Raw genomic sequence first — 57,671 nt, 5'->3', positions numbered from 1 at the left:
ATACTTTGTATCACAAACGACATTATCCAAAACAATAGCAAAATTTAAACCGATTTTATACGCAACAAAACCATTAATATTTGAAGAAAAATAAAGTGTTTTATCATCCATTAATTTAAAATAATCTAATGCTGAATTGCCATATTTTTCGACAATTTCTTCTGCTTCTTCATAATCCTGAATATCTTTTGTGTTATAATTTTTAGCTCTAAAGAATGCTAAAATCAATAATATCCAAGAACTAAATCCAAAAAAAATATTGATGTCTTTGAAATCTTTGGCAAAGGTTGTTCTCGGAACTAAATTGTTTTCGCTGAACAATAAGAAGTTTTGGAATGTATAATAAAAAGCCTGATTCCAAGAGAAATCTACACCAAAATGTCGTTTATCAATGAAATAAAAACTTAAAACATTGAAAATAAAAATAGCAAAAAATGCTAATAAAAAAATCGAGAATCCCTGTCTTAATCTTTTCAAATTTGTTTTCAATGGGTATTGATTTCTGCTGTAAATTAATAGTACAATGGTCAAAAATGCGAATCCAGCTTCTTCGTAGTCCAATGCTTTGAATATATTTCCGAAAAATGAAAGTATAGCAAATATTAAAGCAAAAATCCATGCAGATTTTAATCCTTTGATGAGATAAGATGATGTAATCAATAAAGCAATTCCGACAAATAGAATCATCAATTTTGAAAGATGCATGAATTCGGTTGGTAAATATAATTTTTCGAAATGCAAACGTTCAGCAAGAGGAGGAGTGATGACTGAAATTATATTAATCATTCCTAATGTAAAAATCATAACAGCAGGAAAAATTCGTGCAAATAGTTTTCTTCCACGCCACATAAAACTCAAACATCCAAAACCTAAAGGCAGCCAAAATTCGAAAACGCGATATAATAAAGTTGTAGCTAAACCTTGGTTATGAGAATAACCGAATTGTGTTAAAATATACACCATCGTAAATTCTACAGCGCCCAAACCTCTCAAAAATGGCGAAATAATCATCAATAAAACAGAAATCGTATATGCCAAAGCCGCCGCATCAAAAGTGGGTTGAATGCCTAACGCTAACATTGCGATGTAGACATGTAAAATCCCAGTAATTTCGATGATTGTCGAAATTAGAATCGTGAGATTAATATTTTTTCTGTTCAAAGAAGCTTCAAAAATTGGATTGATTTCTTCCGTAATCTTTGGAAATTTATTTTCTATAATTTGATAGAATTTATTTTTGGTTTTGAATGAGTTATAAATGAAATAAACCAAAATTAAAATTATGCCCAAAATAACTAATGATATCCATGAGTCATTAAAGTATTTGTTGACGTAAATACTATAAATAATGATGGGAACGCCAATGATGAAAACCGTTAATAATCCAATAAAACCATAAATAGAACTTGCCTGAATGATTTTATTTGTTTCAAATTGTTGTTTTTTGATTTGTTTGGGTAAATAAGCCAAAGAACTAATTCCGCCCGCTGGTAAAAAAACACTGATAAAATTTCGTTTGAGAAATAAATTGACAGCGTCCCAAAATTTAAGAGGTAAACCAACTGTTTTGAAACTTGTGATATACATTGCAGCTTGTAGCGAAATATAGAGAAGTGTAATTCCGAAACCGATCAACAGCCAAATAGGTTTTGCGCTTTGGATACTCGGAATAATTTGCATCATTTCTTTGCGTTCGCTTCTAAAAAATACAAATGCGAGTAATAAAATAAGTATTGCTAAAACTTGTTGCCAAGGTATTTTTACATATTTTATAGATTTTGGAAATCTCATGTTAGGATAGTTAGTTTTATTACTTCAATTTATTAAAAAATTAAATATCAAAACTTATGATTTGCTTAAAAATCACTTATATTGAAAATAAAATAAGATATGGAGACTGGATTAAATTTACGTCAAGCTATTTTGAATGATGCAGATAGAATTTGGGAGATTTTGCAGCAAGCGATTCAGAAAAGAAAGGAGGAAGGAAGTAATCAGTGGCAAAATGGGTATCCTAATATGACTGTTGTGAATAACGATATTTCAAATGGTTTTGGTTATATAATTGAAAATGTTGATAATCTAATCATTGGATATGTTGCAATTATTAATGAAATAGAACCTGCTTATACAGCAATTGAAGGAAAATGGCTGAATGATGATCCATATATCGTCATACATCGATTGGCTGTTGCACAAGATGTTAAGATGAAAGGTTTAGGAACTTGGACGATGGATGAGATTGAAAAAATAGCAATTACAAAGAAAATACAGAATATAAAAGTTGATACCAACTTTGATAATATTGGAATGTTGCGTGTTTTTGAAAAGTTAGGTTATCACTATTGTGGCGAAGTTTTTTTTGATGGAAGTCCAAGAAAAGCTTTTCAGAAAAATAATATAAAATAATTATTATCGTTTTACTATTGTTATATATTTGTTTGATTTTAAATTACCAAATAAATGAAAAAAAAATTCTTACTTATTATTTTAGCATTTAGTATAAACTCTTTTGCTCAAACTCAGAAAAACAATTGGGTTGTTGGAGCTTCTTCAGCATTAGGTTTTAATTCTAGCCAGTATGATTATAGTAATGATTATGGGCAAGAAACAAAAAATAAATTTAACCAGTTTGATGTTAATGTAACAGGAGGATATTTTGTTATCAATAATCTAGCGGTTGGCTTAGATATTTCATATAGAAATTCCGTAAATACAATTAATTCCTACCGTTTTGATCCTGCTGGAAATTCAATTGGTTATAAACAAAAATCGAAAGGAAACTCAATTTCTATGATGCCTTTTGTATCTTATTATTTTGCAAATGACTCTAAGTTTTATCCATATTTAAGTGGAGGAGCAGGATTTGATACTTCAAAGTATAAATATTATAGTGATGCTAATTTTGATAGTAGTAGTAAAAATAATGCCTTTACTTGGAAAGTTAAAGGAGGTGTTTCATATTTTATAACTCCTGCTATTGCTTTAGATTTTGGTTTATCATATGATCAAGTTAAATACAAGAAGGAACAATATATACAAAATTCAGTAAATACATTTGGAGCAAATGTTGGACTTAAGTTATTTTTATAATTAGATAAACTAAATAATCAAATTGATAAAAAGATTCCAAAAAAGGAATCTTTTTTTATGAATTTACATAGGGTAATTATGTTTAAAATGTAAAATTAATATTTTAACCCCTAATTTTTATAGGGTGTGATTGAAAATAAATGATTTTATTTAAAAATAATCTAATTTTGATAGGGTTAAAATTAAAAACTTATGAAAGTTGGATTAAAATGGAAAGTAGCTTTTGCAATTATAACATTAGTTGCATTAGCTGGATTATTTTGGAAACCAGTTGTAGATATTCCAAATACAGGAGAATTCCTTAGCGAAGAAAATATTGTAAATTCAGATGTCGCCTGGATTTTAGCAGCTGCAGGATTGGTGTTATTGATGACGCCAGGTTTATCTTTTTTTTATGGAGGAATGGTAGGTAAGCGAAATGTTATTTCTACCATGTTACAAAGTTTTATTGCCTTAGGTGTGATTTCGATTTTGTGGGTTGTAGTTGGGTTTTCACTGTCTTTTGGTAAATCAATCGGTTTTACAATAAATGGAGAACATTACGGAATTATTGGTAATCCTTTAAGTTATCCATTTTTTAATCATGTCGGAGCATTTCCACACAAAGACATGGCATCTACAATTCCATTTGTTTTATTTGCATTGTTTCAAATGAAATTTGCAGTCATTACACCAGCGCTTGTAACTGGTTCTTTTGCCGAAAGAGTGCGTTTTATTTCATATTTGTTATTTATGATTTTATTTAGTTTAATCATTTACACACCGCTTTGTCACATGGTTTGGCATCCAGAAGGTTTATTGAATAAATATTTTGGAGTAAAAGATTTTGCAGGAGGAACTGTTGTTCATATGAGTGCAGGATTTGCAGCGTTGGCAGGAGCTTTGGTGATAGGTAAACGTAAAAACAGAGAACACAAACCTGCAAATATTCCATTTGTTATGCTTGGAACAGGAATGTTATGGTTCGGATGGTTTGGTTTCAATGCTGGTTCAGCTTTGGGAGCAAATGCCACAGCAGCTTTAGCTTTCGGAACAACAACAATTGCTTCTGCTTCAGGAATGATGACATGGATACTTTTTGATAGAATTAATGGCCGTAGTGTTTCAGCTATGGGTGCGTGTATAGGAGCCGTAGTTGGATTAGTAGCAATCACACCAGCTTGTGGGTTTGTTACAATTCCTGAAAGTATATTTTTTGGTTTTATAACTGCTATAGTTTCAAATGTAATGGTTTATTGGAAAGTATTAAAACGAGTTGATGATACTCTAGATGTTTTTGCATGTCATGGAGTCGGAGGAATCATGGGAATGATTTTGACAGCTATTTTTGCACATGGAGAAAATGCGAGTTTGTTACATGGCGGGATACACGTGTTTGCACATCATATGATTGCTTTGTTGCTCGTTTCGTTATTTACTTTTTTCGGTGCAATTGCGTTATTTTATATTACTGATAAAATGATTCACTTGCGCGTGAGTGATAGAGCCGAGTTCGAAGGGTTAGATTTGTCGCAACACGGGGAAAGTTTGCATTAATTAAACAATAGTATTATAAAAAAATCCGACTACTAAAAGTAGTCGGATTTTCAATTTATATTAATCCAGCACGCTTTAATAAAGCATCTGCTGTTGGTTTATGACCTCTAAATTCTTCGTACAGTTTCATCGGTTCTACAGTTCCGCCAGATGATAAAAGTTTATAGAATTTTTGAGCTGTTTCTGGATTGAAAATTCCAGTTTCTTGGAAAAATGCAAAGGCATCTGCATCCAAAACTTCGGCCCATTTATATGAATAATAACCAGATGAATATCCACCTTGAAAAATATGTGAGAAGGATGTACTCATCATATTTTTATCAATTTCTGGATACAACTCTGTTTGTTTGAAAGTTTCTTTTTCAAATTGTTGTAAATCATTAATTTCAGCCAAATCATTTGCATGATAAGCCATATCCAATAATCCAAAACTCAATTGACGAACAGTTTGATAACCTTCCATAAAACTTGAAGAAGCTTTTACTTTTTCAATTAATTCTTGCGGAATAATTTCTCCTGTTTGATAATGTTTTGCAAATAATTTCAAAGCTTCTGGTTCGTAACAGAAGTTTTCGTAAAATTGAGAGGGTAATTCAACAAAATCCCAATAAACATTTGTTCCAGAAAGACTTTCGTACGTCGTATTTGGTAACATTCCGTGTAGCGCATGTCCAAATTCGTGGAACAATGTTGTTACTTCCTGAAATGTTAATAATGAAGGTGTGTCTTTCGTTGGTTTTGTAAAATTACAAACAATCGAAATGTGCGGACGTTTGGTATTTCCATTCACATTAGAAGCTTCTCTATAACTTGTCATCCAAGCACCAGGGCGTTTTCCTGCACGCGGGAAAAAGTCTGCATACAATAAACTTAAGAACGCTCCATTTTTATCTAGAACTTCATAAGTTGTTACTTCATCGTTGTATTTATCAATATTATGAATTTCTTTAAACGTAATTCCATATAATTTTGTTGCGACATCAAAAGCTCCTTGAATCACATTCTCTAACTGAAAATAAGGTTTCAATTCTTCGTCAGAAAGACTGAATTTTTTCTGTTTTAATTTTTCAGCATAGTACGCATGATCCCAACGTTGCAATGTTTCAATCCCATCAGTTTCTTTTGCAAATGCAGTTAATTCTTCAATTTCTTTTTCTGCAAATGGTTTTGCTTTCGTTAATAAATCATTCAAGAAATCTAAAACAGTCGTAGGTGTTTTTGCCATACGTTCTTCCAAAACATAATCAGCATGCGTTTTATAACCTAATATTTTAGCACGTTCGTGACGAAGTTTTACAATGTTTTTTACATTTTCTTCGTTGTTAAATTCATTATTTTGATAAGCTTTTACTCCATTTGCTCTAAACAATTTTTCTCTTAATTCACGATTTTCTGCGTATTGCATAAACGGAATATAGCTTGGTGCTTGCAAGGTAATTAACCAACCTTCGTGATTTTTTTGTTCTGCATCAGCTTTCGCTTGATCAATTGCATATTGAGGTAAACCTTTCAAATCATTTTCATCTGTAATAATCAATTCGTATGCATTAGTTTCTGCCAATACATTTTGACCAAATTGCAATGATAACATCGAAAGTTGTTTGTCTATTTCGCGTAATTTATTTTTGTCTTCTTCGTTTAGATTTGCACCATTTCTCGAAAAACCTTTGTATTTTTTTTCTAGTAAATAAGCTTGTTCATCGGTTAAATTCAACGAATCCTTTTGATTATAAACGACTTTAATTCGTTCAAATAAATCTTGATTTAAGCGAACATCATTTCCAAATTCAGATAATAAAGGCGAAACTTCTTGTGCAATTTCTTGAATTTCATCATTCGTTTCAGCTGAATTAAGGTTGAAGAAAATAGAAGAAATTCGTCCTAATTTTTCACCAGAAAGTTCCATTGCTTCAATTGTATTAGCAAAAGTTGGCGCTTCAGGATTCGCAGTAATTGCATCTATTTCTGCTTTCGCCTCTTCAATTGCTTGGATAAAAGCAGGTTTGTAATCTTCATTTTTGATTTTAGAAAAAGGAGCACTTTCAAAAGGTGTTTCAAATTTTTCTAATAACGGATTTGCCATTTATAGTGTATTTTTTAGTTAAAATATATTTGTTTGAACTCTTTCAAATTCTAATCCAAATGTAAGAAATCTGACAAATAGTCAAATTTAATGTGTGATTAATTTGGAGTTATTTACATTTGTTTTAAAAGTAATCAATTATGAGTGTAGCCTTAATATTCAATCAAAAACCAATAGAAGAATGGCAAAGAAATTTACAAGAATTGTTGCCAGATACGAAAGTTGAAGTTTATCCAAATATCTCAAATCCAGATGATGTAGAATTTATTGCAACTTGGAAACCGCACAAAAATTATGTAGCTGAATTTCCAAATCTAAAAGTTGTACAATCTGTTGGAGCAGGAATTGACCATTTGTTGCATACCAAAATTCCAGATTCAATAAAGGTGACACGTATTGTTGATCCTGCTTTGAAGCAAGAAATGTTTGAACATGTTTTGGCTTGTGTTATGACTTCAATGAAAAATTTGTTGACGTATTATAAAGATCAAGTTCGTAAACAATGGAAGCCTACTACTTATCAAAATATCAAGGAAACAACTATTACAATTTTAGGATTAGGTGAAATCGGAAAGTTAGTAGCAGAGCAATTTGTTGCTTTAGGTTTTCAAGTCAAAGGTTGGTCGAATTCGCCTAAAAATATAAATGGAGTAGAATCTTTTGCAGGAAAAGAAGGCTTGAATGCTGCAATTTCTAATACTAATTTTATTGTCAATATTTTGCCTTTGACAGATGATACAGAAGGTATTTTGAACAAAGACTTTTTTGCACAATGTTCAGCTCATACAGTTTTGGTGAATGTTGGTCGTGGAGCACATTTGGTCGAAAAGGATTTATTAATTGTAATCGAAGAAAAACAAATAAAAGAGGCTTATTTAGATGTTTTTGTAGAAGAACCTTTACCTGAAAATCACCCTTTTTGGACGAATGAAAATGTTTATGTAACACCTCATATTGCGAGTGTTACAAATGCAACAACAGCTCTAAAACAAGTTGCAGATAACTACAACAGAATGAAAAATAACGAGACTTTATTGAATGAAGTTTCATTAGAAAGAGGATATTAGATATACCAAAATGACGTAAGATTTTGTTAAAAAGACGTATTTATGTTTTTACTTGTCAAAAAAATCTTTTAACATTGTATTCGAAAAAATAAAAGCTAAAAATGAGTGATTATATTCAACTTTATTCAATTGATAATATTTTAAGAACTTACAAAGAAGAAGCAACCGATCGTAGGTTAGCAATCTTTGATGTAGGTCCTGAAAACAATTATTATTTTGTAAAACGAAAACCTTATAAGTTTACGTCGCTTGGGTTGATTTTAATTACTGCAGGAACATGTGAAATCACGGTGAATTTAGAACCAACGTTAATCAAACGTGATGATATTATTGTGGTTCTTCCAGGTCAGTTGTTCGAGATTATAGAGCACTCGGCTGATTTTGCTGTTCAAGCAATCTTCATTGATTCAGATCTGATTATTGAAGCTGGTTTTCACGTAAAATCCAATAATTTAGTAGAATTTTTATCGTCTAAATATCCTAAAATTATTTCTTTAGATAAAAAGATTGTACGTGATATGCGTTACAATCTGAATAAGATTAGTAAATACACCATCAAGAACGAAAATATCTTTGCAAAAGATTTGGTTTTACATCATTTTTCGGTCTTGATGTACGAGATGGGAAATTACTACAACCAAGCTGTAATGGCGAAAAGTACTACGAAAGAAGTCAGAAAGGAGGAATTAGCTAAACAGTTTTTGTATTTAGTTTCAACACATTTTCGTCGTCAGCGCAATGTACAGTTTTATGCAGATGAAATGTTTATTAGTCGTAAGCATTTAACTAAGATCATCGTTGAAGTTTTTAATAAATCACCCAAACAAATTATTGCCGAAGCCATTGTTTTAGAAGCTAAAGTCTTACTAAAGAACCCAAAATATAGTGTTTCTGATGTTGTGACAGAATTAAATTTTATAGACACTTCCGTTTTTAGTAAATTTTTCAAAAATTATGCAGGTGTTTCGCCTACAACTTTCATCGCTTCTAACTAATAATTGATGTAAATCAATGCAAATGTGAAAATTTTCTAAAAACGTCTTTTTGACATATTATTACGTTTATTTCGCTAACTAATTTGTTAAATTGGATAGACCTTTGTTGCTCAAATTTTAATTGATGCGTCTTTTAGTAGATAATCGATACATGAAATTTGAATGAAAAGAATTTTATGGTGGTAGATTTTACAAAAAAAATATTTGCACATATTTCAGCAATCGGTGGTTATGTGCCAGAAAACAAACGAACTAATTCCGATTTAGAAAAGATTACAGACACTTCTGATGAATGGATTGTAAAAAGAACGGGAATTAAAGAACGTCGTATTTTAGAAGAAGGTTTAGCGACTTCTGATATGGCGGTTAGTGCAATTCAGAATTTAATTGATACATACAAAAAAGACATCAAAGATGTTGATGCGTTGATTGTTGCGACTTCTACACCAGATATGTTGATGCCTGCTACAGCGAATATTGTGTGCGAAAAGTTAGGAATAGAGAATGTTTGGGCATTTGATATGAATGCTGCTTGTTCTGGATTTTTGTACGCGTTGGACATGGGCGCTTCGTTGATTGAAAGTAGACGTTACAAAAATGTTTTGGTAATTGGTGCTGATAAAATCAGTGCGTATGTAGACATCAAAGATCGTTCGACAAATATTTTGTTTGGAGACGGTGCCGGAGTGGTTTGGTTAGAGCCTACAAACGAAGAAGGAATTCTGGATGCTTTGTTATTGAGTAACGGAACTGGAAAAGAATTCTTGAATATAGAAGGAGGTGGTTCTTTGTATCCAGCGAGTTCACAGTTATTGGTTGATGAGAAACGTTACATTAGACAAGATGGAAAAATTGTATTCAAAAATGCAATTCAATCGATGAGTGATACGTGTGTCAATGTTTTGAAACGCAACGATTTTTCTGTAGAAGATGTAAATTGGTTGGTTCCGCATCAAGCAAATAAACGAATTATTGACGCTGTTGGAAATGAAATTAATATTGAAGAAGGTAAAACTTTAATCAATATTGAGAATTACGGAAACACAATTGCAGCGACAATTCCGTTGTGTATTTGGGAAAATACATCAAAATTAAAGAAAGGAGATTTATTGATGTTGACAGCCTTTGGCGCAGGTTTCTCTTGGGGAGCAAGCTTATTGCGTTGGACAATTTAATCAATAAAAATCATATATTTTTGTTCATAAAGAACGGCAAGAAATTGTCGTTCTTTTTTTATTGTAAACCATTAAATTCTTCACCACATTTCTTGCATTTGAACACGTTTTTGTAGTAAATAGGGTAGACCCAAAATATGATAGAAGATAATAAAGAAAGTAAGCCTTTTCCACCTTTCATCGACTTGTAATTGCTGTAATACTCATTGCTTCCACACTTTGGGCAAACAAGAATTTCGTCCAAATCATTGGTGTAATTTGAAGCATCAATTTCTTCTAAAACTTTCATGGCACGATCAGTATCTTCTTTCTTAATTTTTACTTTCACACCACCAATTGCATTCGATAAAAACTGATTCATCCCAACCGAATGTTCATCAAAAACAAAAGCATCAATTTGTTCACTTTCTAATTTCGAACGTAAAATATGTGCTTCAATAGGGCTTTCAAATGTTTTTAATGTAATAAGTTCCATGGTAATTGTGTTAAATATTCAATTCAATATCCGATATAAAATTAGTTCTTTTTATCTTAATGTCTTAAATTTTTTAGTAGATGAAAAATGTAATTCAATGTTTATTTTTAATTGTATTGATGATGAATACGACACATGCACAAAATCTAAAACAAGTTGCTTATAAAGATGGTTCGCAAAAATTGAACGGTTTAGTAACTGATAATACGATGAAGAAAAGTCCAGGAGTTTTGATTTTACCCGCTTGGAAAGGAGCTGATAACGAAGCAAAACAAGCCGCAATAGATTTAGCAAAAGAAGGCTATATTGCGTTTGTTGCAGATATTTATGGAGAAGGAGACAATCCGAAAGATAATGCGGAAGCGGCTAAAATAGCAGGAAAATACAAGTCTGATTATGCAGCTTATCAAAAACGAATTGATTTGGCGTTGAAAGAGTTAATCAAAGCTGGTGCAGATCCAAGTAAAATTGCTGTAATTGGTTATTGTTTTGGAGGAACAGGCGCATTAGAAGCTGCTCGTGCGCAATTAGCTGTTGTTGGCGTTGTTTCTATTCATGGTGGATTAGCAAAAGATTCGGCTCGAAAAAATATTCCTCTTAAAACAAAAGTTTTGATTGAACATCCTGCTGAAGATGAATCTGTAAAACCCGAAGATATTTCGAATTTAGTAATTGAAATGAACGAAGGAAAAACAGATTGGCAAATGATAACTTACGCAAATTCAAAACATACATTTACCAATCCAGAGTCACCTGATTACAATAAAGTAATGGCAGATAGAGCTTGGCAACATACATTATTGTTTTTGAAAGAAGTATTGAAATAAAACCGTTAATTCGAATGAGATTCTTTTTAGAATTTTGTATCGAGAATAAGGTTTTAGAAGATAAAATTTATCTTAATTCTAATAAAAACCGTAATATGTAAATCTACTGAATAAACAACTGTATCATTTCATACCAAAAAGCAGCTGTAAAAAAGCCTACAATAATACTGATTCCAATAATCAAATTGGTTAGTTTGGTGTTGAGTTTAAATTGTTCCGCAATAATACTCGATGTTACTAATGTAGGCATTGCAGCTTCAAAAATAGAGATTTTAGCTACATCACCTTTTATTCCAATTACGATGGCTAAAAGCATTACAACTGCAGGCGCAATCATTAATTTGTAAACCATAGACATCGAAATTTGTGACCATAATTTTCTCCAACCATTAAACTTTAATTGCAATCCAACCGAAAATAAAGCCAATGGACCTACAGTTGCAGCTAATTTGTCAAAGAAAGGTTCAGCAGGAGATAAGTCGATAAATTGAGATAAAATCAATGCACTAATACAACCCAAAAATGGAGGGAAAGTAAATAATCGTTTCAAAATAAATTTAGAATCTATTGCTCCAGATCCATTGCTTCCGCCTTTTAATGCAGAAACTATTCCGATGGTTGATAAGCACAAAAACATGGTTTGATCACAAATAATCGCGATACTTAAATACTTTTCACCGTAAAATGCTGAGATCAAGGGGAAACCAATAAAAGATGTATTGCTATAGCCGCTTGCCAATTCCAATGTTCTTCTCGAACGCTCCGAATACCCTTTTGCTTTGCTGTAGAATTTCATGTAAAACAAACTTCCAACGGCTATAATGACAGTCGAAAAGATAGGGAATAGCATTTCTTGCGACCATTCTACTTTTGGTAAATATTTAAACGAGACTGCTGGTAAAGCCAAATATAAAATCCATGTATTGATCCCTTTATGTGCATCAGGATGTATAGATTTTGTTGCTTTAAACACCATTCCGGCGATTATGCAGACTGCGATTAATATAAAGTTTACCATTTTTTAGATATTTGGAATGCAAAGTTACAATCCCATTTTTTTTTACCCTTAAGATATCACTTTTTATTCAATGCTTATTTTTTATAAAATGGCAAGATTAGATATATTTAATTTATTATTATCGAAAATTACTTTTGAATAATGATTTTCATTTTCCAAAATAGCTGTAAATGGAGTAGGAGTTATTATATCAGTTGTAGGAAACCAAGTTGTTTTAATAAAGTAATTCGGTAATAATATTTTTCCTTCATCTGAGCCATTAGTACCAAAAGTTTCAAAATCTCCTTTCCAGAATTTAGATGTAGTTTTCTTTTCTAATAGCTGATTAGTAGCCTCAATATCAGTTGTAGGTAAACCAATTTCAGAAATTCCTAAAATAGAATGTTGATCAAATTCTACATCATTCTCATAAGCTAAATTATAATGTGTAATCATCTCAGCAAGATTTCTACCTCCGTCATAGAAATAAAAAGATTGTGCATTCCAATTTTCGAAGTTTGCAATATGTTGATCAGCATCAGTGTTTAGGATTTTAGTTTTATTTTGTATCCAATCAAATGCATTTTCGAATTGATTTTTACAAACTAAAAAACTGAAATGATAAATATGTTCTTCATCCGATTTTATAAAAGTTAATCTTGTCCAACCAACTTGTAAGCTAAACTGATTTTCTGTTTCTTCAATTAACTCAAAAGCTAAAATAGTTGTATAAAATGATTTTGTTTTTTCTAACTCATTTGTAAACAATTGTAATTCTCTTATTTTCATTCTGCGATTTTTTATAAAATTAAATCAACAAAAAAGAAGAAAATAACAAGTTGAATTGATTTAATTAATCGCGTTATAAGAAAATTATTTCTTTCAATCGGTTATTATTCTTTTCTTTCAAAAAACCTTTTTCTCGATACAAAATTCTTACAGAATTTCACTCGAAATGACGGTTTTTTCTTAAAAAAAGATAGAATTACACTACTAATTTCTGTATCAAAATAATCACTTATTTCTATGTCTCTATGTGGTGATTTATTCAAAAGTTGAGACAAATTATATATTTATTTTATTCTCATCATAGTCACCAAAGAAGTAGCCGCATGCGTTTCTTTGTTCGTTGTTTCGTTAACCACAAAAATCTCTGTGCGTATGGTACTTATCTTTTTTCCTCCTTTTATCACATAGGCTTTTGAGAGTAAATAATCACCCAAAGCAGGTCGTAAATAATTCACTTTTAACTCAACTGTTACCACATAACAATCGTCGTCATAGTGAGAAACAGCAGCATAACCAGATGAAACATCAACCAAAGAAGCAATCATAGCACCATTGAACATTCCGTGCTTACGTGTCATCATTTCTTGTTTCGGAATCTTAATCGAAACATAGTCCGTTTCGCATTCGATAAGTGATGCGTTATAAAATTTTAAGGTTTCCGAACGTTTAAAACTAGCTTCTACTAATTCTCTTTTTTCTGGCGTCATATAAAATTGCTTTCAACAAATATAGAGATTTGTCGAAAGCAATTTCAGTTATGCAGTTACGTTATTCAAGTTTTCTTCTTTGATAATCGTATTTTGATGCGACAAAATTACTTTATCCAAACCGCGGTAATAATTCCCTTTGTCGACGGTAATCAATAAATTATTTTTCGGAATTTTATTGATAATCTTATCGTTCGGGAAATGTTGTTTCGAGTTTTTGAAGGTAATAAATACATCATCTTCAGTTAGATTTTTGACATCATCTTCCGAAATAATATCAATCAATTCATAAGGTAAATAAAGTTGATCGAAGATATAATGAAACGTTTTAAGACGCTTTCCGTTCAATTCTTTGCTATGTTGCAAAAAGTTTCTCAATCTATGTACAACAGCGTAGAAATTACCCACCAAAGGCGGTTTGGGAATATTACGCTCGAACAAGCAACCATCAATCAAACTAAGCGGAAGTTTAATATTCAATTCATCTGTTTTTAAATTGTATAGATGACGATAATCCAAACCTCTTCTCTTGAATTCTTCGATAATATGATCTTTTAGCGCAGGAACTGTAATAGGTAATTGTTGGTTGATAAAATCGACCAGTTTTTCATCTGATATAGGAGCTAAATTAAGCTCAGAAATGTTTTGTGACATACAATAAATAGTTAAAATAAAACAATTATTGTATTTCGATAATAGGGGATTTTTCGTTGTTTTTGGATGAACTCCCGTATTGTTTTACCACCGTGGAGACTCCTCTCGGTTGGTATCGTTTTCTACGATTCGAAATACGATGTAAAACTACATAAAAAATTGAATATCTAGTAATCTATTCTAATAATTTTATTTTAAAACGATTATTTAGAATTTTATTCTAAATAGGGTTTTGTTATAAGAATAAAGTTTTAAATAATTACTTGATTTGTTTTTTTATATTCTACCACATAGATATATAGTAATACTAGTTCACTTATTCATTTTTCAATTTATCTCTATTCCTCAACATTGTTAAATCTATGTCTCTATGTGGTTGTAATTTTATCTTCTGAATTAGATGTGACCCTAAAATGAGTTTAGGGAGACGACTTCGCTATTAAAAATAGAGATTTAGAAAATTTTACAAATAATTAAGATAATTTTAATTGTTTGCCGAAAATTATTTTATACATTTGAATAACAAAGTAATTAAAAAATGAAGTTTACGTGCTTATATATGTCGATTCGCAAACAGGTTTGGAATATCCAGACGTGGGAAAGTCATGTATACTAAAAAGAGATTTTATTTTTTAATATATTTTATGTTTCCCCGTCGAGTTTCGATGGGGATTTTTTTTGAACAAAAACAACAATTACCAATATAAAATTAAAAACAATGCAAAGTTTACAACAATTAACGATCCCAGTTTGGCCCTTAGAGGACAACACAATCTTAAACAATGTTTCGGTAACATTTCAACTTTTTGGACTTCCATTAGGAACTGCTCCAGTCATTTTGATTAACCATTCCTTACACGGAGATTCAGATTGTACCTATCATTGGGATGGGGTCATGGGAAAAAACAAAGCAATTGATCTTAATGAGTATACGGTAATCTGTATAGATATTCCTGGAAATGGCGTTTCCCAAACCATAAAGTACGACTATATTCCACGCGATCACATTACAGCACGCGATGTAGCGGTGTTGTTTTGGTTGACGTTATTTGAATTGGAAGTAGACGAGATTTTTGCCATTATTGGTGCAGATTTAGGTGGAGGATTAGCGTGGGAAATGGCTTGTTTGTTCCCAAATAAGGTGCTGAATATTATTCCGATAGCAGCAAGTCCTAAAACAACAGATTGGTTGGTGAAAGAGCCAACTGCTAAAAGCGAATACCTAAAATCTATTTTCTATTCGATAGATATATCACGCAATAGAGGCGATATATTGCAAGTTTCGCAATACATCAAATCGAAGATACATGTGATTTATGTGAAGGACGGAAACTTGTTCAACAAAGCAGAATTGAAACGTTATTACGCCAAACTGCAAGAGTTTAACAAACATGTGCAGTTCCATGAAATAGAACAAATAGAAAACAACGAATTACTAAAAGCAAACATCGATAAGGTTGAAAAAATAGTAGATGGTATCCTCGAAAAAGAATATATAAATAACGTTGCATAAAAACTAAAGCTCCTGTGAAGGAGCTTTTTTTAGTGGGGTATTTAACACAGTATTTATTTTAGTTTATTTTACAAAACTAGATAGATGTCGTTATGTAGAATATTTAAGCCTTTTAGATTAGATATTTTTCATGATGAATGATACAATTTTTTCCTTTCGGGATTGTATCAGTTCTTTTTTCCATTGAATATTTTCAGTAGTCATTCTTTGAATTTCTCTTTGTTGTTCTAAATGATTGTAACTATTTCTTTTGTCTATAAAAGGCTTGTTTCCAACTGAACAATTGTGTGATTTTGAAAGTAATAGATAGTTACCTAAACAGTTAATGTATTGGTTTACAAACTCTTCATCATATTTGTCATAACCTGATTCTGGATTGTCTGTTTGTGGTGCAATATGTTCTAATTCAGGTTTCTCAATTTTGTCAAATCGAGTTGGTGTATAACCGCTTTTACCTTGATTTTCCAAATGGTTTTCATATTTCCAAAGTAAATATTTTGCAGTTGGATGATTTATTCCTCCTTGTAAAGCTCTTTCTAATTCTGTATCATTCCAATAAGCCCACCACCAATCTTGTGTAACTTTAAGCCAATTTATTCGGTCAATAATCGGGTTTATATCAGGATTTTCTGTAGTAAATTCTTTGTAAACTCCATTCAGCCTTGAAGTAATGTCGGCTCTTGTTCCGATAAGTCTGTGTCTTAAAACGATTGATTCTAACTTATTACAAAGTTGGTTGATTTGTTGGGTTGATAAACCAAAACTATATGCCTTGATGATAAACGGAATAGCAATACCGATTCCTCCAAGCGTGATAAGAGAATGGATTTCTAAATTTTCTCTTTCGTCTTTTCCGAAGAAAGTAGTCAAATGCTCAAAACTTGTCGCTAATGATTGAGTAAATGATTTGATGAAAGGGATTGGGTTTGCTTCTGAAAGTATAGAGTTAATTTTGTCAATAGCGTTGTTTTCCCATAATGAGTTAAAATATATACGAAGTGTATAGGTTAAAACTTCATCTTCGTTTATTCTATATTCAATGGAAGAAATTGATTTGTAAATTTTTTCAAATCTGCTTTTAATTTCTTCAATCAAGGCTTCTTTTTCTTCTCCTCCAAACAAATGAACATTAAACATAAACTGAGCCTTGATAATTTCCAAATTCGATGGTTTTTTTCCTCTGTTATTTTGGAAAATAAACATTTGGATTGCTTCCGATTCGTCTTTTACAGGATGTGTAGTACAAGAAGCGTTTTGAACTGTTTCTAACATTTTCAGCAAATAGGATACGTCTTTGTCTGCAAAATGAGTGCTGAAAAAGTCAAAAGCATTTACGATTCTTTTTGCAGATTCTGTATCAAGTCCGTTTTTGTCTTTTTTACTTTGATTAACTACATAATCCTTAAAAAGTTGTTTGTCATAATCAACAGTTTCAAATCTATGTGCCGATTTTCTTAAAATCATATCTTCTTTGGCAACTTCTTCTTTTTCTGTTAGTGGTCGCATAGATTCTAACTTTTTGAATAATGCAGAGAGAAAAATAACAATTGTTGTTAATCGTTGTTGTCCGTCAACTACTCCAAAAGTTGTTTTGTCTTTTTCTTCAAACAAAAAATGTCCGAAATAATAAGATGAAGTTGTAGAACTCCGATTGTAATCTTCCAAATCTGAAAGAAATACATTTGTTTGTTTAGATGTTTTTGTAGTGTCAAATTCTGTATCCCAAGAATAGGCACGTTGATAAGAAGGAACGAATATTTTATTTCCTGCTAACATTTGTTGTATAGTTGTAGATGCTTCCATTTCTAAATATGTCTTTCGCTAATTTTTTTGAAATTTCTATCGTATGTTCCTAAATATTTATTTTTCAAAAAATTGACATTTGTACCTATTGCACTTTTAAACTCTCCAACTGATGAACTATGAATTTCCTTAATTTTTTTGAAATTTTCATCATAAGAAGAATAGTAATTATTTTTATAAAAAATAATAAAGTCAAGACCAATACCACAAAGTTCCCCTACAGAAGAACTATGAATTTCTTTAATTTTTTTACCATTATTATCAAAAGATTGATAATAATGGTTTTTTAATTGTACATCTGAAATCATAAAATATAAATAAGTTTTGTTAAAAATAATTACTATGAAATGTTATTTTTTACGGAAAACCGTATTCTTACGATTTTTTCACAAATTTCCTCCCACTTTAGCTCGTGTTTTCTTCGACCGTTCTTCGACGAGAATGCCGTTTTTCCGAAGTTTCGTCGAACGATGGTCGAACGATGGTCGAACAAGCTAAAAATCGACCAAAAAAACAAACCTTATCTACCTATGATGAATAGAGGTTTAGCGAGGTTTTTATTTTGTTACAATACTATTATTGAATAAAAAGCAACCGGACAAAAGTGGACAAATGTGGACAGAAGCGGACAAATGCGGACACAAAATGGCGTTTTTGTAAATGATGTTGTTTCTGTTGCTAACTTTATGAATATTAACAATAAAAACTTCCAGTTATGGCAGAAATTAAAAAAGGAATCCTTGGTGGATTCTCAGGAAAAGTAGGAACTGTAGTAGGCGTTAATTGGCGCGGTAAGGATATTATTCGCAGTTTACCAAAAAAATCAAAAAGGCGACCAACTGATTTGCAGTTGATGCAACAGATCAAATTCAAGAAAGTAATTGGTTTCTTGCAACCAATTCGCCCTATTCTTAATCTGTATTTTGGGAATAGAGTTGGGCTAAAATCGCGCTACAACATTGCGACGTCTTATACGCTGAGCAATGCATTGGAAATGGTGAATGATTTGCCTGTTATTGTGTTGGAGCGTGTGCTGGTATCAAAAGGTGATTTGGTTGGCTTTTTGCAACCTACGATAGATACGGCTGGTGGGGATACTTTCCAAATGAATTGGGAAGATAATTCTGGACAAGGTAATGCGCAACCTTCAGATCTTGTGAATGTTGTTTGCTATTGCGAAGAACTAAATTCGTTCGAAGTATTTCAAAGTATTGAGACTCGTAATTCTATGAGTATAGATATTGCTTTACCAACCTATTACAATGGCAAAAAGGTTAACTTTTGGGCATTTCTGAATAGTGAAACGAAGACGATGGCGAGTACAAGTATCTATCTTGGCGAGCATACAGTTGTATAAGCTTAGTCGTGAAATTTAGTTTGTTAATTGGAGTGATTTTTCGATACAAGACTTTAATTAACGGCGTAAAAGAGTGAAGAAAAATTGTATCGATAATAGAATTTTATAAATGTTGTTTAAATTTATTTTAACCACATTGAGACATAGTTTTAGCAATGATGGCTTGTAAAGATTAGTTGAAAATACGAATAGGTAAACAACTAATTTCAACGCAAAATCATTTGGTTCTATGTTTCTATGTGGTTATTTTTTTGGAAAGTGGATATATGTTATCTTTTTAGCTTTATGCTTGGTGTAAAACTCTGACAGAACCTCGTTTATATTAATGGTTTTAATCCTAAAACTGTCCAACTATACGCTAGTTTATTGTCTAACACAATCGATTTGAGTACTCTACAATAGGAAAAGAGATAGCTTGATTATGCGTAGAGGAATATTATTAGATTTGTAAATATTTGGTTATTATATGTTTATGTTGTAAATTAGTTAGTCCTAACCCTAACTAAATATATGAAAAATGATTTATTTTTACAAAATGATGGAGAGGCATTGAAGGATATGAAACTCCTACTACTAGAATTCCAAAAAACTTTTCTACTGTTAGAAGAAAGTCAGAAATTCTATGATAACGCAGACCTGAAAAGTTTGCTTAACGTGAGTGACAAAACGTTGTATCGGATGAGGAAAACGAATAAGATTCCTTATATTAAGTTTGGAAATAAATTCTATTATCCAAAACAGTTTTTTAACCAAATGGCTCTTTGATAAGAGCTTTTTTTATGAGGTGTTGGGAGTGGTTTACTTTGTGTATATTCGTTTGTTGTTGAATGAAATGCAGAAATGACAACTTTTTTGTAAAACTGATTTTGTTTATTTTTGTAAAGAAATATTGTTAAGTTTAATTTTGTAAAATGACCCTGACTGATAGTATTGGAAAAATTATAACCGAAATAAAATATTGCTATAACCCAGAAAATGAATATGGATTACAGGAGTTTGAGTCTTTTATAAAAATTGATAATGATAAAGTAATTCAAATTCCTTACTTTCCAGCAGAAGAATGGAATGAAAGTGAAACTTTAAAAAAGTTTGAATTAGCAAGGAAAGTTGAATCTAAACCAATAGAATTAATTTTAAATTTAAAAATCATTAATTATCATTTTAAATATTTCGAAAATGAACTTGATGAAATGGAGAAAGCAATAATTGAGCTTGAAAATGGACTATATATTACTGAGAAAAATGGACCATTTGGATTAACTGATGTTGATTTGCATATTATGAATACAACAGAATTTCTAAAATTAAAGGAAAATATTGAATCAGAATTTGAAATAAAACCTTTAATAATATCACTATAACTAATATTTACTAATAAAAGCTGTTATAGTTTTTAAATAGAAAAAAATATAATAATACTCAAAAAGCTTCTAAATGACTAAAGATTTAGAAGCTTTTATTGGTTTTATAGTATTGGTATTCAGGATTGAATTGAGGGTGATTTTAACCTCTAAAATGTCCTACCCATTCTTTGAATTTACCAAATTGTTCTAATAGAAAAGATTCTTTTTCTTCTTCCTCTTGAGGAGAATCTGATCCAATAGGTAGAATATGTTCAAAATAAGTTCCTTTTAAAACTTTATTTAATAAACCTTCACCCATAAATGGTTTATCATCGTTCAACGTTTTAGTTGCTTTTAATAAATGACGAATGTCGTATTGTAATGGATTAATGTCTGGAACTTGCTTATTTAAATTAAGTAATTCATAAACTGCAATACGTGCGGTACGAACAGAACTTTCCATTGTGAAAACTACATCGTTATTGGTTTCTACAAATTGACCAACTAAACCTAGATTCTTACACTCATCTGGAACTACTTGTGGGCGGTCTCCTTTTGCTCTAGGCATAAACATAGATGTGATGTAAGGCATATAAGCAGAACGAGTGATTGTATTCTCTATAACATCGTCTATTTGGTCTTCAATTCCTAAATGATAACATAATTCTGTTAGGATTTCGTTTCCTGTACAAGTAGGCATTGTTTTCTTGATGTAGTTTCCTTCTTTATCCATAAATAATGCATAAACCCAAAGAACTAAAATATCATCTGGTTGTGTAGGAAAATGTGGTTGACGATTACACGTAAAACTCATTAACCAATTAGAATCTGTAATGGTAATAATTCCGCCTGTAACAGTTTGACCTGAATATGGATCATTAACAGAATATTCTTTTAGTTTTTCTACTAACGCAGAAGGTTTACAAGTTAAAGTAACAGATTCCCATGAAGATTTTTCAATATTCCCACAAAATTTTTCTGGACGACCAAAAATAGGAGATTTGGCAGAAAGGTTTTTCCATAGTTTCCATCCTGCACTTTGACCACTTGTATTATTATCTATCGCTAAGACTGGAGCTGTTGTATTATCTCCATACGCAGTATCTTCTGTCATGGAACCAGTAGTTACAATAACATAATCATTTGGTGTGACAGGAATAATTACATCTTGTCCATCTTGTTCTGTTATAATTCCTTTGACTACTTTTCCTTCTGTATTAATTAATAAATCTAAATCTTTAACTAGTGTATTTAACTGAATTTTTACTCCTTTTTCTTTTAACCATTTACCTAATGGCGTAACAAAAGTGTCGTATTGATTGTATTTAGGAAATACCAATGAAGAAAGATCATTTAAACCATCAATCGCATGTAAAAAGCGATGCATATATAATTTGAATTCTAGTAAACTATGCCAATTTTCAAAGGCAAACATTGTGCGCCAAAATGTCCAGAAATTACTTTCTAAGAAAGATTGATTAAAATAATCTTCAATCGTTATATCATCCAACTCTTCTTTTTTCTTTAACAAAAGTTTGATAATAGCTAATTGATCTTTCTTATTCAAACCAAATTTACTAAAGTCTTTTACTTTCCCTTTTTCATGAATTAAACGTGCAATAGAATAATTAGAATCATTGTCATTTACTAATCTATATTCGTCTAAAACACTATAAGGTTCTGGTAACTCTAATGCAGGAATGTCTTGAAAGATATCCCATAAATTCTCGTAGGTACAATCCATTTCTCGACCTCCTCGAATTATGTAACCATCTTTTGCATTTCCAGCTCCATCTAACGAACCTCCTTCGACCTGAAGTTGTTCTATAAATGTGATGTTCTCTGGAGTGAAATGTCCGTCTCTAATAAAATAATAGGCAGTAGCTAAACCTGCAATACCACTTCCCACAATATATACCTTACTGTCCTTATAAGATTTTGTAGGAATTCCTTTATTGCGTTGGTAATTTCCTATTTGATCAGAGAAAGGATAAGACTTTTCTGGAGTGTTTCTTGGTGTCTCTTTACTCGCATCTGGTTGATGATCAATATTTCCGTAGATAGTAGAATGATTTAAAACGTTGTCAAATTTTGAAGTAACTTTATCCATAATTATTTATTTTAAGATTCTACAATAAAATTACGCTTTATTGTTTTTCTAAAGTATCCCGAAATTCGTCATTTGTATCCCAAATTTCTTTTTTTATATATGTTGTTGTTTTCTATATTGTTGAGGTGAAATAGAAGTGTATTTTTTAAAAAACCGACCAAAAGATGAAGAAGAGTTGAAACCTAGATCTAATGCTATTTGGACAATTGTTTTCTCTGAATAACCAAGCAAAACATACGCTTCTTTTAATAAATATTCGTCAATAATAACATGTGGAGTTTTCTTAGTTGCTTTTTTTACAAGGTGAATCAAATATTTATTTGTAATAAATAATTGATCTGCATAAAACTGTACGTCTTTGTGAGCGATAACATTTTTTTGTACAAGTTGTGTAAACTTACAAAATAGAGTGTTGATTTCGCGAGAATGATTTTTATTTTCTTTTGAATATTGTTCAGCAATTATAGAGGCAGATTCAAGTAGTAAAGTGAAAATAATCGATCGAACAATATCTTCTAAGAACAAAACATTTCTTTCTCGTTGCTCTTGAAGATAATTGATTAACATAAAAAGATGATTCGCTTCTTTTTTATTTGCCTTACAAACTGTAAAGTTTTGATGTGTAAACAAATTAAGTTTATCAATAAAGAAAGGATTAGAAATGTTTTTAAGGAGAAAATTTTTCTCAAAAAATAACAATTTCATTCTGAAATTAGAGCTGGTATCTAGAATTTTCAAAACAGTAGATGGAGCAGAAATTAAGAATTCATTTTGAGTAATACAATATTTCTGAGAATCTATCTCAACTTCTATTGAGCCAGATAAACAAATACAAAATGCATAAAAGTCGATTCGAAATGATCTTTCAGGAAACGCAAAAATTGGATTTCCTGATGAGATATAATATAGTTTATTACAATTTACGCCATAAAAAGACAAGGTCTCTTTTAGATTTTCATAGTTTTTCATGCTTGAAAATAATAGTTGGTTAGATCGTTTTTTAGGGTAGTAGAATTGATAAAGCTAAAATAAGAATTGTTTAGTAAGTAATTAAATACAATAAGGTATTTTAACTGTATTCTAATGTTGAAGTTATTTTCACATCAACTAAGTAACTCTTAAATAAGAAATTTCATTAATATAATCAGTGAAATATCGACTAACAATGTTGAATGATGTAAGCGTTTTTTTGTAACAAATAATACTTTTCTAATTGTGTAGTTTGTTTCGGTTGAGATAAATTACCTTTGCAAAAAATCCGTTATGTTTTCTGCCATCAAGAAAAAATTAAATTCAGATCCCGTTTATAATCTCCATTTTATTTTAATGTGTTTGAGTTCGTTGTTGTTTTCAGCGAGTTTCAATATGATGATTCCCGAGTTACCAGCTTATTTAAGTAGCATGGGAGGAGCAGAGTACAAAGGATTTATTATTGCATTATTTACACTGACTGCGGGAATTTCAAGACCTTTTAGTGGGAAATTAACAGATAAAGTGGGGCGTGTGCCTATCATGGCAGTTGGTTCTATTGTCTGTTTTGTATGCGGAATTTTGTATCCAGTTTTAACAACCGTTTCAGGCTTTTTATTTTTGAGATTGGTACACGGCTTTTCGACAGGTTTTAAACCTACTGCAACAGCAGCTTACATTGCAGATATTATTCCGCGCGAACGTTGGGGCGAAGCATTGGGCTTGCACGGAATTTGTTTCAGTATCGGAATGGCAATTGGACCTGCATTGGGAAGTACAATTACATTATATTCATCGATTAATGTGATGTTTTTTACGTCTTCGTTTTTTGCATTATTGTCAATATTGATTTTATTCAATATGAAAGAAACCTTGCAAAACAAACAGAAGTTTTCGTTCGGATTACTAAAGATTTCGAAACAAGATGTTTTTGCAAAAGAAGCTCTACCAGCCGCATTGATTACGTTTCTTTCTTATGTCGCTTATGGTTCTATATTAACGTTAATTCCAGATTGGACCGAACATTTAGGTTTTCAAAATAAAGGTGTTTTCTTTATCGTATTTACAATATCATCGATGATGGTTCGTTTCTTTGCAGGTAAGATATCTGACCAAAAAGGGCGTGTGTTGGTGATAAAATTAGGATTGGTTTTATTGATTGTTGCATTGATACTTTTAGCTTCTATTGATGCAAAAATAGGGTTGATTTTAGGTGGTTTGATGTATGGAATTTCAACCGGAATTCTTTCACCTGCACTAAATGCTTGGACGATAGATTTTAGTAAACCTGATGAACGTGGAAAGGCGATGGCAACAATGTATATTGCGATGGAAGCGGGGATAGGGCTTGGAGCATTGTGTGCGGGTTGGTATTTTCAGGATTATTTGGATCGCATTCCGATGGTGATTTATGTTTCGGCATTTATCTGTCTTTTGGGAACCATTTACATGCTGAAATTTAAGAATAAGCCTCAAACAATTTAATTGAAAGAAATGAAAGCAGAATTATATCAATTTATAGCACAACAAATCGAAGATAAAATAACGTATTTGAATGGTTTGATTGACGATTTACGCGCCTCTAACAACGATACCAAAAGTAGTATGGGTGATAAATATGAAACATCGCGTGAAATGATGCAACAAGAAATTATTCGAATTCAAAACCAATTGAATGAAGTATTGATTCAGCAAGACATCTTTTCTAAAATAAAAATTGTGGAAAACAAAACCATTGGTTTAGGAAGTTATGTTGAAACTACGATGGGAAATTTCTGTATGGCATGTAGTTTTGGAGAAATTATTTTCGAGAATAAAAAGATTTTTGTTCTATCAACTCAAACCCCTTTGGCTAAAATCTTGGTTGGAAAAACGGAAAAAGATACGTTCGAAATGAATGGAAAGTCGTTTCAGATTACGAAAATAAGATAAAGCTTGGCTTAATAAGGAAATTGATCAATCCAAATTAATTTATTATCCTTTTCAGAGAAATGCATTATATACTTTTTATTAGCAATTTCTACTAGTAGAATAGGTTCTGTGATCTCTGTTGAAATTGTAGCCCAAAAGTATTTTAACTCTATTTCATTAAGTTTTCGAATAGTAATTGTGTTATTTTTACTCTCAGATTTTAAAAGATTAAGCATTTTTTTACTATCTCTTTCTCTTTGCAATAATTTACCTAAGTAAGGCTTGTTATTGATGATTAAGTAAACGTTACCATCTTGAATGTTTTTGAAACCTTTTTTATCTTGAATTTTATACCATAAATGAGGACCTACAAAAACTTTTTTATCAATCATTGAATAGTTTAAAGAATCCTTTAGATTAGAAAGAATCATATCCTTAGTTTTTTCAATAATTTCTTGATCAGCATATTTGTATTTTATACCATCTGGAATGGTAATTTTTTCAGTACGCTGAGAATAGATTGAAATAGGTAATATTAATAATAAAAAATAATAGATATACTTCATTGTAGTGTTATAATGAACGAATATAATTATTATTTTTAATATACATAAAACGAAAAAAGGACGTAGTTGCGGTACGTCCTTTTTTTAATTGAAAAGTATGTATTAGAATTGTGCGGCTTCTGTACTTTCGGCCATAGCCGTAGTAGACGAAATGCCTTGTTGCACTGTGTTTTGTACGTAATCGAAATATTGTGTTCCTACAAAAGATTGGTGTTTTACAGCTGCAAAACCTTCTTCTTGTAACGCAAACTCTCTTTCTTGTAATGCCGAGTATCCCGCCATTCCTTTTGCTTTGTAAGCACGTGATAACTCGAACATAGAGGTGTTCATCGCATGGAAACCAGCCAAAGTGATGAATTGGAATTTGTATCCCATTTCAGCTAAATCTTCGCGAAATGTTTCCATTTGAGCTTCTGTTAAATGTTTTGCCCAATTAAATGAAGGTGAACAATTATAAGCTAACATCTGATTTGGATATTTTTCTCGAATCGCTTGTGCAAATTCTCTTGCCATTCCAAGATCTGGATTAGATGTTTCCATCCAAATTAAATCAGCATAAGGCGCATAGCTTAAACCTCGATTAATTCCTTGTTCCAAGCCATTTCTCACGTTGTAAAAACCTTCAGAAGTTCTACTTCCTTGTATAATAAAAGGTTGATCTCTTTCATCAATATCCGAAGTAATCAAATTCGCAGCTTCTGCATCAGTTCTTGCAACCAATAGAGTAGGAACGCCGCAAACATCTGCTGCTAAACGAGCTGCAACCAATTTGTTAATTGCTTCTTGTGTTGGAACTAAAACTTTTCCTCCAAGATGACCACATTTTTTGGCTGATGATAATTGATCTTCGAAATGAACGCCAGCAGCACCAGCTTCTATCATTTGTTTCATCAATTCATAAGCATTCAAGTTTCCTCCAAATCCAGCTTCTGCATCGGCAACAATTGGTACCATATAATCAATGTTTCCTTGACCTGTTACAGATTGTATTTCATCGCGACGACGCAACGCATTGTTAATACGTTTTATCACCATCGGAACCGAATTGGCTGGATACAATGATTGATCTGGGTACATTTCTGCCGAAAGATTTGCATCTGCAGCAACTTGCCATCCCGAAAGATAAATTGCATCCAAACCAGCTTGCACTTCTTGTATGGCTTGATTACCATTCAAAGCGCCTAAACCCGCCATAAATGGCTTCGAATTTAAGCCTTCCCAAAGTTTCTTAGCACCTAATCTTGCTAAAGTGTAATCGATGTCCAAAGAACCTCTTAATCGAATAACATCTTCTGCTGAATAAGGACGAACAATGTCTGTCCAGCGTGGATTAGTTTCCCAATCCTGCCGAATCTTCTGAATTCTTTCTTGATTGCTCATAATTGTGTTTTTTGTGTTTTGTTTATGAATGTGTGTTGTGTGTGTATTTCTTTTTTTGTGTGTCTGGTTATAAGGGCTTAATCAATATACTTATAGGCTTCTAATGTTAAAAATTCGGTAAACTTGTGCGATAAAACTAATTCGTCAAAGATTGAAATAGCTTCTTCAAATCTTCCGTTCAAATAGTTTTCCTCACCAACTAATTGTTTTATTTTCTGAACCTCTTCGGCTCTTAATTTTTTGTATTTGTCACTGTTAAATTCGCATCCGTTTTCTAATGTAATCGACTGGCTTAACCATTGCCAAACCTGCGTACGAGAGATTTCTGCTGTTGCTGCGTCTTCCATTAAGTTATATAAGGCAGCGGCTCCTTTTCCAGATAACCAACTTTCGATGTATAAAATTCCAACATTAATATTGTCTCGAATTCCTTGTTTTGTAACTGTTCCTTTTGGCAATTCTAACAAAGCCTCGGCAGTTGTTATAACATCTTCTCGCTTATTATCTATTTGATTCGCTTGTGGCATATATTCGTCAAAAATGTCTTTTGCGACTTTTACCAAGGCAGGATGCGCAACCCACGTTCCATCGTGTCCATTTTTTACTTCGCGAAGTTTATCATTCTTCACTTTTTCAAAGGCAATTTCATTGGCTTTTTCATCATTCTTAATCGGAATTTGAGCAGCCATTCCACCAATTGCATGTATGTTTCGTTTATGACAACGTTGAATAACTGCTTGCGAATATGCAGCCATAAAAGGCGAAGTCATCGTAACTTGTGAACGATCTGGAACAATAAAATTTGGGTGTTTCTTAAATTTTTTGATATAAGAAAATATATAATCCCAACGACCGCAGTTAAGGCCTGCGATGTGGTCTTTTAATTCGTAAATAATTTCATCTAACTGAAAAGAAGCTGTTATAGTTTCGATCAAAACTGTAGCTTTAATCGTAGCTTGTGGAATGTTTAAATAATTTTGTGCAAAAACAAAAACATCGTTCCACCAGCGTGCTTCTAGGTGATGTTCTAATTTAGGAAGATAGAAATAAGGCCCACTTTGCTTGGAAAGTAACGTGTGTGCATTATGGAAAAAATATAAACCAAAGTCAAATAGTGAGCCTGATATTTCTTGTTTATCTATTATGATATTCTTTTCATTCAAATGTAAACCTCTCGGTCTTATAAGCAAGACAGCAGTTTTTTCGTTTAATTGATACTTTTTTCCATTATTTTCGAATGAAATAGTACCATTTACTGCATCTCTTAAATTTTGTTGTCCTTGAAGATTGTTATCCCACGTTGGAGAATTACTATCTTCAAAATCGGCCATAAATGTTTTAGCGCCAGAATTTAACGCGTTAATTACCATTTTGCGGTCAACTGGACCAGTTATTTCAACGCGTCTGTCTTGTAAATCAGCTGGAATAGGAGCTGCTGTCCAATCGCCATTTCTGATTTCCTTTGTTTCTGACAAAAAAGTTGGAAAATTCCCCAAATCAAAAAAGATTTGTCTTTCTTGTCGATTCGCCAAAAGTTCTAAACGTCTTTCGTTGAAATTTTTGTGTAAAGCTGTTAAAAAATTAACCGCTTCGGTGGTCAAAACATCTGGATAACTATCCAGCTTATTCTGCGATAATTTTAATTCACTTGTAATAGTATCCATTTTTTGTGTTTTTGTTGTAATTTTGGTTTTGGTTATTCGAGCGGAATTTTACTTCTAGCGAACGTTCGCTAAATTATAAAAATTCGTTTACATTTACCAAATATTTTTGAAAAAATTATGCAAGAAGAATACATTAAATTAATTTTTGGGTTAAAACTAAAACAAGTAAGAACGGCTAAGGATTTGTCATTGTTTAAGTTATCTAAGTTAACTGGTCTTTCGAAATCGTATTTGAATGAGATCGAAAAAGGTAAAAAATATCCAAAAACTGATAAAATTGTTGCTCTTGCCGAAGCGTTGGAAATTCCTTACGATGAGATAGTTTCATTAAAATTAGATAAAAATTTAGCACCAGTCGCTGAGATTCTACAATCAAATTTATTGCAAGAAATTCCTTTGGAACTCTTCGGAATTGAAGAAAGAGATTTAATTGAGATCATTTCTAACGCCCCAATGAAGGTAAATGCATTTATTTCTACGTTGATTGAAATAGGTAATAATTACAATCTTACACGCGAAAGTTTTTTCTTGGCTTCGTTGAGGTCTTTTCAGGAAGCAAATGATAATTATTTTCCTGAAATTGAGAAATCGGCAAAGAGTTTTTTACAAGAATATTTGATTGAATCAGAAGATTTTGTGAAAAATGAAACGATGGAGGAAATTCTGAAAGAGGAATATAATTATACCATTCTTTATGAAGATTTCACTTCTTTAGGAGGAAAGGATTTAGCGAAATTGCGTTCTATTTTTATCAAAGAGAAAAAACTTTTGTATATCAATATCAATTCTGACAATGATCAAAAACGATTTATTTTAGCGAAAGAATTAGGCTATAATTACCTTGATTTGAAGGAACGTTTGTATACATTTTCGTGGGCAAGTTTTGATAATTTTGATCAATTGTTAAACAATTTTTATGCATCTTATTTTGCTGGAGCGTTGTTGTTACCAGAAGAAAAATTGTTGAAGGATATGCAGAATTTGTTTGCTATAGAGCATCATGATTTGTCTAAATTTCAAGAAATTCTTGGAAAATATACCGAATCTCCTGAGACGGTTTATCAACGAATGACAAATTTGTTACCCAAACATTTTAATATTCGTGATTTGTTTTTCTTGCGTTTGTCAGCAAAAGTTGGCTCAAATTCATATAAATTAACGAAAGAACTTCACCTTAATCAACAACAATCACCGCAAGCAAATGAAACGGATGAGCATTATTGTCGTCGTTGGGTTTCGTTAAATGTTTTGAAAGAATTGGAAAAACATCAAGATGATCATCATGAGATTTCTGCACAAATTTCGTTGTATCCGTTCAATAATAATCAAAAATATTATGTAATATCTTCAGCAACGAAAGATCCATTCAATCCAAATTATTTACGAAGCGTAACGATTGGTGTATTGTATAAATCAGCACAACGTAAAGTGAAATTTATGAATGATCCATCAATTCCTGTAAAAGAAGTTGCGGTTACGTGCGAAAATTGTGGCATGAAAGATTGTGCAGAACGTGTTGCTGAACCAATTCGTTTTGAAAAAGATATCCGAAATAAACGATTAAATGTTACGATCAATGATTTTATAAAAAAGCAGAGTAAGTAACATTGTCTACCATAAATTATAAAGGAAAACTTGTTTCAAGTTTTCCTTTTTTTATGTTTAATCTAAATATTCTAATCTATTTTCAATTAATATTACATAACGTTGAAGCGAAAATGTGTTTCCTCTTTCTATGGTTGTGCAATCAAAATTACGGTATTGTAATTCGTCAAATAATGTTTTGACATAACATCTTCTTGCAGAATTCCAGGAACTGTTTCCTACATTTTGATTAAAGCGATCGACTAATTCGTTGTCAGTTAATTCACGGAATAATACGACAAATTCATTTTTTAGATTTTCCATTGTTTTAATTTTTTAATGATAAAAACAACAGGATAGAGTGGAGAATAACCTTTTATTTTGGCGTTTGCCCTCATTCTATACCACCGTAGCGCGGTTTTGGCTCGGTTGGTGTTCTGATTTTTCAGAAACTCCTGATGATTGATAGAGTAAATATAGAAATAAATTTTTAAAACAAAAAAAAGGAACTCAAAAAAAGTTCCTTTTCAATATTTTTATTCGCTTAATTCTAACCAACGAAATTCTTTTTCTTCTAATTCGTCTACAATTTTTTGTAGTTCATCTCCAATAGTTGCGATTTTGTCATAACCTAAATTTGGGTCGGAAAGTAAATTCGTTAATTCTTCTTTTTTAGCTTCAAGAATTGGTAAAGATTTATTAATTTCTTCTAATTCTCGTTGTTCTTTAAACGATAATTTTTTTGGTTTTGTCTCTACAATCTTCTCTTTCGATTCAACTTTTTCCTGAATAACGATTTCTTTTTCAACCTTTTTATCGTCAGTTACAGGCTTGTTTTTATTCTCGATGTGATATTCTGTATATGTTCCCATATAACGAGAAATTTTTCCTTCGCCTTCAAAAATCATCAATTCATCGACCACTTTATCCATAAAATATCTATCGTGGGAAACAACTAATAAACAACCTTGATATTCTTCTAAGAAACTTTCAAGAACCGTTAAAGTAGGTAAATCTAAATCGTTTGTTGGCTCATCAAGAATCAAAAAGTTAGGATTTTTGTACAAAATTGCTAATAATTGCAGACGTTTTTTCTCTCCACCACTCAACTTTGAGATAAAAGTATGTTGTTGTTCTGGTGTAAATAAAAACATTTCTAAGAACTGTTCTGCACGCATTTCTTTTCCATTAGAAAGAGGGAAAAAATCTGCAATATCTTTCACAAACTCAATGACACGTTCGTCGCCTTTAAATTCTATTCCATCTTGTTTAAAGTGTCCAATATTTAAGGTTTCTCCACGTTCAATTGTTCCAGAATCCATCGTTTCAATTCCTTCTAACATTTTCAAGAAAGTGGTTTTTCCAACACCATTTTTTCCGACTAAACCAATTTTTCCACCACGAGCGAAGATATAAGAGAAATCATCTAAAATTTTCTTTTGACCAAATGCTTTCGAAACATGTTCCATCTCAATGATTTTTTGACCCAAACGCGTCATCACCATTTCTAATTTTACTTGTTGATCGACAATTTTATGTTTAGCCACTTTTTCAGTATCATAAAACGCATCAATACGAGATTTAGACTTTGTTGTACGCGCTTGCGGTTGACGACGCATCCATTCAATCTCTTTACGATAAAGGTTTTTCGCTTTGTCAATTGTCGCATTTTGATTTTCGATACGCAATGCTTTATTCGTAATATAAGTTTCGTAATTTCCCGAATGTACATACAATGTTTTGTCCTCCATTTCGAGAATTTTGGTACAAATTGCATCTAAGAAATAACGATCGTGCGTAACCAAAATCAATGTTTTGTTTTCTTTGTTCAAGAAATATTCAAGCCATTCTACCATTTCGATATCCAAATGGTTGGTAGGCTCATCTAAAATTAAAAGAACATATCCAGTTTCGAAACTTAAATCAATCAAAAATTTTGCTAAAGAAATACGTTTGCGCTGACCACCAGAAAGTTTTCCAATTTTTTGATCCAAGAAATCAATTTTCAATTTTGATAAAATTTCCTTGATTGTTGGTTCAACTTTCCATGCATCTAAAACATCCATTTTTCCCATTAAATCAATTAAATCAGGATTTGTTGGATCATTTTCGATCATGTTTTCATATTGTCGAACAACATCTAAAACTTCATTCGAATGATTGAAAATATATTCTTCACTTTTCAAATTTTCGTCAAAATCATCACTTTGATCCAACATTAAGATTTTAACACCTTTATTTGGACGAACTTCGCCAGAATCGGCCGTTTCTAATCCAGCTAAAATTTTAAGTAAAGTAGATTTTCCACTTCCATTTTTTGCTACGAATGCGATTTGGTCTCCTTCATTTACATGAAAATTTACATCTTCAAATAAAGTTCGGATTCCATATGATTTGGTTAGATTTTCAACTGTAAGAAAATTCATAGTTTATTATCTGTTTTGTAAGTTAAAAAAGATGCTAAATCTTTTCTGTTTCGATTTGTTTCATCGATTGTTTAGCTTTTCTTATTTTAACGATTAGAATGGCCAAAGATAAGACAAAGCAAATACTTCCTATTACAATTAGATTATTTAAATGTGGTTGAATTAACGCAGGATCGCCTTTTTCGATGAAAAGTATTCGGAATATTTTCAAATAATGTGTTAACGGAATGCAATCTGCAATTGCTTGAATCCATTTTGGCATTTGACTTAAAGGCCATGTAAATCCACTTAAAATGAAACTTGGTGTTGCAACAACCATCAAAACTTCGGTTGCTTTTAGTTGGCTTGGAAGGAGAATGCTGACTAAAAATCCTAAAAAGCAAACGGCTAAAATAAATGCAAGAGAAGAAGTGAAGAATGGCCAAAATTCGGTTTCTAATTTCATGTCATAAAACATTCCGAACCAATAATACAGCATATATATAAATACTGACATAAATAAATAAGGGAAAGTTTTTACGAATAAAATGGTAAACGGATTGGATGATTTTGAGATCAATTCATTAAATGTTCTATTCTCAAATTCTGAAGCAAATGAAAGTGCTAAACCTAATAATAAAACTTGTTGTAATACGGTTAATAAAACACCTGGAAGCATAAAATATAAGTAGTTTCCACTTCTGATATTTTGGCGAATCATCGTTGATTTGAATGGTTCGTAGCTTTGTGTTGCAATATATTCAGGAACGCCTTGTTTTCGAGCTGTTTCTATCGAAATTCCAGCTTTCATTGTTGTTAAAACTGTCGTAATTGCGATTGCTGCTGTATTAGAAGTTAACGTGTTTGAAGCATCTACAAAATAAGCGATTTCGGGTAATTTTTTTTGTTGTACATCAGATTGAAAGTTTCGAGGAATAACAACCACAACTTCAGCTCCGATTGCTAAAGCTTTATTCTTAGAATCAAATGTTGAAGGTAAAACTTCAGCAACTTTAACCGATTCATTTTCATCTAACATCTGAATAATTTTCTGACTTGTCGTTGTATGATCTTCATCTACAACAATAATTGGTAAATCGGTTACATTCCCTTTTTTATAAACATTTCCGATCAGAACACCATACATAATAGGTGCTCCCAAGAATAAAATAGGTAAAACAGGATTCTTGAAGAAAAGTTTGAATTCTCGTATAATTAAATGAAAAATCGTTTTCATCAGAATTTATTTAGCATTAAGATCTAAAACTACATTTGCTTTTGTCAATAGTTGAGCAGCTTGTTTATAGTCAACAGGAACAACTTTCACTTCATATTGCGATTGTTGTTGATCGATATCAGGATAAGCAGTCGAAATATTTGCATACGAATTAAGAACTTTTATCGAAACAATTTTACCTTTCAAAACCATATTATTTTTATAAGGAACTTTTAAATTGACGATTTGATTTTTTTGCAATTGCCCGATTTTATTCTCAGGAATTGTAAATCTAAAAAATGTAGTTTCTTCTAAAATTCCGGTTGCAATAGAATATCCAGCCAAAGCTAATTCTCCAACTTTTAGATTAATTGTTTCAACCGTCATATCTTGTGGTGCTTTGATGTATCTTTCCGCCTCAGCAACATCTACTTCTTGCAAAGCTCCCAAAGCACGCTCTTTTTGTCCCAAAGCCATTTGTTGTTGCTCTACACGCGCACCATTTTCGGCATCAGCTAATTCCGCTTTTGCAGCTAAATATTGGTTTTTAGCGCCTTGATATTTCGCATAAACTTCATCATAACTTTGTTGTGGAACAAGACTATCTCGAAGCATATTTTTTAGTCGATGATTTGATTTTTCTGCATAATCTAATTGCTCTTTCAAGCCAGCAACTTTTGCACGCAATTGTTTCAATTGATTATCTGTAGCACCTTTTTTAGCCATTTCGTATTGAGCTTCGGCAGAATTTACAGCACCTTCTGCTTGACTTTTCTTCGCATCAACTTCTGGTAATTGTAAGATAAAAAGCGTTTGTCCTTTTTTTACTTCATCACCTTCGTGAACTAATATTTGATCTATTTTTCCTGGAATTTTTGTTACAACGCTAATTTGATCGCGCTCAATTTTACCTTGAAAAATAGTTTGCTCTTCTTTTTTATTTTCCTTGTCAGATGATTTACAATTTGTAAAAAGTATTAATCCGCTTAAAGCAAAAATATAGTATAGTGTATTTTTCATGATTTTAATTTGATAATTGATTAAATAATTCTCCAGAAGTTTGAAGTAATTCGTAGGTTTTAGAGCGTTGATCCAAGATTTGAGCATAATAACCTAAATTGGCTTTGTAATAATCATTTTCGGCAGCCAAACGCTCGGTTACATCTATTAATCCTTCTTGAAATCGTCTTGAAGCAATTTCTAAATTATTTGTTGCAATGGTATTTTGTTGATTATTTACTTTCAATTTTTCAGTAGAAGTTTCGTAATCAATTTTGTTTTTACTTAATAATAAATTCAGTTTTTCTTGGGAATCTTTCAACTTGTTTTCATTTATTAAAATGTCAGTTTTCGCTTGTACTAATTTATTTTTGTGTTGTCCGCCATCCAACAATTCCCACTTTGCGCCAATACCAATCAAAATATTAGGAAACATCGAAAATTGGTTTATTTTCAAATTAACATCACCTAATATATCAACATCTTTTAATTTGAAACGACTTCCAAAAATTGACGTATAATTGGTGTTCGCGAATGCAAAAACTTGTGGTAAGTGCGAACCTTTTTCCTTTTGATACAGAAATTCGTAAGCTTTTACAGAGTGTTCAAGTGCTTTCAACTCTTTTTTATTTTCTAAAGTATAGCTTGAAGCAAGAATGTCAATTGGCGCTAGTTCGTATTGAATTTGTTGAAGATCTTGTTCAGACAGATGCGTTAAAGTTTCTAATTTTTTGTATAACAATTGTCGATTACCATTCAATTCTACTTGTCGAGCTTCTAACTCTAACATTGCTAATTTTATTTTTTCACGATCGTAAGGAATAGCTAAACCATTTTGAATTGCTTTCTGCACTTTGAGATGCTCTTTATCCAAACGTTTTGCAGAATTTGAAATTAACTCTTCTACTTTGACCAATAACATCAATTGATCATAGGTTTGTAAGATATCTTTGGTTATTGTTTCTTTTTCAGCTTCTTTCAAATAATCTAAAGCAGTGCTTTTTTCCTGAATAGCATTCAAAGCATTTGGAATTTGTAATCCCGAAAATATAATTTGAGTAGCGTTAATTCCGACAGTAAATAATCCTGCTGAGGTATTGAATTTTTGATTACCCGAAAACAATTCTGTGGACAAAATATCGATTGATTTGGTTGGAATATCGATGATTCCGTATGAATTTAGATAACCACCCAGTGCAATTGCAGATAAATTTGGTTGTCGTTTACCTTTTACTTCGTCATATTGGTAATTGTTTTTTTCGACTTCCAGTTGTTTATTTTTTAATTCGTAACTCGACTCAATCGCTTTTTCAACAGGTAATCGAAGTTGCGGGTCAATCAATTGTTGCGCAAAGCCCGAAATAGAAGTCAATAATAGAATAAAAGATAAATATCGAATAATAAGCATCCTATAATTTTAGCATAAAATTAACAAAAAATATACCATGAATAAAAGTCAATATTAGAATATTATTAAAAATAAAAATCCTGAAACTTTTTAAGGGTTCAGGACTTCCAAAAGTTGCCAAAAAATGGCGCATAGTTCAATGTATTTAATATTTATTATCAATAATATCCAACGTTTCGTTTAATGACTCTTTCATCATTTTCTCTAAATAATCCGTCGTACTTTTATTGATTGTTTCGTCTATATACTTTGTTCCACCAATTGTTTCGCTATATTTTAAAGCATTATTTTTAAGGTCTAGAATATTAATGTAGACATATGTTTTGGCGATGTATTTCTGTTTGTTGGCAGGATCATAATCAAGACCCGATTTTACATTAATCAAAACTAAATCATCTTGATTAATCGCTTTTTTTAAATCATTAAATTTAACTTGATTTACATTTTCCTTTGTGATTAATTCATTCGGAATTAGTTTTTTATCAAATTTATCAATCATTTGATATGTATACTTATTATCGTTCAGAATTTTGACTGATTTATCGCGAATAGTTTTAAAAACATCAAATTTAGAATTTAATTGTTTCAGTTGATTTTCAATTGATTTTGAATCAATGCTTTGATCTAAATTTTGAGAATTATGATCAAAAAAACCAAGGGAATCTATATTAATCAGAACACCAACTTTATTCACAGGAACGTCTAAAGCGCTTTCGTATGTTTCTGTATTAAGCGCTAATTCTTTTGGAGCTTCTTTTTTTTGCTCGCAAGATTGGGTCAGAAACGTTAACCCAATTAATAAATAAACCAAATTTTTCATACGCTATCCTATTATCTCTTTAAAGGTAGTGATTTATAATGTTTTATAATAGATTTATTCCTAATAATTTTCTTCTTCTTCATCGTCAAAAGTTTTGGCAATTTTTTCAATGTTTAAGCTTTTTGCCATTGCATCAAAAATCTCTTTATAAGTACCGTTCATTTTGTACACATCTTCATGAATCCCGTTTTCTACAACTTCGCCTTGTTTCATCACGTATGTATAATCGGCATCGATAATTTGAGAAATACTATGCGAAATAATGATAACTGTTCGATCTTTTTTGATGGCATCCAAACTATTTTTAATCTGTTCCGTCGCAATTGCATCCAAACTTGCAGTAGGTTCGTCCAAGAAAATAATCGGCGGATTTTTGAGAAACATACGCGCAATGGCGATACGTTGCTGTTGACCACCAGATAACAATAAGGCTTTGGATTGATAAGCTTCTGGCAAATCCATAATTTGTTCGTGAATATAAGCACGTTTTGCAGCATCTTCTATTTCTTCGAAAGTTGCGTTGACATTTCCGTAACGAATATTTTCTTCAATCGTTCCATTAAAAATGTGATTTTTTTGTAAAACCAATCCAATATTATCGCGTAAAAATTGTGTGTCATATTCTTCTAAATCAATTCCGTCAAGTAGAATTTTTCCAGAATCAGGTTGATAAAATTTATCCAATAAATTAATCACTGTACTTTTTCCAGCGCCAGACAAACCAACCAAAGCTGTAATTTTATTGGGTTGAATTGTCATGTTGATATTTTTCAAGGCTTTGTAACCATTTGGATAAGAAAAGTCAACATTTTGGATTTCGAATTTTCCTTTTAGATTTGTTGGAATGTAATTTCCAGAAGATTCTTTTTCGTCATCCGCTTTCAAAATTGCAAAGAAACTTTCGGAATATATCATCGCATCATTCATTTCATCATAAATACGATGTAGTTGACGAATAGGAGCCGAAACGTTGTTGAACAACAAAATATGGAACATAATTGCGCCAATTGTCATTTGTCCATCAAGAACCAAATATGAAGTTAAAATAATGATAATCACTACGCCAAATTGCTCGATAAAGGATTTTAAACCATCAAAAAAGAAACTCGTTTTACGTGTTTGCATTTGATTATTCGTCAATTCTTTTTGCAAATCAAGTTGTTTTTTACCTTCGATATCTTCTCGGTTAAACGATTTAATTACTGTAATTGAATCAATTATGCTGATGATTCCTTGCGATTTTTGTTCACGATAACCTCTTAAGTTACGTCGCCAACCACTCAGCTTTTTAGCTTGTTGTTGCGTGATAATGAAATAAATCGGAACGATACAAAGTCCAACCAATCCAACATAAAAATTAGCGTTGAACATAAGAATTAAAGCAACAATTGAATTGGCAAAAAGAGGAAGAATATCGATAAAAAAGTTTTGAACTAAACGTGTCAAGCTTTCAATTCCTCTATCAATACGAGTTTGAAGCTTTCCTGCTTGATTATCTTGATTCGTATAAAATGCCATTCTGTAGGTCAAAATCTTTTCGATAATGGCTTGTGCTAAATCTTGCGAAACAAAAATTCGAAGCTTTTCTCCATAATATTTTTGACCAAATGTGATGAACGCATTCAAGATTTCTTTTGTCATCAAAACAATCGAAATAAACGAAATGATTTTTAGACCTTCTTTTAATCCTTTTCCAGCTTCAACCAAACCATTTATAGAATCTACGGTATATTGCAAAATAAGGGCGTTTACTTGTGAAGTAAAAGATCCAACTAAGGTTAGGAGCAAAGTTGCAACAACCAAAGAACGATAAGGTTTTACAAATGGACGAAGATTTTTAAACAGTTGGATGATTGTCATTTATTATTCTTTTAACGGTTGTTCTTTCACAAAAACGTGACCAACTTTTGTAAAATCGTAAGCAATCTCGTACAAATACTCTAACAAATCTTCAATCAGTTCAGAATCATTTTGCAAAGCCTCTGTTTCAATTTCTGTATAAACAACAGTTTTTTCTCTAAACTCTATTGTTTTTGGTAAATTTTCTGTTTCATATTCACCGTAAAGCCGAATATTTTGTAACAATAATTGCAAAATTTTCTTCATCAATCGAGTGTGTTCTGAAGTTAAAATGACCGAATTATTTTTCTTTAAAATTTTAACTAAACCAACTGAATATGAGACAAATGATTGATTGAAAATAGTGAATTTATTCAGTTCATTAGCATTTTCTTGTTTTCCTTTCGGTTCAGAAATGACACGCTGAAAAACTGAATTAATATTTGCCATTGCAATAAAAACATCTTTTCTAGCTAATTTATAATCAGTTGTAGAAACTTCGTTGTCGGCTAATTTTTTAAAAACCAAATAAATAAACTCATAATTTGCAATCAATGCTTTTTGAATATATTCGTTCATATTATTTTTTTCCCAAGTTGGTAAAATCAAGTAACTCGAAATAAACGCCATAAATCCTCCAACAAGTGTGTCAATAAAACGTTCTTGAATTATATACAATGAATCTTTTTGCGAATAAAAACTAAACGAAATAAGAATATACGCGGTTAAGTAAAATGTACCAATTGCATATTTGTGACGAATAAAAGTGTACGCCATCAGCATGAAAATAAGCATTAAAGCAAATCGGATACTGTGTTGAGGAATTATCAATAATATTAAAACCCCAACTAATCCACCGCCAATTGTTCCTTTCAAACGCTGAAAGTTTCGTTTTTTTGTTACACTAAAACCAGGTTTTAAAATTACTAAAACTGTCATCAAAATCCAGTAACTATGATAAGTCATCGGAATAATAAACGTGACACCATAAGCTAATAACATTACAATTGATGCACGAATTGCATGTCTAAAAATTGAAGATTTTAGATTCAGATGATCTTTTAATTTTCGTAAAGAATAATCAACTGTAGGTTCAAAATGTTCGGCATGATCCAGTGGATTTTTCTTTTTTTCTGTGAATGAATCATCATAGAAAAATTTATGGATAAACTCTATTTTATAAACAATTTGCTTTAAATTGATGTAAATTTTAGATAAAACGATTGGTTTTTGTCCTTCTGCATATAATTCTTTGATAGCATCATCAATCTTTTTCAACTCAACTTCAAAGTCAAAAGTAGGTTGTTTAGGACGTTTGTTCGAGTTAATATGATAAGCAATCATTTTAAGCTCATGCGCTAATTTATTCATTAAATTATAGATTTTGCGCATTGCTTTTGTATCACCGTAAACTTCTCGAATTTTCACATAATCGTATTGATTTGCTGTTACATTTTCAAATATATCCACCAAATCAGAAAAAATAAACACAATCGAACGCCCAATTGGTGTCAGGTCTTTTACCAATTTTTTGTTCGAAAAAACTAATTCACGAACTAAACTTTGTTTTTCGTTAATTACAACATGTTCATCGATTAATTTTTTGATAATATCATCGTAATTAGAGTCTTTATCAAACATAGAAGCCTTGATTCGAATGTATTCAGAAATATGAATCATTGTATCAGCTAAGTTTTGCTGCGCCATACGATAAGGACGAAAGGTACTAATAGCTAGGCTAAAAATAGTGTACCAAGCTGCTCCAGCAGTCACAAAAAGTGCAATATGAAGAGGACTTAACTCATGTCGTAAATCATTCATATTCATTACCATTGACATCATAATGACCATTCCAAGCGCACTTGTACGTTGTCCCCAAACGGTTAACATGTTAGAAAAGAATACGATAAGTGTTAAACAAATACCTAGAAATATTGGGTAACTGTTAATCGTTTTGGTGAAATATGAAACAAGGAAAATCAAGAGCACGGAAAGCCACATCAGGTTTCGGCGTTCTTTAAATGGACCAGGTGTATCCGTCATGTGTGCTAAAACTGCACCAAGACTTATCGTTACACCGGCATATAAATCGCCAAACAAGCTGGCTACGATAGGCGGAATGATAATCGCTAAAGAAGTTTTTAAGCCATCTGAAAGCGCTTCTCCGTAGATAAAGTTTTCAATTTTATTGATGATTTTCAAGTGTAATTTTTTAAGGTTGAAAATTGTTGTATAAAATTAACACAACTTTTTTCGAAACCCAACTAAACTCGTGAAGTTTTTAGAATATGAAAACCATCAATGCTTTGAGTAAAAATTAAAGTTGTTGTACCACCATCAATAATTTTGAATTTTTTCTTGATAACGTCTATTGGCTGATTGTAATTTTTGACTAATAAATTCGCTTTTGTTTTTAGAATTTCTTTTTTTTGATTTTTAATTTCTTCTTCAATCAAGTAAATTTTTCCAGGAAAATTCTCTAAAAGTTCATTCGAAGTATACAAATGAGTATTCTGATGAAGTTTATGAAGATTGAATTTTTCGCTCAATAATTTGAAAGCACCAGTTTTTAGAATCGCAACATTTGGTTCGTAAATATAACGTTGAATTCCTCCAAAACTTGCATTCGCACTATATTCTTCTTCAAAATGAAAAGAAAATTCGGATTGATTATATTCTAAATTAACAGCTTTTATCAAAGGGTTTTTTGTTGAAGAATTTTTATCTAAAATGATTAGAAAATCTTTCACTTCATTTTTTAATGCAACAATGTGTATTTCAAAAATTGAATCAATTTGTTGTAGGGTAGAAGTGATGTCTAATAAAGGCGAAAGCTTGATGATAATTTTCTCTGTTTTTTCGGAAAAAGTTGGAATCCATTCTAAAATATTTGGCTCTAAATCTTCCAAAATAAATTTTCTTCCGCTCGAATTTCTTCTTGCTGGATCGAGATAAATAACATCAAATTTTAATGTAGGATTTTCTTCAAAAAAAGACTGAAAAGTTCCTGTATAGGTTTCTAAATTTGGCGCTAAAATTTTAGCATTATGTTGTACAATCTCACTCAATTCAGGATTTTGTTCGATGTGATATACTTTGTCAAAATTCTTTGCAAAAGCCATGGTATCAATTCCAAAACCTGCGGTTAAATCAATCAAATTTTTTCCTTTAACTAAAGTTGATTTATAATTTGCTGTGGCTTCTGAACTTGCTTGTTCCAAATTAATTGAAGGCGGAAAATAAATATTTTCTGTCGAATAAAGTGTTGGAAATTTATGTTTTGAAACTTGAATTCCTTTCAATTGTTGTGCAATTTCAGCAGAAGAAATTTCTTCAAACAACGATTTTTTCAAACCTATAGATTTGATGTCTTCATGTTCGATTATTTTCAGATAATCTTGAAATTCTTTTGTTAAAATAGTTGGATTCAAATTGTTATTTTTTAATCATTTTAGTATTTGCTACAATATCACCTAAACGTTGACTTTCTTTAGAGTTATTTATAATTAAAATTCCAATTAATCCACTGAAAATAAAATAATCAATAGGATCGAAAAGATGACGAATAAAAGATTGTGAAAAACTAATTGGTTTTTCTGTTTTAGCATTTACAGGTTGCAAATTTAGGATTAAATGACCTAAAGTTCCATGAAAAATAACTTCAATCATAACAAAATAAATAAACCAAAAGATAAAAATAGGCAAAGTATTTATTCCGTTTACATTATAACTTCCGTCATTTGCTAAAGTTCCAAATTTATAAATATAAAGCGCTGTAATGATTATAAATAGTGCGTAATCAATAAATCCCGCTATAAGTCGTTGAAAAATGTATTTATTAGATTTCATAATTTTTAAGAAGTTTTATCAAAGCAAAATGAAGTTAATCTTGTTCAGCAGAAGTAACTTCGATATACGATAAATTATTTTCTAAGGAAATATTAAAACCTTCTTCAATATCGTTGTAATAAATCATATAATTCTTGATTTTACCTACTATCCAAAAATAATCTTCATTGCTATAAGAAGGAACTTGTCTTTTTTCTGGAACTATTTTTATAGAATTCCAAAAACACAAAACTTCAGTATCCATCACAGCTACTGAAGTTTCGATTATATTGTTGAGTTCTTTTAATGAAATTGGCATCCAATTCATGCAAAAACTATTTTTTTTCCTCTTTTTCTGCCAAACGAGTTGGAACAATTGGAACAAAAAGTGCTTGTTTTACCACTTTTTCTTTTGGCGATTTCTCAATCACATCCGCAGGATTTCTAAATTTGTTAACACCAATTAATTTAATAGTTTGCTCATCAAAATCTTTTTGCTCTTTTTTCGCGCTTGTGTAAACAAAATCTTGAATAGTTTCATTTTGTAAAGCTTTTACAAAACCGCCTACATTTTGTATCGTTTTGAACAATTCTAACGCATTTTCAGCCATTTGATTTGTCAAACTTTCGATGTAGAAAGAACCAGCAGCAGGATCAGCAAATTGATTCAAATAAGATTCTTTTTGCAACAATAATTGTTGTTTTGCGGCTAATTCTAACCCAAAATCAGACTCTTTATTTACTTCATCATATGATCCAACAAAAACAGCATCGCTTGAACCGAAAATAGCCGAAGAAGCTTCTATTGTAGAGCGAATAACGTTGTTGTAAATATCTAATTTAGATTTATTGCGATCTGATGTTGAAGTGAAAATAAATGCTTCACTTTCTTTGTTATATTGCTCCAAAATCATTTTCCATAAAAAGCGGAATGCTCTTAATTTTGCAACTTCGAAGAAATAATTACTTCCAACAGCGAATTTAAAATAGATTTTGTCCGCAATATCAGCTCCAAAATTTTCTAAATATTCTACAGCATGCGCAAGTGTTATCGCGATTTGTTGAACATGATTTGCACCAGCATTTTGATAAACATCTCCTTGAATTGAAATTACTTTTTCGAAATTTTTCAACGCTAAAGATTCTTTCACAACTTCTTTTGATGCTTTTTCTGAATCATTTTGCCAAAGTCCATTCTGAGCCAAATATCCATAAATATCTAAATCTAAATATTTCAGATTTGGAAGATTTTCAAGCGATTTTAAATCAGAAGTTCCATCATATTTAATGAATAAATCCAAATAATTAGGAAGTTCTAATGAAGGATTAACTTGATTTTGATCAATCAAATATCCATACAAAAAGCTGTAATCTTGGTTTTTATTTCCTGTATATTTCGAAATAATTTTCCAATCTTTTGACGATTTTGGTAAAGGTTGCACAGCCGAATAATCGACGTCATCCTTTGTATATAATGGTTTTACATTTATTTGATCGTTCGTTCCCCAAACCAAGGTTTCATTATATTCTAAACCTTTTAGCTCGACTTGAACTTTATTTTTCCATTCTTTTTCAGAAATAGAATCAAAATTTTCAAATAACTTACTCATTTTCTTTATTTTGTGGCTTCGTAACTTTTTCTTGCTGAATGATAAAAATATCTTCATCATCTTTTTTCAAGAAATGCTTTTCTCTTGCAATTCTTTCAATTTCAGCAGGATTACTATTTAGTTGATTTAATTTTTCAGATTCAGTATCCAAGTGTTCTTGGTAATATTGTTCATCAACTTCTAATAATTTGATTTGTTTATCCAACTCGCGATGTACGAAAAAAGAATTTTGATCGAAAAAAATCATCCAAACAGCAAACGCAACCGTTAGAACAAAGTAACGATTCCAAACAAATTTGAATACACGTGTATCCTTAATTTTTCTTTTCGGTACTTCTGGTGTAAATTCTTCGTCAAAGATTTCTTCCGATTTTTCTTTCATTATACAGTAGTTTTCGAGTTGAGTTTTTCTTTAATTACAGTTGATAAAACTTTGATTGCGACAGAATTTTTCTTTTTCATATTCGGAATAATAATGTCTGCATAATTTTTAGATGGTTCAATAAATTGCTGATGCATAGGCTTTAACGTTTTTTGGTAACGCGTTAAAACTTCATCCAAATCGCGCCCACGTTCTTGGATATCACGACGTACACGACGAATTAAACGCTCATCAGAATCTGCATGAACAAAGATTTTTACATCAAATAAATCGCGTAAATCTGCATCAGTCAATACCAAAATTCCCTCTACAATAATAACCGATTGTGGATGCGTTAAAATTGTTTCTTCCTTGCGACTATGCGTAATAAACGAGTAGACAGGTTGTTCGATTGATACGCCATTTTTCAATAAAGCGACATGTTCTTTTAGCAATTCGAAATCAATTGATCTTGGATGATCAAAATTGATTTTAGAACGTTCATCAAAAGATAATTCAGGATGATCTTTATAATAATTATCTTGAGAAATAACGATAACGCTTTCTGCATTAAGATCTCTTAAAATATTATTTACAACAGTTGTTTTTCCCGAACCTGTTCCTCCTGCAATTCCTATTACCAGCATTTTTGTTTTATTATTTTTTTTAATTTCGTTTGATGTTTCCATTGCAAGAGTTCTCGTAAAATTTCCTTAAAGATAAAATTTTCTTATCAGAAATTAAAATAAAAAGAAATTGATTCTTGCAAAATTTTAAATGTTGTCGTGAAGAAGTTTTGGTTGATTGATTTTGAGAAAAGAAATAATTATCAATGCATTTAAAAAATGATTGATTTATTATTCGATTATTTAGATGTAGCTCAAACATTTAGGTTTATTTACACAAAAAAAGTACTTTGCAGTACTTGGTTTCTCTTAATCGGATGCAAAGGAAAGAAAAAATTATAAAAACTTTATCTTTTTTATCATTATATTTATAAAATCAGAACTATTATAAAATACTAAACTATGAACGATTTAATCTCAATGTCTACTATTTTTTCGTTATTTCTCGGAATAGGATTAGCCGCTGCTGCTGGTTTTCGGATTTTTCTTCCCTTATTTGTATTAAGTTTAGCTGTCAAATTTGGAGGAAGTTTTATTAATCTCGACGAAAGTTGGATGTGGGTTGGGAGTACTCCGGCTCTTATAACACTTGGAGTAGCGATGTTAGTAGAAATTGGAGCTTATTATATTCCAATTATTGATAATTTGTTGGATACGATTGCCGTTCCTTTAGCTGGAATTGCAGGAACAATAGCGGTTGGAATTACGATGCCAGAAATGAACGAAGTTGCAACTTGGGCTTTGGCGATTATAGCCGGAGGAGGAACTGCGGCTACGATTAGCGGTACAACTGCGGCTGCAAGAGCTGTTTCGACCACCATAACTGCGGGAGCTGGAAATTTTTTGGTTAATACAGGAGAAACGTTTAGTTCTATTGTATTAAGTATTACGGCAATTGTATTGGCTCCTTTGGCATTTATTTTTGTACTGATTATTTTATATGTGTGTTATAGAGCGTATAAAAGTGTCAGAAAAAAAGGTGATCAGTTATTGGCGGAAGAATTGTGAAAGAGTGAACAATTATATTTAACAAAAAAGCTAACCAATTGGTTAGCTTTTTAATTTTTTTTCTAAAAAATATTTAATCCCTTTTATATTTTTCTTTGTATGTTTCAAATGATTGCATCAAATTTTCTTCGATAGCTTTTGGCATTCTGCGCGTAGCCTCAAATTCATTTGATGAAAGTGATTTGAATTCTGAAAGTGTTGGAATCAATTCAATCGAATTAACTAACATTTCAATTTCTGTTTCATATTGACGATTAGCCAATGAATGAAATGTATCATTTCCATAAACAGGAACATATTGTTGTTCAATCAAAAAACCAGCGTCAGCTTCTGTGTCTACAAAATGAGTTGTAACACCAATTTCGACTCCTTTTGTGATTGCCCATTTTAATGAATCTAAACCTCTCGTCAAAGGTAAAAAACCTGGATGCGTATTGATAATTTTATGATTTTCAACCAATTCATCTGGTAATAATCCTGCTCCTGCAATAATCACATATTCAGCTTTATAATCGTTTAATTGATCATTCAACGTTTCAGCAGTTGTCAAATCAAAATCATAACCAAAATTATTACAATAATCATCTAAATTTACTTGAATAGCTTTACTTGGACGATGTTGATAAATTGGTTTGAACGGATTTTCCCTTTGTATAAAAGGTAATGCAAATATTTTTACATTTTGATAACCTTTAGCTTTTAATCCGTGTAAAACATTTTGCGTTTTGCGATGAGGAGTATTGTAAGAAATTACCGCTATTTTTGGCTGATTCATCAATTTACTTAATCAAATACTTTTTGTGATAATCAACAACATTATCAATTGGCTTTCTAATAATATGACCAACTGTTAAGTGATATTCTGCCGCCACTGAACGAATAACATCTTCGTAAATATGAGCAATTGAACCAATGAAATTTAATTCAGAATGACGAGCTTCTTCGTAAGGCATAATTTGATATTCGATAAAAGAAGACATTGCATCATAAATAATTTTCTGAATAAATGGATCATTTTTATGTTCAACAACAAATTTATTGAAAGATGCTAAATATGTGTTTGCAAATTTATTTTGATACACATTTTTATTCAATTCTTCTACAGATAATTTATAATAATCATCAAAAGCTTTGGCTAAATGTGGAGGCATTTTTTTTGTATAGAAAGCTCGTAATACACGTTTTCCTAAGTCATTTCCAGAACCTTCGTCACCTAAGATATAAGCCAAAGATTTTGTTTCTTCGCGCATTGTTGTTCCATCGAAATAACAAGAATTAGACCCTGTTCCTAAGATACAAACCATTGCAGGTTTTCCCATATAAGTTGCGTAACAAGCAGCTAATAAATCATGGTCTACGACAAATTCTGCATTTGTAAAGAAATTCTCTAAACCTTCTTTAACAACAGCATGCATTGCTTCGCTGGAAGTTCCTGCACCATAAAAAAAGACTTTTGTAAAATCATTTGCAACAGGTGCAAAATCTTCATTTTTTTGTAATTCAGTCGTAATATCTTCTGATGTTACAAAATACGGATTAAATCCGATTGTACTTGTTCTAAAAACTTCATTAAGGTCGCTATCTAAAATTACCCAATCCGTTTTAGTAGAACCGCTATCTGCTATTGCAATCATTTTTTTGTTTTGATATAATTGAGGAGTGCTAAAATAACATTCTTTTAACAATGCGCATAAAAAAAAGCCTGAAATTTCAGGCTTTTTATATAAAAAAATAATTAATGATCGTGGCTATGGTCAACTATATCGATTTCGATGTATGTTTCGGATTGATTTCCTGCTTTATCAATTAGAATTAATCCTAAATGATATGCACCATCTACAATACCTTCTTGAGGAATTGCAACTTTATAATTGTATGCATATTCCTTTTTACCTGAAGGAATTGCTTCTTCTTTGGTAAATTCCCATTGAGTATTTGTAGAACTCGACGCTTCTTGCAAACTAGCAGAACGATGGTTATGAGTATGTCCATCTCCTGCATAATGAATATCAATTTTTACAGCTCCCAACTCAATATTATCTTTCAAGATAGCTTCAATATTAATCTCGTCACCTAAATGTAAATGAGCTTCATCTTTTGGTGAAATTAAATTAATTTCTGGTTTTGTTGTATCTAATGAAGAATCGTCTGATGAACAAGATGTAATAAATAATGCTGATAATGTTATAAATGAATATTTTAAAATTGAATTTTTCATTGTTTTAATTTTTTTGAATTGAATGTTATTTTTTAAGATTTTGGTTGATTTATTAATAAACAAAATCTTGAGGCGGACCTCGAGTAAAATGATATTCAATTGTAGAAAGTTTAATTTTTTCTACTTGTTCAAAACTTTCTTTTCTGTAAAATTCTTCGTTTTGTTCTCCTTCAATTTTTGGATCATCATGCGTGTCAATAAAGACAGAATAGAATGTAAAGTGATTACATTGATGATGAATAATTTCTTTCTTTTGATTCGAAAAATCTTGTGAATGATCAATTAAAGAAAAATGTAATTGATTAAAAATTGGAATCGAAAAAAGAATAATACTAAAGAAAAGTCCAAAAATAGGATGTCTCTTTTTCATGTACCAACTATTTTCCGAACGGAATTCCTAACATAACTTGTATGTTTCGAGCTTGTTCTGGTAATTGTAATGCACGATAAAAACTGGTGTGATTGTAATAGTTTTTATTGAATAAATTAGAAACCTGAACACTTAAATTTGCACTAAAATTATTGAATTTAAGTTTCGTTTTTCCTCCAATTCCAACCAAGAAATAACTTGGAGTAATATCTTCGTTTTGGGCGATTTTATCTTGCTCAAATGTATATTTTCCATTTGCAAAAAAGCTCAAACCTTCTAAAAATGCAATATTTTGATTGATTTTATAATTAATTTGTCCAAATAAATTATTTGCAGGCGTGAAAGGAAGATAATTTCCGAATTTTTTATTTTCCGTGATTTGTCGATTGTATAAATATTCGTACACAAGATTTGCATCAAAATTTTCGTTGATTTTCTTACGAACTTCAAATTCAAAACCAGTCAACAATGCTTTGCTTTGCGTATATTGATAAATTTGTCCACCATGAGGAAGAATCGAAAATTGTCCCGAAGGTTTCAAGAAAATATAATTGCTGAAATAATATAAATAAGGACTTAGCGAAATATCCCAATCATTTTTGTGAAAAACAGATTTGAAATCTACTGCAATTCCTTTTTCTACATCAAGATTTTCGTCACCTCTTTCATGTCTAAAACTGCCGTGATGAATTCCGTTAGAACCCAATTCTATAGCGGTTGGTAAACGAAAATTTGTTCCAACATTTAAATTGAAATCCCATAAATCATTTGGTTGAAAAGTTGCACCAATCATTCCGTTTAAATTACTGAAATTACGATCGATTGATTTGCTACGATTTGCATAATAATCTGCAATTCCTTCAGAATTTCCTTTTTCAATCAAATAATTATACAAAAAATCATCAAAATAACCTTCTGATTTGAATGTTGAATAATCATAACGTAAACCAGCTGTAACTTTCCACGTATTTCCTTTTTTGAATTCTTCAATCAAAAATCCGCTAAAAATATTTCGATCATATTTTGGTAATAAATAATTGTAACCCGCAATATTATTGGCTTGCAATTGTGCTTGAGCACCGATTATTGTTTTGAAATTTTTGCTATGATTATGTTCAAATTTTAATTGAGAATCGTAAGTAGAAAGATTGAAATCTAATTCTAAATCAGGATTTTTTGTTGGAGCGGGTTGATTCGCATAATGAGTGTGAAACGAACTAACTTCTTGGCGACGATTGTTTTGATAACTTGCCAAAAATTTTAAAACATCTTTTGAATTTAAACGAAATTCATTTTCGGAAATCACTTTAAAATGATTAACTTTTTGATAAGGAAATTCTATATTTCTATAATTTCCATCATCTTGAAGCCTATCTACAGAAGGAATTCCGTGCGAACCAGGAAAAAAACCAATTTTTTGATTAACATTAGAAACAGTCAAAATTGAACGAAATTTTTCACCAATATAACCTGTTTGTATTTCAGCATTCAAATCTTGTCCAGCCGTATTTTTTACACGTTTATTGTAAATTGGTAAATAGCGATTCAAGTAATAAATGCGATCGGTAGTTGTTCTATAATCTGCATAATCAGAATACGAACCTTTTATTTTATAGAAAAAATGATCGTTTCGAGATTTCAAATTAAATCCAATTCCGTAATTATCATTAATCGATTGATACAATGCTTTTGCTTCTCCAGAAAGTGAATGTTTTGCTGGTAAATTGTTATTGTTAATCTTGATAACTCCAGCAATAGCCTCATTTCCGTACTCCAAAGCAGCAGGGCCTTTTATCACTTCGACATCTTCAACATTTAGTGCATCAATCTCCAAACCATGATCGGCTCCCCATTGTTGTCCTTCTTGTTTTACACCATTTTCAGCAACAATTAATCGATTGAAACCAAGTCCACGAATAATTGGTTTTGAAGCTGATGATCCAATTCCTGAAGCATTGACACCTGCAATATTTTCGAGCGATTTTGCTAACGATCCTGCATAATTTTCTTGAATATAAGATTGATCGACACGTTCTACATTAGCTGTTGAAAAATCGTGATGATGGCCTAAAACAGTAACTTCATCTAAATTGTACGATTTGTGAAAAGTAAGTGTAAAAACAAATTTTTGTTGTGAATCAAACGTAATATTTTGAGAAAAAGGTTCGTAACCTTGCTCATCAATTTGAATTTGATAATTTCCTTTGTTTAAGTTTTCGATTCTAAATTTTCCTTCGGCATTTGTGTGATATTCTTCGTTGTTGAAATATACAGTTGCGAAAGGAATTGGTTTTTGATTTTTATCTATAATTTGACCTTCGAAAATGTTTTGTGCAAACACAGTTCCGCACAATAATGTAGCAGCAATGCTCCATTTTATGTTGATTGACATAAATACAATAATTTAATAACGTTAAAAAAATAAGGTGGTTTTTTCTTGAAATTAAATTGCGTAGGGTGGTGCTCGAAGACTTTTTTGAGTAAGTAATACTGCTTGTTTTACACGAGTTGTGTAAAGCGTTTTATCTTTTTGGATAAATGATTGAGACCATTCGAATAACTCGATTTCTGAATCATTTTCGATAAAATGTTGATTGAAATGACAAATTGTACAGCTGTGATCATGTACGTTAGAGAATTTATCTTTCAACTCTTTATGCTCTTTACTTAGAGCATGATCCAATATATGCGCAGACTGATACACTGTCATAAACAGTGAAATTGTAAGCATAATATATTGGATAAATTTTTTCATTTCGGTTACAAAAATAAGATTTTATTTCATTTCTTTCAACTCTTTCATGTTTTGTTGAAGTTTTCTTAAAAATAAAAAATAAATAATTCCATAATAAACCGTTCCTATAATCACAATAAAAGCAACAGCAGTTATTATTGCAATCCAACCATAAACAGCAGCATTATTCGCAATTGGTTGTATATCATTGGCATGTTTTGCTAAATAAATAGATTGACCTAATTCGTAATAGAATGGGGCAGAGGAAACAATTAAACTCAAAACGGTGAAAAGAATAAACAAGTTCACCAATCGACGAAATGAAATAATGTTTTTCATCAAATCGACAACAGATTGATTAAGATCTATTTTCTTGAAATAACGATAAGCCATTACCAAAAATCCAAACGTAATCACAATACTAAAAACGGAAGCGATTTCGTAATTATTAATCGTTTTTTCTTCGACTAATGTTTTGACTTCATTATTAAAGAAGTTTTTTCCTGAAATTAAAACATATAAATTGTAGACAAGAAAAAGGATAAATTCGCAAAAAGTGAATATAAATAACCATTTTATTGTTGTTGATGATTTTTTCTTCAACATTTGAAAAATTTGATTTTGATCAAACTTTTCTTCTTCCTTTATGGAACCCCAAATTGATTTTAAGTCATCTAACTCCATTATTGTTCCATTTTAGACATTATTTCTTTTAATTTTATCTTCACTCTGTTCATCTTTACTCGTGCATTTACTTCCGAAATTCCTAAAGTTTCGGCAATGTCTTTGTAAGGTAAGTCTTCCAAAAATAGCAGTACCAATGCACGTTCTACGTCGTTTAATAATCTAATTGCCGCGTATAAAAGTGTGATACGCTCTTCTAAAAATTCGTCTTTGTCGTCTGATTTTAAGTTTAAAAATTGAGCTTCATTAAAATCAGTTTCACTGGATTTTGTTTTTTTTCTGATTAATGTAATTGCTGTGTTTAAGCTAACACGATACATCCACGTACTAAATTTTGAATCTCCCTTGAAGGAATCGTAAGAACGCCATAATTGCAATACAATTTCCTGAAATAAATCGTCATGAGAATCCTTGTCGTCTGTGTAAATACGACAAACCTTATGGATAATTCCCTGATTTTTCTCGACTAATTCGGTAAATATTTTTGCTTTATTATTCAAACTATTATTCTGTTGCTCTTTATTTGTAGTAAAAAAAAGAATAATGTTACAACTAAAAAAATAAAAAATCCTCTTATAGAAATATAAGAGGATTAACCTAACTAACTTAAACCTATGAAAAGTTGTTCTACTTTTCTACTGCAAGTATAGAAATTAATTATTTATTAAGCAATAAAAATTTAGAAAAATTGTTAAAAATGTCTTAATTAACTAAGAATGATTCTAAACTATTGAAATCTGTTAACGAAATGATATAATTCATTGTGATTAGAGCAATGGGATGATTAAATTTGTGGAAATATCTAAAAAATTAAACGAATTGCTTTATGGCAAATGAATCATTACTAAAATCGTCGATTGGTAAGAAGTTCGCGATGGCGCTTTCAGCGTTATTTTTGATCGTGTTCTTGTTACAACATTTCGTGATTAATGCATTATCTGTTATTAATCCGAATGGGTTCAATGAAGTTTCGGCTTTCATGAGTGATAACCCTTTTATCCAATATTTAATGCAGCCTATTTTATTAATTGGTGTTGTATACCACTTTGTAATGGGGTTTGTATTAGAAGCGCAAAACAAGAAAGCGCGTGGACCAGTTGCTTACCAAAAGTATAATGGTGCTGCAAATGCTTCTTGGATGTCAAGAAACATGTTAGTTTCTGGATCTGTAATTTTAGTTTTCTTATTATTACACTTGTATGACTTTTGGGTTCCTACAATTACTGATCACTACATTGCTCCAAATCCTGAGTTTGCTCAAGGAAATTACTTTATGGATCACTTAAACCACGTTTTCACATTAGAAGGTGCTTTAGGTTTTGTAAGATTAGTAATTTACATTGTTGCATTTGTATTTTTATCATTACACTTACAACATGGATTTGCATCTGCATTCCAATCTATTGGTGCAAGACACAACAAATACACTCCAGTAATTGTTGCTTTCGGGAAATGGTATTCAATTTTAATTCCAGCAGGTTTCATTATCATCGCTGTTTACCATTTTTTTGTTAAATAATTAAATAATATCAAGAAATGAGTATATTAGATTCAAAATCTCCACAAGGAGATATCGCACAACAATGGAGCGAACACAAAGCACACTTAAACTTAGTGGCTCCAAATAACCGTGATAAAATTGATGTTATTGTTGTAGGTACTGGTTTAGCTGGTGGTTCTGCAGCTGCTACTTTAGCAGAGTTAGGATACAAAGTAAAAGCTTTCTGTTACCAAGATTCACCACGTCGTGCGCACTCTATTGCTGCACAAGGGGGGATTAATGCTGCTAAAAATTATAAAGGAGATAACGACTCTATCTACCGTTTATTTTATGATACAATCAAAGGTGGTGATTACCGTGCTCGTGAGTCTAACGTTTATCGTTTAGCAGAGGTTTCTGGTAATATTATCGACCAATGTGTAATGCAAGGGGTTCCTTTTGCACGTGATTACGGTGGGTTATTAGATAACCGTTCTTTTGGTGGGGTACAAGTATCTCGTACTTTCTATGCGAAAGGTCAAACAGGACAACAATTATTATTAGGAGCTTATTCAGCAATGAATCAGCAAATCCACTTAGGGCACATCCAAATGTACAACCGTCACGAAATGTTAGACATTGTACTTGTAGATGGTAAAGCTCGTGGTATTATCGCTCGTAATTTAATTACTGGTGAAATCGAAAGACATTCTGCTCACGCAGTAGTTATTGCTACTGGTGGTTACGGAAACGTATATTTCTTATCTTCTAATGCAATGGGTTCTAATGTAACTTCTGCATGGAAAATTCACAAAAAAGGTGCTTATTTTGCTAACCCTTGTTATGTACAAATTCACCCAACTTGTATTCCAATCCACGGAACAAATCAATCTAAATTGACTTTAATGTCTGAATCTTTACGTAACTCTGGTCGTATCTGGGTTCCTAAAAAGAAAGAAGACGCTGAAGCAATCCGTGCTGGTAAGAAAAAAGCAGTTGATATCAAAGAAGAAGACAGAGATTACTACTTAGAAAGACGTTATCCTGCATTCGGTAACTTAGTTCCTCGTGACGTTGCATCTCGTGCTGCAAAAGAGCGTTGTGATGCTGGTTATGGTATCGAAGCTAATGAAACTGGAGAAGGAGTTTACTTAGATTTTACAGATGAGATTAAGAAAAAAGGTCGTGAGGTTGCTTTCGCAAACGGAGATCAAAATCCATCAGATGCTGAAATCGAGAAATTAGGTAAAAAATGGATTGAGGAGAAATATGGAAACTTGTTCCAAATGTATTGGAAAATTACAGATGAGAATCCGTACGAAAATCCAATGCGTATCTATCCTGCAATTCACTATACAATGGGTGGTGTTTGGGTTGATTACAACTTACAATCAACAATTCCAGGATGTTTCGTAGCTGGAGAGGCTAACTTCTCTGATCACGGAGCTAACCGTTTAGGAGCTTCTGCATTAATGCAAGGTTTAGCAGATGGTTATTTTGTATTGCCTTATACAATTGCAGATTATTTATCAGCAGATATTCGTACAGGTAAAATTCCTACAAATACGCCAGAATTTGACGAAGCTGAAAAAGCTGTTAAAGATCAAATTCAACATTTCTTAAGCAATAAAGGAACTAAAACTGTAGATAGTTTCCACAAACGTTTAGGAATCATTATGTGGAATAAAGTAGGTATGGCTCGTAACGCTGAAGGTTTAAAAGAAGCGATTGCTGAAATTGCTGCTTTACGTGAAGAATTCTACCGCGATGTAAAAGTTCCTGGTGATGCTAACGAAATGAATACTGAGTTAGAAAAAGCTGGACGTGTAGCTGACTTCTTAGAATTAGGACAGTTAATGGCAATTGATGCACTTAACCGTAATGAGTCTTGTGGTGGTCACTTCCGTGAGGAGTACCAAACAGAAGAAGGTGAAGCAATGCGTGATGATGCAAACTATACTTATGTTGCCGCTTGGGAATATAAAGGTGATGACATCAACACAGAGGTTTTACACAAAGAGGAATTAAATTACAAATATATCGAGCTTAAAACTCGTAGTTATAAATAATAAAATCATTTTGCTTGATAACAAACCTTCAAGCAAAATGTCAAAATATCATATAGAATTATGGCATCATCAAAAACAATCAGCATCACGCTGAAAATTTGGCGTCAAAAAAACGCTAATGCTCAAGGAAAAATGGAAACATATTCCTTAAAAGATGTTTCTACTGATTCTTCTTTCTTAGAAATGCTTGATTTATTAAACGAGCAATTAATAGAGGAAGGAAAAGAGCCAGTTGCATTCGACCACGACTGTCGTGAAGGTATTTGTGGTATGTGTTCTTTATTCATCAATGGTGAAGCACACGGACCAGATAGAGGTGTTACAACTTGTCAATTACATATGCGTATGTTCAAAGATGGTGAAACGATTTACATCGAACCATGGAGATCTGCTGCATTCCCAGTAATCAAAGATTTAATTGTAGACCGTTCATCTTTCGACCGTATCCAACAAGCTGGTGGTTACATTTCTGTAAACACATCAGGACGTACAGTAGATGCAAACAACATTCCAGTAAACAAAATGCATGCAGATGAAGCGTTTGATGCTGCAACATGTATTGGTTGTGGAGCTTGTGTTGCAACTTGTAAAAATGGATCTGCAATGTTATTCGTAGGAGCTAAAGTTTCTCAATTCGCATTGTTACCACAAGGACAAGTAGAAGCAGCTCGTCGTGCACAAAAAATGGTTGCTCAAATGGATTTAGAAGGTTTTGGTAACTGTACAAATACAGGAGCTTGTGAAATCGAATGTCCAAAAGGAATTTCGTTAGATAACATCGCACGTATGAACCGTGAGTATTTATCTGCAAAAATTGTATCACAAGAATAATAAAATTCTGATATATATTAAAAGAGCGACATATTTGTCGCTCTTTTTTTGTATAATAATTGCATAAAAAAAGGATTTCAATTTCTTGAAATCCTTCCCAATGTCAAATTCTTTCTTCTGAATAAGTCCATTGTAACTTGTTCTTTTTAAATGATTATAAAAAAAGAATTTTTATAAATAGAACAAATATCTATTGTAAATAATAAATGAAATGTACTCATGTTTGATTATTAACCAAGTGCAAAAATGCAGAAACTATGAGTAAAATCGATTTAAAAAGAACGTCTGGAGAAAAAAGGATTTCAATTTCTTGAAATCCTTCCCGAAATTTTTGATAATGATTTGAATTAATTTTCACCTTATTATGAAAATTCTCTGTCGGCTTAAAAATTTCGTTATTTTGTGGAAAAACAACTATTAATTTTAATGTTCTGTTTCATAACAACTAAAGTATTTTGAAGTCCTGAACGAATAATTATTAATTCCTTGATGTAAAATTAATGACAAAAATCATGTTTTGCAAATTATTTCAGACTAACTTTAAAAGTTTAACACATCAATAAATCT

General features: G+C 31.4%; 54 protein-coding genes and 2 riboswitches (1 of these 56 running past the window's edge). Of the genes, 18 read left to right on the top strand and 36 right to left on the bottom strand.

The genetic code is table 11. From position 1 onward, the window contains the following. A protein-coding gene (locus tag N5D90_RS12740) for a flippase-like domain-containing protein (protein ID WP_280062705.1) crosses the window boundary here: on the bottom strand, nt 1-1,791 show its 5' portion. The gene continues 792 nt to the left of window position 1, outside the view; the window shows 1,791 of its 2,583 coding nt (coding positions 1-1,791); the start codon lies at nt 1,789-1,791; the stop codon falls past the left edge of the window. 99 nt (nt 1,792-1,890) lie between these two features. On the opposite strand from N5D90_RS12740, the gene N5D90_RS12735 reads away from it, so the two are divergent. The 3 genes from N5D90_RS12735 (at nt 1,891) to N5D90_RS12725 (ending at nt 4,629) form a co-directional block, all read left to right on the top strand. Then, complete coding sequence (locus N5D90_RS12735; RefSeq protein ID WP_280062704.1) at nt 1,891-2,409, top strand: GNAT family N-acetyltransferase; 519 nt, start codon at nt 1,891-1,893, stop codon at nt 2,407-2,409. 54 nt (nt 2,410-2,463) lie between these two features. Continuing rightward, nucleotides 2,464-3,093, top strand: coding sequence for an outer membrane protein (locus N5D90_RS12730; protein WP_280062702.1), 630 nt, complete (start codon nt 2,464-2,466; stop codon nt 3,091-3,093). Nucleotides 3,094-3,285: 192 nt separating this feature from the next. Next, nucleotides 3,286-4,629: an ammonium transporter gene (locus N5D90_RS12725; protein WP_280062701.1), complete on the top strand. Its 1,344-nt coding sequence runs from the start codon at nt 3,286-3,288 to the stop codon at nt 4,627-4,629. 55 nt (nt 4,630-4,684) lie between these two features. Here the strand turns inward: N5D90_RS12725 and N5D90_RS12720 are convergent, their stop codons facing one another. Further along, entirely contained in the window at nt 4,685-6,712 is a 2,028-nt protein-coding gene (locus N5D90_RS12720; RefSeq protein WP_280062699.1) for a M3 family metallopeptidase, read from the bottom strand. Nucleotides 6,713-6,852: 140 nt separating this feature from the next. On the opposite strand from N5D90_RS12720, the gene N5D90_RS12715 reads away from it, so the two are divergent. From N5D90_RS12715 to N5D90_RS12705, 3 genes are all read left to right on the top strand, one after another. Then, nucleotides 6,853-7,779 (top strand): glyoxylate/hydroxypyruvate reductase A, encoded by a 927-nt coding sequence (locus N5D90_RS12715; protein WP_280062698.1) that lies wholly within the window; start codon nt 6,853-6,855, stop codon nt 7,777-7,779. 101 nt (nt 7,780-7,880) lie between these two features. After that, nucleotides 7,881-8,774, top strand: a complete 894-nt coding sequence (locus tag N5D90_RS12710; protein ID WP_038337196.1) for an AraC family transcriptional regulator — start codon at nt 7,881-7,883, stop codon at nt 8,772-8,774. A 176-nt stretch (nt 8,775-8,950) separates the two neighbouring features. Then, complete coding sequence (locus N5D90_RS12705) at nt 8,951-9,949, top strand: beta-ketoacyl-ACP synthase III (protein WP_038337194.1); 999 nt, start codon at nt 8,951-8,953, stop codon at nt 9,947-9,949. A gap of 58 nt (nt 9,950-10,007) precedes the next feature. Here the strand turns inward: N5D90_RS12705 and N5D90_RS12700 are convergent, their stop codons facing one another. Then, nucleotides 10,008-10,424, bottom strand: a complete 417-nt coding sequence (locus N5D90_RS12700) for a DUF2007 domain-containing protein (RefSeq protein ID WP_115001183.1) — start codon at nt 10,422-10,424, stop codon at nt 10,008-10,010. 80 nt (nt 10,425-10,504) lie between these two features. Here N5D90_RS12700 and N5D90_RS12695 point away from each other — a divergent pair, with 80 nt between their 5' ends. Beyond that, on the top strand, nt 10,505-11,251 hold the full coding sequence (locus N5D90_RS12695; RefSeq protein WP_280062696.1) for a dienelactone hydrolase family protein: 747 nt from the start codon (nt 10,505-10,507) through the stop codon (nt 11,249-11,251). Nucleotides 11,252-11,354: 103 nt separating this feature from the next. Here the strand turns inward: N5D90_RS12695 and N5D90_RS12690 are convergent, their stop codons facing one another. From N5D90_RS12690 to N5D90_RS12675, 4 genes are all read right to left on the bottom strand, one after another. After that, a complete protein-coding gene (locus N5D90_RS12690; RefSeq protein ID WP_038337191.1) occupies nt 11,355-12,269 on the bottom strand; it encodes an AEC family transporter in 915 nt (304 codons plus the stop codon). 81 nt (nt 12,270-12,350) lie between these two features. Continuing rightward, on the bottom strand, nt 12,351-13,037 hold the full coding sequence (locus N5D90_RS12685; RefSeq protein ID WP_280062695.1) for a VOC family protein: 687 nt from the start codon (nt 13,035-13,037) through the stop codon (nt 12,351-12,353). A 284-nt stretch (nt 13,038-13,321) separates the two neighbouring features. Further along, nucleotides 13,322-13,744, bottom strand: a complete 423-nt coding sequence (locus tag N5D90_RS12680; protein WP_280062694.1) for a PaaI family thioesterase — start codon at nt 13,742-13,744, stop codon at nt 13,322-13,324. A gap of 48 nt (nt 13,745-13,792) precedes the next feature. Next, complete coding sequence (locus N5D90_RS12675) at nt 13,793-14,398, bottom strand: hypothetical protein (protein WP_280062693.1); 606 nt, start codon at nt 14,396-14,398, stop codon at nt 13,793-13,795. Nucleotides 14,399-14,446: 48 nt separating this feature from the next. Next, nucleotides 14,447-14,541, bottom strand: a riboswitch (SAM-I-IV-variant riboswitch). Between the two features lie 575 nt (nt 14,542-15,116). On the opposite strand from N5D90_RS12675, the gene N5D90_RS12670 reads away from it, so the two are divergent. Then, nucleotides 15,117-15,911, top strand: coding sequence for an alpha/beta fold hydrolase (locus N5D90_RS12670; protein WP_280062692.1), 795 nt, complete (start codon nt 15,117-15,119; stop codon nt 15,909-15,911). A 117-nt stretch (nt 15,912-16,028) separates the two neighbouring features. Here the strand turns inward: N5D90_RS12670 and N5D90_RS12665 are convergent, their stop codons facing one another. Further along, complete coding sequence (locus tag N5D90_RS12665) at nt 16,029-17,714, bottom strand: DUF262 domain-containing HNH endonuclease family protein (protein ID WP_280062691.1); 1,686 nt, start codon at nt 17,712-17,714, stop codon at nt 16,029-16,031. Nucleotides 17,715-17,716: 2 nt separating this feature from the next. Continuing rightward, a complete protein-coding gene (locus N5D90_RS12660; RefSeq protein ID WP_280062689.1) occupies nt 17,717-18,022 on the bottom strand; it encodes a hypothetical protein in 306 nt (101 codons plus the stop codon). Between the two features lie 407 nt (nt 18,023-18,429). On the opposite strand from N5D90_RS12660, the gene N5D90_RS12655 reads away from it, so the two are divergent. The 3 genes from N5D90_RS12655 to N5D90_RS12645 all read left to right on the top strand — a co-directional run bounded on the left by N5D90_RS12655 (nt 18,430) and on the right by N5D90_RS12645 (nt 20,432). After that, complete coding sequence (locus tag N5D90_RS12655; RefSeq protein WP_280062687.1) at nt 18,430-19,071, top strand: DUF6266 family protein; 642 nt, start codon at nt 18,430-18,432, stop codon at nt 19,069-19,071. Between the two features lie 510 nt (nt 19,072-19,581). After that, nucleotides 19,582-19,836 carry a helix-turn-helix domain-containing protein gene (locus N5D90_RS12650; protein ID WP_314543829.1) on the top strand — a complete coding sequence of 85 codons (255 nt, stop codon included), beginning with the start codon at nt 19,582-19,584 and terminating at the stop codon, nt 19,834-19,836. Between the two features lie 146 nt (nt 19,837-19,982). Beyond that, the gene (locus N5D90_RS12645) at nt 19,983-20,432 is read left to right on the top strand and encodes a hypothetical protein (RefSeq protein ID WP_280062685.1); all 450 of its coding nucleotides are present in this window, start codon (nt 19,983-19,985) and stop codon (nt 20,430-20,432) included. 142 nt (nt 20,433-20,574) lie between these two features. Here N5D90_RS12645 and N5D90_RS12640 read toward each other — a convergent pair whose 3' ends face one another. Beyond that, the gene (locus N5D90_RS12640) at nt 20,575-22,524 is read right to left on the bottom strand and encodes an oleate hydratase (protein ID WP_280062684.1); all 1,950 of its coding nucleotides are present in this window, start codon (nt 22,522-22,524) and stop codon (nt 20,575-20,577) included. A gap of 93 nt (nt 22,525-22,617) precedes the next feature. Next, a complete protein-coding gene (locus tag N5D90_RS12635) occupies nt 22,618-23,493 on the bottom strand; it encodes a helix-turn-helix transcriptional regulator (protein WP_280062683.1) in 876 nt (291 codons plus the stop codon). A gap of 294 nt (nt 23,494-23,787) precedes the next feature. Between N5D90_RS12635 and N5D90_RS12630 the strand changes: the two genes are divergently transcribed. Together N5D90_RS12630 and N5D90_RS12625 are read left to right on the top strand one after the other, a co-directional pair. Next, the gene (locus N5D90_RS12630) at nt 23,788-24,978 is read left to right on the top strand and encodes an MFS transporter (protein ID WP_280062681.1); all 1,191 of its coding nucleotides are present in this window, start codon (nt 23,788-23,790) and stop codon (nt 24,976-24,978) included. A 9-nt stretch (nt 24,979-24,987) separates the two neighbouring features. Further along, nucleotides 24,988-25,425 (top strand): hypothetical protein, encoded by a 438-nt coding sequence (locus N5D90_RS12625; RefSeq protein WP_280062680.1) that lies wholly within the window; start codon nt 24,988-24,990, stop codon nt 25,423-25,425. Nucleotides 25,426-25,433: 8 nt separating this feature from the next. Here the strand turns inward: N5D90_RS12625 and N5D90_RS12620 are convergent, their stop codons facing one another. The 3 genes from N5D90_RS12620 to aceB all read right to left on the bottom strand — a co-directional run bounded on the left by N5D90_RS12620 (nt 25,434) and on the right by aceB (nt 29,014). Next, nucleotides 25,434-25,970: a hypothetical protein gene (locus N5D90_RS12620; protein ID WP_280062679.1), complete on the bottom strand. Its 537-nt coding sequence runs from the start codon at nt 25,968-25,970 to the stop codon at nt 25,434-25,436. A 102-nt stretch (nt 25,971-26,072) separates the two neighbouring features. Next, on the bottom strand, nt 26,073-27,350 hold the full coding sequence (gene aceA / locus N5D90_RS12615; protein WP_347881115.1) for an isocitrate lyase: 1,278 nt from the start codon (nt 27,348-27,350) through the stop codon (nt 26,073-26,075). Between the two features lie 77 nt (nt 27,351-27,427). Beyond that, nucleotides 27,428-29,014, bottom strand: a complete 1,587-nt coding sequence (gene aceB, locus N5D90_RS12610; RefSeq protein WP_280062678.1) for a malate synthase A — start codon at nt 29,012-29,014, stop codon at nt 27,428-27,430. A gap of 117 nt (nt 29,015-29,131) precedes the next feature. On the opposite strand from aceB, the gene N5D90_RS12605 reads away from it, so the two are divergent. After that, a complete protein-coding gene (locus N5D90_RS12605) occupies nt 29,132-30,619 on the top strand; it encodes a helix-turn-helix transcriptional regulator (RefSeq protein WP_280062677.1) in 1,488 nt (495 codons plus the stop codon). Between the two features lie 57 nt (nt 30,620-30,676). Here N5D90_RS12605 and N5D90_RS12600 read toward each other — a convergent pair whose 3' ends face one another. The 14 genes from N5D90_RS12600 to udk form a co-directional block, all read right to left on the bottom strand. Then, nucleotides 30,677-30,922: a hypothetical protein gene (locus tag N5D90_RS12600; RefSeq protein ID WP_280062676.1), complete on the bottom strand. Its 246-nt coding sequence runs from the start codon at nt 30,920-30,922 to the stop codon at nt 30,677-30,679. 43 nt (nt 30,923-30,965) lie between these two features. Then, a riboswitch (SAM-I-IV-variant riboswitch) is annotated at nt 30,966-31,065 on the bottom strand. 69 nt (nt 31,066-31,134) lie between these two features. Then, nucleotides 31,135-33,024: an ABC-F family ATP-binding cassette domain-containing protein gene (locus tag N5D90_RS12595; RefSeq protein ID WP_280062675.1), complete on the bottom strand. Its 1,890-nt coding sequence runs from the start codon at nt 33,022-33,024 to the stop codon at nt 31,135-31,137. Nucleotides 33,025-33,058: 34 nt separating this feature from the next. Continuing rightward, the gene (locus N5D90_RS12590) at nt 33,059-34,240 is read right to left on the bottom strand and encodes an ABC transporter permease (RefSeq protein ID WP_180904727.1); all 1,182 of its coding nucleotides are present in this window, start codon (nt 34,238-34,240) and stop codon (nt 33,059-33,061) included. Between the two features lie 6 nt (nt 34,241-34,246). Continuing rightward, nucleotides 34,247-35,239 (bottom strand): HlyD family secretion protein, encoded by a 993-nt coding sequence (locus tag N5D90_RS12585; RefSeq protein ID WP_125349239.1) that lies wholly within the window; start codon nt 35,237-35,239, stop codon nt 34,247-34,249. Between the two features lie 4 nt (nt 35,240-35,243). Then, on the bottom strand, nt 35,244-36,626 hold the full coding sequence (locus N5D90_RS12580) for a TolC family protein (RefSeq protein ID WP_280062674.1): 1,383 nt from the start codon (nt 36,624-36,626) through the stop codon (nt 35,244-35,246). Between the two features lie 145 nt (nt 36,627-36,771). Next, complete coding sequence (locus N5D90_RS12575) at nt 36,772-37,446, bottom strand: hypothetical protein (protein WP_280062673.1); 675 nt, start codon at nt 37,444-37,446, stop codon at nt 36,772-36,774. 60 nt (nt 37,447-37,506) lie between these two features. Continuing rightward, nucleotides 37,507-39,306, bottom strand: coding sequence for an ABC transporter ATP-binding protein (locus N5D90_RS12570; protein ID WP_280062672.1), 1,800 nt, complete (start codon nt 39,304-39,306; stop codon nt 37,507-37,509). Between the two features lie 3 nt (nt 39,307-39,309). Then, complete coding sequence (locus N5D90_RS12565; protein WP_280062670.1) at nt 39,310-41,487, bottom strand: FUSC family membrane protein; 2,178 nt, start codon at nt 41,485-41,487, stop codon at nt 39,310-39,312. Between the two features lie 62 nt (nt 41,488-41,549). Continuing rightward, the gene (locus tag N5D90_RS12560) at nt 41,550-42,716 is read right to left on the bottom strand and encodes a THUMP-like domain-containing protein (protein ID WP_280062669.1); all 1,167 of its coding nucleotides are present in this window, start codon (nt 42,714-42,716) and stop codon (nt 41,550-41,552) included. Between the two features lie 4 nt (nt 42,717-42,720). Then, nucleotides 42,721-43,134 (bottom strand): RDD family protein, encoded by a 414-nt coding sequence (locus tag N5D90_RS12555; protein ID WP_280062668.1) that lies wholly within the window; start codon nt 43,132-43,134, stop codon nt 42,721-42,723. A 34-nt stretch (nt 43,135-43,168) separates the two neighbouring features. Further along, nucleotides 43,169-43,441: a hypothetical protein gene (locus tag N5D90_RS12550; RefSeq protein WP_280062666.1), complete on the bottom strand. Its 273-nt coding sequence runs from the start codon at nt 43,439-43,441 to the stop codon at nt 43,169-43,171. A gap of 7 nt (nt 43,442-43,448) precedes the next feature. Continuing rightward, nucleotides 43,449-44,723 carry a methylmalonyl-CoA mutase family protein gene (locus tag N5D90_RS12545; RefSeq protein WP_280062664.1) on the bottom strand — a complete coding sequence of 425 codons (1,275 nt, stop codon included), beginning with the start codon at nt 44,721-44,723 and terminating at the stop codon, nt 43,449-43,451. Further along, nucleotides 44,716-45,105 (bottom strand): septum formation initiator family protein, encoded by a 390-nt coding sequence (locus tag N5D90_RS12540; protein WP_280062663.1) that lies wholly within the window; start codon nt 45,103-45,105, stop codon nt 44,716-44,718. The genes N5D90_RS12545 and N5D90_RS12540 overlap by 8 nt, the downstream gene beginning before the upstream one ends. Beyond that, the gene (gene udk, locus N5D90_RS12535) at nt 45,105-45,773 is read right to left on the bottom strand and encodes a uridine kinase (protein WP_280062662.1); all 669 of its coding nucleotides are present in this window, start codon (nt 45,771-45,773) and stop codon (nt 45,105-45,107) included. The genes N5D90_RS12540 and udk overlap by 1 nt, the downstream gene beginning before the upstream one ends. Nucleotides 45,774-46,112: 339 nt before the next feature. Between udk and N5D90_RS12530 the strand changes: the two genes are divergently transcribed. Continuing rightward, entirely contained in the window at nt 46,113-46,718 is a 606-nt protein-coding gene (locus N5D90_RS12530) for a DUF4126 domain-containing protein (RefSeq protein ID WP_280062661.1), read from the top strand. A gap of 73 nt (nt 46,719-46,791) precedes the next feature. Here N5D90_RS12530 and N5D90_RS12525 read toward each other — a convergent pair whose 3' ends face one another. The 8 genes from N5D90_RS12525 to N5D90_RS12490 all read right to left on the bottom strand — a co-directional run bounded on the left by N5D90_RS12525 (nt 46,792) and on the right by N5D90_RS12490 (nt 53,224). Further along, nucleotides 46,792-47,493, bottom strand: a complete 702-nt coding sequence (locus N5D90_RS12525) for a formyltransferase family protein (RefSeq protein WP_280062660.1) — start codon at nt 47,491-47,493, stop codon at nt 46,792-46,794. A 4-nt stretch (nt 47,494-47,497) separates the two neighbouring features. Continuing rightward, on the bottom strand, nt 47,498-48,352 hold the full coding sequence (locus tag N5D90_RS12520; RefSeq protein WP_280062658.1) for a BadF/BadG/BcrA/BcrD ATPase family protein: 855 nt from the start codon (nt 48,350-48,352) through the stop codon (nt 47,498-47,500). Between the two features lie 101 nt (nt 48,353-48,453). Next, the gene (locus N5D90_RS12515) at nt 48,454-48,936 is read right to left on the bottom strand and encodes a DUF4625 domain-containing protein (protein ID WP_280062657.1); all 483 of its coding nucleotides are present in this window, start codon (nt 48,934-48,936) and stop codon (nt 48,454-48,456) included. 52 nt (nt 48,937-48,988) lie between these two features. Continuing rightward, entirely contained in the window at nt 48,989-49,306 is a 318-nt protein-coding gene (locus N5D90_RS12510) for a hypothetical protein (RefSeq protein WP_280062655.1), read from the bottom strand. 7 nt (nt 49,307-49,313) lie between these two features. Then, nucleotides 49,314-51,698 carry a TonB-dependent receptor domain-containing protein gene (locus N5D90_RS12505; protein ID WP_280062654.1) on the bottom strand — a complete coding sequence of 795 codons (2,385 nt, stop codon included), beginning with the start codon at nt 51,696-51,698 and terminating at the stop codon, nt 49,314-49,316. A gap of 51 nt (nt 51,699-51,749) precedes the next feature. Next, nucleotides 51,750-52,061, bottom strand: coding sequence for a hypothetical protein (locus N5D90_RS12500; RefSeq protein WP_280062653.1), 312 nt, complete (start codon nt 52,059-52,061; stop codon nt 51,750-51,752). Between the two features lie 21 nt (nt 52,062-52,082). Further along, the gene (locus N5D90_RS12495) at nt 52,083-52,724 is read right to left on the bottom strand and encodes a hypothetical protein (protein ID WP_180904712.1); all 642 of its coding nucleotides are present in this window, start codon (nt 52,722-52,724) and stop codon (nt 52,083-52,085) included. Next, the gene (locus tag N5D90_RS12490) at nt 52,724-53,224 is read right to left on the bottom strand and encodes an RNA polymerase sigma factor (RefSeq protein ID WP_038337221.1); all 501 of its coding nucleotides are present in this window, start codon (nt 53,222-53,224) and stop codon (nt 52,724-52,726) included. The genes N5D90_RS12495 and N5D90_RS12490 overlap by 1 nt, the downstream gene beginning before the upstream one ends. A 326-nt stretch (nt 53,225-53,550) precedes the next feature. On the opposite strand from N5D90_RS12490, the gene N5D90_RS12485 reads away from it, so the two are divergent. From N5D90_RS12485 to N5D90_RS12475, 3 genes are read left to right on the top strand one after another with little or no spacing between them, the layout of a single operon-like run. Continuing rightward, nucleotides 53,551-54,243 (top strand): succinate dehydrogenase cytochrome b subunit, encoded by a 693-nt coding sequence (locus N5D90_RS12485; RefSeq protein WP_280062652.1) that lies wholly within the window; start codon nt 53,551-53,553, stop codon nt 54,241-54,243. A gap of 17 nt (nt 54,244-54,260) precedes the next feature. Then, nucleotides 54,261-56,273, top strand: coding sequence for a fumarate reductase/succinate dehydrogenase flavoprotein subunit (locus tag N5D90_RS12480; protein WP_135836184.1), 2,013 nt, complete (start codon nt 54,261-54,263; stop codon nt 56,271-56,273). Between the two features lie 60 nt (nt 56,274-56,333). Further along, the gene (locus tag N5D90_RS12475; protein ID WP_038337216.1) at nt 56,334-57,104 is read left to right on the top strand and encodes a succinate dehydrogenase/fumarate reductase iron-sulfur subunit; all 771 of its coding nucleotides are present in this window, start codon (nt 56,334-56,336) and stop codon (nt 57,102-57,104) included. The last annotated feature ends 567 nt before the right edge of the window (nt 57,105-57,671 follow it).

This window comes from Empedobacter sp. GD03797 (assembly GCF_029842105.1).
GTDB classification, from domain to species: Bacteria; Bacteroidota; Bacteroidia; order Flavobacteriales; family Weeksellaceae; genus Empedobacter; species Empedobacter falsenii_C.
This window is presented reverse-complemented; position numbering and strand designations above follow the sequence as displayed.

Bases quoted from the DNA above. Each gene is read 5' to 3' on its own strand.
- N5D90_RS12735 (WP_280062704.1), top strand. From the start codon at position 1,891: ATGGAGACTGGATTAAATTTACGTCAAGCTATTTTGAATGATGCAGAT.
- N5D90_RS12730 (WP_280062702.1), top strand. From the start codon at position 2,464: ATGAAAAAAAAATTCTTACTTATTATTTTAGCATTTAGTATAAACTCT.
- N5D90_RS12725 (WP_280062701.1), top strand. From the start codon at position 3,286: ATGAAAGTTGGATTAAAATGGAAAGTAGCTTTTGCAATTATAACATTA.
- N5D90_RS12720 (WP_280062699.1), bottom strand. From the start codon at position 6,712: ATGGCAAATCCGTTATTAGAAAAATTTGAAACACCTTTTGAAAGTGCT.
- N5D90_RS12715 (WP_280062698.1), top strand. From the start codon at position 6,853: ATGAGTGTAGCCTTAATATTCAATCAAAAACCAATAGAAGAATGGCAA.
- N5D90_RS12710 (WP_038337196.1), top strand. From the start codon at position 7,881: ATGAGTGATTATATTCAACTTTATTCAATTGATAATATTTTAAGAACT.
- N5D90_RS12705 (WP_038337194.1), top strand. From the start codon at position 8,951: ATGGTGGTAGATTTTACAAAAAAAATATTTGCACATATTTCAGCAATC.
- N5D90_RS12700 (WP_115001183.1), bottom strand. From the start codon at position 10,424: ATGGAACTTATTACATTAAAAACATTTGAAAGCCCTATTGAAGCACAT.
- N5D90_RS12695 (WP_280062696.1), top strand. From the start codon at position 10,505: ATGAAAAATGTAATTCAATGTTTATTTTTAATTGTATTGATGATGAAT.
- N5D90_RS12690 (WP_038337191.1), bottom strand. From the start codon at position 12,269: ATGGTAAACTTTATATTAATCGCAGTCTGCATAATCGCCGGAATGGTG.
- N5D90_RS12685 (WP_280062695.1), bottom strand. From the start codon at position 13,037: ATGAAAATAAGAGAATTACAATTGTTTACAAATGAGTTAGAAAAAACA.
- N5D90_RS12680 (WP_280062694.1), bottom strand. From the start codon at position 13,744: ATGACGCCAGAAAAAAGAGAATTAGTAGAAGCTAGTTTTAAACGTTCG.
- N5D90_RS12675 (WP_280062693.1), bottom strand. From the start codon at position 14,398: ATGTCACAAAACATTTCTGAGCTTAATTTAGCTCCTATATCAGATGAA.
- N5D90_RS12670 (WP_280062692.1), top strand. From the start codon at position 15,117: ATGCAAAGTTTACAACAATTAACGATCCCAGTTTGGCCCTTAGAGGAC.
- N5D90_RS12665 (WP_280062691.1), bottom strand. From the start codon at position 17,714: ATGGAAGCATCTACAACTATACAACAAATGTTAGCAGGAAATAAAATA.
- N5D90_RS12660 (WP_280062689.1), bottom strand. From the start codon at position 18,022: ATGATTTCAGATGTACAATTAAAAAACCATTATTATCAATCTTTTGAT.
- N5D90_RS12655 (WP_280062687.1), top strand. From the start codon at position 18,430: ATGGCAGAAATTAAAAAAGGAATCCTTGGTGGATTCTCAGGAAAAGTA.
- N5D90_RS12650 (WP_314543829.1), top strand. From the start codon at position 19,582: ATGAAAAATGATTTATTTTTACAAAATGATGGAGAGGCATTGAAGGAT.
- N5D90_RS12645 (WP_280062685.1), top strand. From the start codon at position 19,983: ATGACCCTGACTGATAGTATTGGAAAAATTATAACCGAAATAAAATAT.
- N5D90_RS12640 (WP_280062684.1), bottom strand. From the start codon at position 22,524: ATGGATAAAGTTACTTCAAAATTTGACAACGTTTTAAATCATTCTACT.
- N5D90_RS12635 (WP_280062683.1), bottom strand. From the start codon at position 23,493: ATGAAAAACTATGAAAATCTAAAAGAGACCTTGTCTTTTTATGGCGTA.
- N5D90_RS12630 (WP_280062681.1), top strand. From the start codon at position 23,788: ATGTTTTCTGCCATCAAGAAAAAATTAAATTCAGATCCCGTTTATAAT.
- N5D90_RS12625 (WP_280062680.1), top strand. From the start codon at position 24,988: ATGAAAGCAGAATTATATCAATTTATAGCACAACAAATCGAAGATAAA.
- N5D90_RS12620 (WP_280062679.1), bottom strand. From the start codon at position 25,970: ATGAAGTATATCTATTATTTTTTATTATTAATATTACCTATTTCAATC.
- aceA (WP_347881115.1), bottom strand. From the start codon at position 27,350: ATGAGCAATCAAGAAAGAATTCAGAAGATTCGGCAGGATTGGGAAACT.
- aceB (WP_280062678.1), bottom strand. From the start codon at position 29,014: ATGGATACTATTACAAGTGAATTAAAATTATCGCAGAATAAGCTGGAT.
- N5D90_RS12605 (WP_280062677.1), top strand. From the start codon at position 29,132: ATGCAAGAAGAATACATTAAATTAATTTTTGGGTTAAAACTAAAACAA.
- N5D90_RS12600 (WP_280062676.1), bottom strand. From the start codon at position 30,922: ATGGAAAATCTAAAAAATGAATTTGTCGTATTATTCCGTGAATTAACT.
- N5D90_RS12595 (WP_280062675.1), bottom strand. From the start codon at position 33,024: ATGAATTTTCTTACAGTTGAAAATCTAACCAAATCATATGGAATCCGA.
- N5D90_RS12590 (WP_180904727.1), bottom strand. From the start codon at position 34,240: ATGAAAACGATTTTTCATTTAATTATACGAGAATTCAAACTTTTCTTC.
- N5D90_RS12585 (WP_125349239.1), bottom strand. From the start codon at position 35,239: ATGAAAAATACACTATACTATATTTTTGCTTTAAGCGGATTAATACTT.
- N5D90_RS12580 (WP_280062674.1), bottom strand. From the start codon at position 36,626: ATGCTTATTATTCGATATTTATCTTTTATTCTATTATTGACTTCTATT.
- N5D90_RS12575 (WP_280062673.1), bottom strand. From the start codon at position 37,446: ATGAAAAATTTGGTTTATTTATTAATTGGGTTAACGTTTCTGACCCAA.
- N5D90_RS12570 (WP_280062672.1), bottom strand. From the start codon at position 39,306: ATGACAATCATCCAACTGTTTAAAAATCTTCGTCCATTTGTAAAACCT.
- N5D90_RS12555 (WP_280062668.1), bottom strand. From the start codon at position 43,134: ATGAAATCTAATAAATACATTTTTCAACGACTTATAGCGGGATTTATT.
- N5D90_RS12550 (WP_280062666.1), bottom strand. From the start codon at position 43,441: ATGAATTGGATGCCAATTTCATTAAAAGAACTCAACAATATAATCGAA.
- N5D90_RS12545 (WP_280062664.1), bottom strand. From the start codon at position 44,723: ATGAGTAAGTTATTTGAAAATTTTGATTCTATTTCTGAAAAAGAATGG.
- N5D90_RS12540 (WP_280062663.1), bottom strand. From the start codon at position 45,105: ATGAAAGAAAAATCGGAAGAAATCTTTGACGAAGAATTTACACCAGAA.
- udk (WP_280062662.1), bottom strand. From the start codon at position 45,773: ATGGAAACATCAAACGAAATTAAAAAAAATAATAAAACAAAAATGCTG.
- N5D90_RS12530 (WP_280062661.1), top strand. From the start codon at position 46,113: ATGAACGATTTAATCTCAATGTCTACTATTTTTTCGTTATTTCTCGGA.
- N5D90_RS12525 (WP_280062660.1), bottom strand. From the start codon at position 47,493: ATGAATCAGCCAAAAATAGCGGTAATTTCTTACAATACTCCTCATCGC.
- N5D90_RS12520 (WP_280062658.1), bottom strand. From the start codon at position 48,352: ATGATTGCAATAGCAGATAGCGGTTCTACTAAAACGGATTGGGTAATT.
- N5D90_RS12515 (WP_280062657.1), bottom strand. From the start codon at position 48,936: ATGAAAAATTCAATTTTAAAATATTCATTTATAACATTATCAGCATTA.
- N5D90_RS12510 (WP_280062655.1), bottom strand. From the start codon at position 49,306: ATGAAAAAGAGACATCCTATTTTTGGACTTTTCTTTAGTATTATTCTT.
- N5D90_RS12505 (WP_280062654.1), bottom strand. From the start codon at position 51,698: ATGTCAATCAACATAAAATGGAGCATTGCTGCTACATTATTGTGCGGA.
- N5D90_RS12500 (WP_280062653.1), bottom strand. From the start codon at position 52,061: ATGAAAAAATTTATCCAATATATTATGCTTACAATTTCACTGTTTATG.
- N5D90_RS12495 (WP_180904712.1), bottom strand. From the start codon at position 52,724: ATGGAGTTAGATGACTTAAAATCAATTTGGGGTTCCATAAAGGAAGAA.
- N5D90_RS12485 (WP_280062652.1), top strand. From the start codon at position 53,551: ATGGCAAATGAATCATTACTAAAATCGTCGATTGGTAAGAAGTTCGCG.
- N5D90_RS12480 (WP_135836184.1), top strand. From the start codon at position 54,261: ATGAGTATATTAGATTCAAAATCTCCACAAGGAGATATCGCACAACAA.
- N5D90_RS12475 (WP_038337216.1), top strand. From the start codon at position 56,334: ATGGCATCATCAAAAACAATCAGCATCACGCTGAAAATTTGGCGTCAA.